The following is a 55,976-nucleotide window of genomic DNA, read 5'->3' on the forward strand; positions in this document are numbered from 1 at the left end:
CAAACGCCATGAAGGCCGGCATGTTCATCCTGCGCCCGCTGCTCGCCGCCACTGGCGCGCCCAAGCAGGGCAAGCTAGTGATCGGTACCGTCAAGGGTGACATCCACGACATCGGCAAAAACCTCGTCGGCATGATGATGGAAGGTGCAGGCTTCGACGTCGTCGATCTCGGCATCAACAATCCGGTCGAGAACTATCTCGCTGCCATCGAAGTGCATCAGCCCGACATCATCGGCATGTCGGCCCTGCTCACCACGACCATGCCCTACATGAAGGTCGTCATCGACACGATGAAGGAAAAGGGCATCCGCGACGACTTTGTCGTCCTAGTCGGCGGCGCGCCGCTCAACGAGGAATTCGGCAAGGCCGTTGGCGCCGACGCATATTGCCGCGACGCGGCCGTGGCGGTTGAAACCGCCAAGGACTACATGAAGCGCAAGCACAATCTGCGCGCTTCGGCCTGATGTGAAAAGGCCGCGCCTTGCGGCGCGGCCGGTTCAGGCCGATCTGAGCTATGAAGCGTCGTGCCTATTGCACCGTGTCTTCGATGGCGTTCGCCGTGCCCTTGACGTCCTTGCCGACGCCGCGGATCGTATTGGCGCACGAGGCGAGAGCCAGCGCGCAGGCAATGACTGCAATGGGTACAAGACGTGACAATTTCATGGATTGGGTTTCCCTCTCTGTAGATTTGCCCGAAATCAACGAAGGCCGGCTCGACTGGTTCCATGGCCGCAAAGCAAAAAATCGCAACTGAACTTGACGACAAGCTGCTTGTCATAGGCTGCGGCATGATCGCACGCGAAATCCTGGTAATCAAACAGCAACTCGGCCTCGACCACCTGGAACTGACCTGCCTGCCGGCCGACTTCCATTTCCGCCCTGATCGCATCGCACCGGCCATGGACGAGGCGATCGTCAAGGCAAGGGCCCAGGGCTACCAGCACATCTATGTCGGTTATGCCGATTGCGGCACCGGCGGCCTGCTCGACCGGGTTTGCGAAAAGCACGGTGTCGAACGCCTGGCCGGCCCGCACTGCTTCGCCTTCTACCAAGGCGCGGCCGCCTACGCCAAGGTCGCCGAGGCCGACATGATGTCGTTCTACATGACCGACTTCCTGTGCCGGCAGTTCGATGCGTTCTTCATGAAGCCGCTCGGCCTCGACCGGCATCCCGAACTCATCAACGACTATTTCGGCAACTACGAAAAACTGATCTACCTCGCCCAGACCGACGACCCCGTGCTCGACAAGGTCGCCGAGGATGCGGCTAAGCTGCTCGGCCTAGTCTATGAGCGCCGCGCCACCGGCTATGGCGACCTGCCCCACGCACTTGCCAACGCGGCGGATACCACAGCAAATCCCAAGAGAGCGTGATTCCATCCTAAGGGTCTGGTCATTCGGTGAGGACATCATGACTGTACGCAAACTTCTGCTCGCAGCGGCGCTCGTTGCCTCCACCGCTAACGCCCATGCCGACGGGGTGGTGCAGAAGCTGACGACCCCGGCCGACAAGGCGAGGCTCGAGAAATACGATGCCACCCGAAACGAAGCGCTTCAGGAGGCCAAGGCCGGTTTGAAACGCGAGGTCGACATCCTCGATGCGATCGTTGCGAAGGCGCCGCAGTCCTTTGGCGATTTCGACATGACCGGCAACTGGCAGTGCCGCACCATCAAGGCCGGCGGCATCAGCGATCTCGTCGTCTATGACTGGTTCAGGTGCAAGGTCAGCGACGACGGATCGGGCTGGCAGCTAGAAAAGATTTCGGGCTCGCAGCGGACGAAGGGCCGCTTCTACACGGACAGCGACACGCGCCTGATCTATCTCGGCTCGGGCTATGTCGCCGGCGAGAAGCCGCAGGCTTACGGCAAGGGCCCCGCCACTGACCAGGTCGGCTACGCCTTCCGCACCGGCCCATCCGAGTGGCGTGTCGAGTTCCCCGCCCCGCAATATGAATCCAAGCTGGATATCCTGGAATTCCGCCGCTGACATTGCATTCGCAACTGTGCGACATCACATTGCAACGCTTCGGCGTCATCAAGGATTAACCTGACCGTCGCACACTGCGATCGGGGAATGGCGTGAACTTCAACACGCTGCAGGTGGGCGAAAGGTTTATGAAGCAAGGCATGGACGGTTTTGAAGGCGGACAGTTCGACGCCGCGCCACGCCGGCGCCGCGGCCGCCGCCTTTCCGAGATCTTCGCCGAGATCGCCCGCGACGCAAATGGCGACATTTCAATTGGCGACATCAGGGATACGCTGGGCAAGCGCAGCTTCGCCCCCTTGCTCGTGCTGTTCGCAGCCTTCAACCTGATCCCCTTGCCGCCCGGCGCTTCGGCCATTCTCGGGCTGCCTTTGCTGATCGTCGCTGCCCAGATGGCGTTCGGCAGCAACAGGGCCTGGCTGCCGACTTTCATCACCCGGCGCTCGCTCTCCGCCGCGCAATTCCGCATGGTCACCGACTGGGTCGTGCCCAGGCTGATCCGCCTCGAGCAGGTCATCCGTCCGCGCTATTGGCCGTTCTGGCGCAGGCAGGGCGACCGGGTGATTGGGCTCATCGCGCTGGTGCTTTCGATTTCGATCACGCTACCCATCCCGTTGGGCAACTGGCTGCCGGCCTTTGCCACGGCCTTGCTTGGCCTGGCGCTGTCCGAGCGCGACGGCATCCTGTTTGCAGTCGGCAGCGTCGTCGGCGTCGCCTCGCTCGCCGTCATCGGCGTGGTCGTCGGCGGCGCAGGCTTTGCAACGCACGCCTTCATGGTCTGGCTGGGATAGTTCGCATGACCGACAGGCCAATCGTCTTCGTCACCGAAGGCGGTGCCCACATCTGGGCCATCATCAACAGCTTGACAGACCGCTTCGGTCCGATATCGGTTGTCCTGGAAACACCCTATTCCAAACGCGAATTGCTGATGCGTCGCGCCAGGAAACTCGGCTGGTTCTCGGTCGCGGGGCAACTCGGCACCATGGTGCTTGTGCGCCTCGGAAAGAGCCTGTTCAACGGCAGCATCCGCAAGATCGTAGCGGCTGAAGGGCTGAAGACCGAGCCGCGCCCTGACCAGGAAATCATCCATGTCGGCTCGGCCGACACCCGAGAGCTGGTCGACATCGTCAGGAATCGTGAGCCCGCAGTGGTCTTTCTCGCCGGCTGCCGGCTGCTTTCGGCAAATACGCTGAGCCAGATCACCTGCCCTGTCATCAACTACCACGCCGGCATCAACCCCAAATACCGCGGGATGAACGGCGGCTATTGGGCGCTGGCGACGGGCGACCGCGGGAATTTCGGCTCCACCGTGCACCTGGTCGACACCGGCGTCGACACCGGCGCGGTGCTCCATCAGTCGCGTGGAGCGCCCGGCCCCGGCGACAACATCGCCAGCTACGCCATGCGCCAGGCGGCCTTTTCGCGCGACATCTGCACCAGGGCGGTCGAAGACGCGCTCGCTGGCTCGCTGAAGCCGGTCGACACCGGCCTGCCATCCCAGCAATGGTATCATCCGACGCTGTGGAGCTACCTGTGGACGGGCATTCGCCGCGGCGTCTGGTAGCCCGCTCTCCTTCGGCCGAGCTCTCCAATTTGCGACTGTCGTCCGCGTCGTTTTTGAATGCGCGCGCGTCGTCCCATAACAAGCGGCAACCGTGTGGTTGCGGCAATGCTCAACCGACTGAAAGCGAGATTGAAATGGCCGACCTCATCATCGTCTACTGGCGCGACATTCCTGCGCAGGTCATCGTCAAGAAGGGCCGGCAGAACGCCAAGCGCGAACTGCCGCTGCGCTTCACCGAAGCGATCGACATGTGCGCCATGCGCACCGGCGCCGGCGGCACAGACGACTATCTCGCCGAATGGCGCAAGGCCGACCCGATCCAGGTCGGCGACGACCTTGAGGCAGAAGCCGACAAGGCGATGGCCGAGATCGACGCACAATTCACCCGGGAGCGGCTGGTCGCTCTCGTCAAGGCAGGCGGCAAGGCAGATGGTTGATACCCAGCCGACGGTAACCCAGGCGACGAAGGTCAAGAACGCCGCCCCCAAAAGCGACTACAAGCCGGCGGACGTGTCACCGCAGCGTCGCGTCCAGCGGACATTTGCGGTTCGCCTTTGGTCGATCCGCCACTCGCGTATGCTGGAGTGGTTCTACAGCCGCTTCGCCGACGCATTCCTGACCTTGCACCCGCTTTGGAAGAAGATCGGCTACGGCCGCGTCGAGGCGCCCGTCAAGTTCGTCGAGCGCCACGTCAAAGGCTTCATGTTCGACTGCCGCATGTGCGGCCAGTGCGTATTGTCGTCGACCGGCATGTCATGCCCGATGAATTGCCCCAAGCAGCTGCGCAACGGCCCCTGCGGCGGCGTTCGCGCCAACGGCAATTGCGAGGTCGAGCCCGACATGCCCTGCGTCTGGGTCAAGGCCTGGGAAGGTTCGCGCAACATGGTCAACGGCGACGCCATCCTCAATGTCCAGAAGCCGGTAGACCAGTCGCTGCGCGAAACCTCGGCATGGCTGCGCGTGACAGCCCAGGCGGCCGCGGCCCGCGAAGCAGCAAGCAAGGAACCCGCATGACCCCGTCGCGCCCGCGCCAGATCGACGAGCATCCCGACGGCATCGATCTGCCGCTCGATCCCCTGCCCGGGCATTCGTCGCGCGGCCGCCTGGAGCGGGTACTGCGCCGCGGCGAGTTTGCGGTCACGACCGAACTCAACCCGCCCGACAGCGCCGATCCCGAAGACGTCTACAATCGAGCCAGGATCTTCGACGGCTGGGTCGACGGCATCAACGCGGTCGATGCTTCCGGCGCCAACTGCCACATGTCGTCGGTCGGCATCTGCGCCCTTCTGACCCGCATGGGCTACGCGCCGATCATGCAGATCGCCTGCCGCGACAAGAACCGCATCGCCATCCAGGGCGACGTGCTTGGCGCCGCCGCCATGGGCGTAGCCAACATCCTGTGCCTGACCGGCGATGGCGTTCAGGCCGGCGACCAGCCCGGCGCGAAACCGGTGTTCGATCTCGACTCGATGTCGCTGCTCGAAACCGTCCGCATCATGCGCGACAACGGAAAGTTCCTCTCCGGCCGCAAGCTGACCACGCCGCCGCAACTGTTTCTCGGCGCAGCCATCAATCCGTTTGCGCCGCCGCACGACTTCCGGCCGGTGCATCTCGGCAAGAAGATCGCCGCCGGCGCGCAGTTCGTGCAGAGCCAGTATTGCTTCGACGTGCCGATGTTCCGCACCTTCATGGAGCGGGCGCGCGACCTCGGCCACACCGAGAAGGTCTTCATCCTGGTCGGCGTCGGGCCGCTCGCCTCGGCCAAGACGGCCAAGTGGATCCGCACCAACGTGCCCGGCATCCATATTCCTGACTCGATCATCACGCGGCTGGAAGGCGCGCAGGACCAGAAGAAGGAAGGCAAGCAGATCTGCATCGACATCATCAACGAGGTGAAGGAGATCCCCGGCGTCTCGGGCGTCCATGTGATGGCTTACCGCCAGGAGGAATATGTCGCCGAAATCGTCGATGAATCGGGTGTCCTGAAGGGACGCAGGCCTTGGAAACGCGAGGCTCGCGCCGACGACCGGCTTGTCGCCGATCGCCTCGAACACATACTGCACGACGACGTGACTGAATCGCAGGTCGACATGGTGAAGACCGCGCATTGACCGGCGGGCGCGGCACGCGCGCTTGAACGAAACCAGACATCGATATAAAGAAATCTTTATATCCCACGGAGGATTCATGACCCGAACCATCGTTGCCTCGGCAACCCGCGAAATCGTCATCGGTTTCGACCAGCCATTCTGCGTCATCGGCGAGCGCATCAACCCGACGGGCCGCAAGAAGCTGGCGGCAGAGATGGTTGCCGGCAATTTCGACACCGTCATCAAGGATGCGCTCGAACAGGCGGCAGCCGGCGCGACCATGCTTGACGTCAACGCCGGCGTCACCGCCGTCGACCCGAACGCGACCGAGCCGGCCCTGCTGGTCAAGACGCTGGAGATCGTCCAGGGTCTGGTCGACCTGCCGCTGTCGATCGACAGCTCGGTCACTGCCGCCATCGAAGCCGCACTCAAGGTCGCCAAGGGCCGCCCGCTGGTCAACTCGGTCACCGGCGAGGAAGAGAAGCTCGAGGCCATCCTGCCGCTGGTCAAGAAGTACAACGTGCCTGTTGTCGCCATCTCCAACGACGAGACCGGCATTTCGATGGACCCGGACGTCCGTTTCGCCGTCGCCAAGAAGATCGTCGAGCGTTGCGCCGACTACGGCATTCCAGCGCATGATGTCGTCGTTGACCCGCTGGTCATGCCGATCGGCGCGCTGGGCGACGCCGGCCGCCAGGTGTTTGCACTGCTGCGCCGTCTGCGCGAGGAGCTCAAGGTCAACACCACCTGCGGCCTGTCGAACATCTCCTTCGGCTTGCCCCACCGCCACGGCATCAACGCCGCGTTCATCCCGATGGTCATCGGCGCCGGCATGACGTCGGCGATCATGAACCCCTGCCGGCCGCAGGAAATGGAAGCCGTGCGCGGCGCCAACGTGCTCAACGGCACCGACGAGCACTGCACGACCTGGATCAAGACCTACAAGGACTACAAGCCATCAGAGGGCGGACATGCCGTGGCAGCACCCGTCGCCGTCAACGCGCCGGGAGACGCCGCAGGCGGCCGCCGCCGCGGCGGCCGTGAAGCCCGCATGGCGAGAGGATAAGAAATTGGTGCGTCCTTCGAGGCTCGCTTCGCTCGCACCTCAGGATGAGGACCGGAGTCGCTCGCCGAAAAACCTGAAACGCCCCAACCTGGACGTTTCAGGAGCGAGAGGCGCCAACCATCCTCATCCTGAGCTGCGAGCGAAGCGAACCTCGAAGGACGCACCGACCTTAGACACCAGCTCGAACCGTCGGCGACTAGCATATGGCAGCCGCGCCCTCCCTCATCCTGAGGTGCGAGCGAAGCGAGCCTCGAAGGACGCACTGCCATGAACTCTCCCGCCAACATCACCGATCCGCTGGTGCTTTTCATGCCGTCTGGCAAGCGCGGACGGTTCCCGGTGGGAACGCCGGTGCTCGATGCGGCGCGCCAGCTCGGCGTCTATGTCGAGAGCGTGTGCGGGGGGCGCGCCACGTGCGGGCGCTGCCAGGTCGAGGTGCAGGAAGGCAATTTCGCCAAGCACAAGATCGTCTCGTCCAACGACCACATCTCACCCAAGGGCCCGAAGGAAGAACGCTACGAGCGCGTGCGCGGCCTGCCCGAGGGGCGTCGCCTGTCGTGTTCGGCGACGATCCTGGGCGACCTTGTCATCGACGTGCCGCAGGACACGGTCATCAACGCCCAGGTCGTGCGCAAGGCGGCCACCGACCGCGTCATCGAACGCAACGCCGCCGTCCAGCTCTGCTATGTCGAGGTCGAGGAGCCCGACATGCACAAGCCGCTCGGCGATCTCGACCGCCTGAAGGTCGCGCTCGAGAAGGACTGGGGCTGGAAGGACCTGCTGGTCGCGCCCCACCTCATTCCCCAGATCCAGAAGATCCTGCGCACCAGACTGCCCGACCAGCCCGAGGTGACATCAGGGAAGTGGGGCGTCACCGCGGTCGTTCATCGCGACATGGACTCCTCGCGGCCCTTCGTCATCGGCCTCTATCCCGGCCTCAAGAACGAGGCCTACGGCATCGCCTGCGACATCGGCTCGACCACCATTGCCATGCATCTGGTGTCGCTGCTGTCGGGCCGCATCGCCGCCTCCTCGGGCACATCGAACCCGCAGATCCGCTTCGGCGAAGACCTGATGAGCCGCGTGTCCTACGTCATGATGAACCCGGACGGACGCGAGGCCATGACCAAGGCCGTGCGCGAGGCCGTCAACGCGCTGATCGGCAAGGTCTGCGAGGAAGGCAACGTCGACCGGCACGACATCTTCGACTGCGTTTTCGTCGCCAATCCGATCATGCACCACTTGTTTCTCGGTATTGACCCGACCGAACTCGGCCAGGCTCCCTTTGCGCTGGCCGTGTCGGGCGCGCTGCAGTTCTGGGCGCATGAGATCGGTATCGAGGTCTCTCAGGGCGCGCGGCTCTACACGCTGCCTTGCATCGCCGGCCATGTCGGCGCGGACGCTGCTGGCGCCACCCTGTCCGAGGGACCTTACCGCCAGGACAAGATGATGCTCCTGGTCGATGTCGGCACCAATGCCGAGATCATCCTCGGCAACAACAAGCGCGTCGTCGCAGCGTCCTCGCCCACCGGCCCCGCCTTCGAGGGCGCCGAGATTTCCTCAGGCCAGCGCGCGGCCCCCGGCGCCATCGAGCGTGTCCGCATCGACCCGCAAACGCTGGAGCCGCGCTACCACGTGATCGGCACGGAGCAGTGGTCGGACGAGGAAGGCTTCGAGGAAGCATCCTGGAAAACCGGCGTCACCGGCATCTGCGGCTCGGCGATCATCGAGGTCGTCGCCGAGATGTACCTCTCGGGCATCATTTCCGAAGACGGCGTCATCGACGGCGCGCTGGCTGAGAAGAGCCCGCGCATCATCGCCAACGGTCGCACCTTCTCCTACCTTTTGCGCGAAGGCCGCCAGGGCGAGCCGCGCATCACCGTCACCCAGAACGACGTGCGCGCCATCCAGCTCGCCAAGGCGGCGCTCTATGCCGGCGTGAAGCTTCTGATGGAAAAGCAGGGCGTCGAGGCCGTGGACACCATCCGCTTCGCCGGCGCTTTCGGCTCCTTCATCGATCCGAAATACGCCATGGTGCTCGGCCTGATCCCGGACTGCGACCTGTCGGAGGTCAAGGCTGTCGGTAACGCTGCCGGCACCGGAGCGCTGATGGCGCTGCTCAACCGCAGCCACCGCCGCGAGATCGAGCAGGAAGTCGGCCGCATCGAGAAGATCGAGACCGCGCTGGAGCCTCACTTCCAGCAGCTATTCATCGACGCCATGGCGCTGCCCAACAAGGTCGATCCGTTCCCGAAGCTGTCCGAGCAGGTCAAGTTGCCGCCACGCAAGGCAGCAAGCAGCGACGGTGAACCGACCGACGGCGCGCCGCGCCGCCGCTCGCGCGAGGAACGCGCCGCCCGACGCGCCCGCGACTGACCGGACCGCGCGCTGCGGCTTCTTCTTGCCGAAATCGCGTGTTTCGGGCATGTTTCAGCAGCGTAACCATATAATCAGAAAGCGCTAATGGAGCGGAATTGCTCCGAAACAGGAGCGCAATAGCTTCCGTTCGTCGAACCGCCCCTGCGGACACCGTCCGCATTGGCAACAAACGAAAGGAAGACACCAATGTCGATCATGAGTACGATCGGCCGCTATGGTGCGGCCATTCGCAAGGCGCGTCGCGATGCCCGGTCGGTACGTGATCTCAACAGCCTCCCGATTGAACTGCAAAAGGACATCGGCTGGCCTGCGGAACAGGACGCACGGACAAGAAAGCTCCATTCGAGCATCTTCCCGGGCCGTTGAGTCCGAGTCAGCGGCAAACGTTGTGTTTCGGAAATCCTCCCATTTTGAAACACAAACGCGCCTGCACGATATCAATCTGAAACAGAAGCGAATGCATAGATAAGCTTGGTTGGCGGCGCATCGAGTCTTGCGTGGCGCCGCCAGCCCTTCATTTCAGGAGCTGCCCATGACCATCATCGGTGAATTTCACCAGTTCGGAGCCGTGCTCAGGCATGCGCGCCGCGATGGCCACATCGAAAAGATGATGAACGGCTTGCCGCGCGAATTGCAGATCGAGCTTGGTTGGATCGACGGGACGAGATCCCATGGCACGGCCGGCCAGGTGCATAAATATGGAAGAGTGGCCATGCTCATCAACAAGCTGCCGCTCGACATCCAGATGGAGCTTGGCTGGCCTGTCGGCCCGCTGGCTTCGACCAACAACGTCATTGCCTTCCAGCGACGGAACGTTCGTTGCGCATGACCTTCGCCGAAAGGTCCGCAGCTGATCTCTCCCCGTCGCCGCGCCGGCCGGTCTGCCGCGGCCGACCGGCGCCCGCTCGAGAAGCGCGTTAGGCAACGACAAGATTTATGGAAATCACGATGCCACTGTTCGACGACATCGGTCGGATCGGCGCCCGCTACCAATTGGCCCGGCGCGCCCGCCAGACCGCGCGCATCATGAATGCGCTGCCGCCCGAAATTCAACGGGACCTCGCCTGGAACCCGCCATCGTCGCTGATGGCGAGCATCTACCGTTCCATGGCCACTGCGGTGCGGCGTTGAAGCTGTAACCGCAGGCGCGGTTAGGGCTTGTTGTTTGGCAACGGTCGACTGGCGTAAACCAATAAGCCACATGCCGGTGAGGTTTTCGGGGCGAGAAAATCCGCCGCGACCGGCCGAGACGCGGCGGTAAAGCGCGCTACTGGTTATGGCCACTTCCCATGTCTGCGGGGAGCATCAGGTGCTGATACTTGTTCCCCGGAAACATGACGTAGGGATGGCTGGGATCGGGGTCTACCTTGTTCGGGTAGCTGGCGGCCATTTCGTGCGCTGCCTTTCCGACGATCATCACGTGCGGACCTGTTTGAACCCAGTGCGACTTGTCGGTTGCATAAGGATCGTGGTTGCTGGCGCCCATATCCCCGGCCAACATGTAGACGAAGCCGGTTTTGTCAGGCGGCTCGCCCTGGGTATAAACTGCCTTGAACCATTCAACCCCGACGGCATCGGCACACCACGGGCCGCCGTCGAGATCGACTGCGCAGGTCCATCCGTTTTTTCCTTCCCTGACCGTGGTCGGGTTGAAGCCGTCAGCTAGTCGAATGATTGTGGCATCCTTCCCGATATCGGCGGGAGCTGCCGATATCGCCTTGGCAATGAATTCGGGGTCTCCCGTCGGAACCTCCGACGTAAGTTCAGCGGCGACGCTGGAGGCTGAGAACACTAACGAGACCGATGCGAGGATACAAAGCCGTTTCATGGCTACCTCCCGTTGTGTGCGACCGGTCTTGCCAGTCTAACGCGGAGATCCGACCATGTCGCGTCCGATCCGCGCGTACCCGCCCTAGAACTTCCCCGTCTGGTTGAAGGTTTCAAACGCCGCGCGGATGTGATCGGCCGCGGCCTTGACCGGCGCGCTTGCCTCGGGCGCGACGATCATCGCCAGGCTGTAGTTACCGATCTCCGGCATGCCGTCCTTGGGTCCAAGCTCGACGAGCTCCTCGCCCAGGAACGAGCGAGGCAGCGGCGCGACCGCGAGATCCGACAGGATCGCCGCCCTCTGGCCTGCCGTATGCGCGCTCATATAGGCGACGCGATAGTTGCGGCCGTCGCGGCCGAGCGCTTCAAGCGCGCCGGCGCGCCAGGCGCAGCCCTCCTCCCAGATCGAGACAGGCAACGGCTCACGCAGATGCGCGCACCCGCCCTTGGCGCCGGCCCAGACGATAGGCTCGGTCAAAAGCACTTCGCTGCCGGCGGCCGTCGCCTTGCACGAGTTGGTCAACAGCGTGATGTCGAGCGCGCGATCGTCCATGCGACGCCGCAAATTGGTGCTCTGGTCGATGATGACGTCGACCGCAATCGAGGGATGCGTCTGGGCAAAGCGCTTCAGCACATGCGGCAGCACCCGTTCGCCAAAATCGTCCGGCGAACCGAGACGGACAACACCGACGATGTCGGGGATGATGAACTTCGACACCGCCTCGCGGTTGATCGAAAGCATGCGCCGGGCATAGCCCAGCAGCATCTCGCCGTCGGTGGTCAGCGCCACCGAGCGGGCGTCGCGCAGGAACACCGAGCGGCCGAGGATGTCTTCCAGCTTCTTGATCTGCATCGACACCGCAGACGGCGTGCGGAACACCGCATTGGCAGCCGTGGTGAAGCTGCCTGTCTCGGCGATCGCCACGAAGGTGCGAAGCACGTCGAGATCAAGCAATGGCAACGGGTGATTGAGCGGCGCGTTCATTAGACGGTCCTTCAATATTTCTGATCGAAGTCATCACTTCATTTCGTTTGATTGAACATGATCCGTCAGCGATAGTCAACACATCGAAGGCCCGGAAACACCGGCTTCGAGGATGCCCGGAAGACAAGGCGCACAGTGCGCAGACGCGTGAACCCAGGCGGTGCCCACCGGGCGAGCACCAAAGCCGGCCTTGAACCGGCCCAGATGCAAAGGAAGCCGTTATGTCCATTCTGTCGACCATCGGGCGCCTCGCCTCCGAATTCAGCGCCGCCCGCTCCCGCTACCACACCGAACGCTCGATCCGCTCACTGCCCTTCGAATTGCAGAAGGATATCGGCTGGCCCGAGGCCTTCGATTCGAAAACCGGCCACCGTCGCGGTCACAGCGAAGCAGCCTGACCCCAGGCGCGGCCCGTCGTTCCGGCGGGCTCGCCCACCCGGGAGACGTCAGCCGAAGCTGATGTCAAATCCGCTGTCGCTTTTGCGGCGAGCCGCTTCGCATTCACTGCATACGGCTAGGCGCACAACCACTATATCCGCAGCACCAAACGAGCTGCCCCACTCCAGAACGCGAAGGCACCCCGTGTAACCTTGGTGCATGGAGACGTGTCATAAAGTTTTTCGCCCGCCTGTTCGGACGCCGCAGCGACGCCACCCTGTCGACGGCCATGGAGCGCCAGCGCCTGGCGCGGACGATGCCAGGCCAGACCGCCGCAATCGCCGCCAACCGTCTCGGCATGCTCGTCGGCTGACCATCGCGCTGACGGTCAGCCTGGCTCTGCCGCGGCGTGGCCGGCGTTTTTTTCCCGGACCAAAGTCGCACGGCCGGCAGCCCGTTTCGAGGCGCCGGCCAAGCATGTCGCAAATAAAGATTTAGCGACAGCTGCAAACCCATTGACAGCAAGGGAATTTACTGTTGACGCTATGCCATTCGCGACATCGTGCTCGCGTGGTTCTGGCTAGCGTGAGGCCTCCTTGAACGCCATTAAGCACCCGATCAAAAGATCGCTCGTGTTCTTCCTCGTTCCCGATTTCACCATGGTCGCCTTCGCGACCGCGCTGGATCCTTTGCGCATCGCCAATCGCATGCTTGGCTACGAAGCCTACAAGTGGCGGCTGGCGAGCAACGACGGCAATGCCGTACGCGCCTCCAACGGCGTCGAATGCGCCGTCAACACGTCCCTCGACGACGAGCGCAAGAAGATGGCCGGACCGGAGCGCCCGTCGATGGTCATCGTCTGCACCGGCATCAATGTCGAGACCTACACCAACAAGTCGGTGTTTGCCTGGCTGCGCGAGGAATACAATCGCGGCGTCGCCGTCGGCGGCCTGTGCACCGGCGCCTATGTGCTGGCCAATGCCGGCCTTCTCTCCAACAAGCGCTGCGCCATTCATTGGGAAAATCTGCCCGGCTTCTCCGAGGCCTTCCCCAAAGCCAACGTCTATGCCGATCTCTTCGAGGTCGACCAGAACATCTACACCTGCGCCGGAGGCACCGCGGCGCTCGACATGATGCTGAAGCTGATCGGCGACGACTTCGACGACAATCTCGTCAACCGCGTCTGCGAGCAGGTGCTGACCGACCGCGTGCGCAGCCCGACCGACCGCCAGCGCCTGCCGCTGCGGGCCCGCCTCGGCGTGCAGAACTCCAAGGTGCTGACCATCATCGAGTTGATGGAGGCCAATCTGTCCGAGCCGTTGTCGCTGATCGAGATTGCCGACCACGTCGGCCTGTCCCGTCGCCAGATCGAGCGCCTGTTCCGGACGGAAATGGGCCGCTCCCCCGCCCGCTACTATCTTGAGATCCGGCTCGACCGAGCCCGCCACCTCTTGATCCAGTCGTCGATGCCGGTCGTCGAGGTGGCGGTGGCGTGCGGCTTCGTGTCGGCGTCGCATTTTTCGAAATGCTACCGCGAACTCTATGCCCGCTCTCCGCAGCAGGAACGCATCGACCGCAAGCAGCTGATCGCGGCCTGATCCGACTCATCTGTAGTCGTCGTCGTAGCCCTGGTCGTTCTGGTAGTCGCAGAAGCACTCGGCTGAAGACACGCGATCGTTCCATCCGCCCAGCGAACGCGCGTTGCGGGTGAGTTCGGTCGCGGCGCCGCCCATGCGCGAGTGTTCGTAGATCACCAGGCTGCAGCCCTGGGCGACGCGAGCCGACGACACCCTGTCGTTCCAGAACTGGCCGCCGCGAAAGCTGACGGCCTGGTCGGGCGCCATCGGCAGCACGCGTCCCCGATAGGAATTGTGCTCGTACATCTCGCAGGCAACGTCGTCGCCATTGTCGTAGTATTGGGCACTGGCGCTGCCGATCATCAGCGCCGAGGCTGCTGCGGCAAGAATTGCGAGACGGGTCATGATTCTGGTGTCCTCCGGGCTTTACGGCCCCGGAATAAGCGCCAGCCATGGCGAAACCTTGGCGGACCAGCCCGCTACCGGCTGTCCCACAGCCAGGATCGGTCGCGCCAGAGCTTCTCACCAATCATGCAATCGAATTTGGGACTTGCCTGGGCCAGCACGACAGGTGGATGCACCGCCTCGTCCGCAGCCCATTGGCGCGAGCCGGGCCCGGCAAGCTCGAGCACCAGCTTGCGCCGTATGGCCTCGGGGAATTGCGACCAGTCGTTGACCGGGATCATGAAAGCCCCCGGCCCGCCAATGACGCAATCAGCATAATAGCGGTCGAGTTCCTCGACATCATAGGCGCTGCCAAAGCCGCCATTGGTCATGAGCGGCAGACCGTTGATGACGATCCCCTGCGCCACCACGCTGTCGCGGATACCTTCGACCGGCGGTCCCTGATTGTTGGGACCATCGCCGGAAATGTCGATGACGCGCTTGGTGCCGCTATAGGCGCTCTCGGCGAACAGGTCGCTGCCGAATTCGAGCGCGCTGGCAATCGAGGTACGGCGGGCGCTGTTCGGCGGCTTGGCTGAAAGCTGCCTGACGACGCGCTCCGCATCAGTGCGGTTGGCGATTACGGTCCACGGCACGATGACGGTCTGCGAGGTTGAGCCGGCCCATTCCACATAGGTAACGGCGATCCTGCCGTAGGCGCCCTCGGCGATTGCTTCGAGGACGCCGTCATGCGTCAAGGCAGCGGCGTAGCCATGGCGCTGTATCTCGAGTTCGTCGGGAGACATGGAGAGCGACACGTCGACTGCCAGCACGAGTTCGACGTCGACCTGTTCCGCAGCAGCCGACCGTTGCGCCGCCGCAAACAACAGCGCCAACGCAATACCGCCAGCAACGACAGCTTTGACCCCGGCAGACATTTACCCAGCGTAAGCGACTTTTACCGGCGGCAAAAGAAAAGCCCGGACAGAAAGCCGGGCTTTTCATTCACATTGTCGAGAACTGCGCAGCCGATCAGCTGCGCGGCTTCAGGTTTTCCGGATCGTAGAGCGGCTTGTAGCCGATACCCGCGACCTCGACCGCGTAGGTCTCGGCAAAATACTCGATGTTGAGCTTGCGGCCTTGCTGGGCATAGGCGTGCGGCAGGTAGGCCAATGCGATGTTCTTGCCGATGGTCGGGCCGAAGGCGATGGAGGTCGTGTAGGAACGGCGACCGAGTTCGTCGACCAACACCTCGCCGGTTTCAGGGTCCATCACCGGTAGTGTGCCAACTGGATAACGCTTCACGCCAGTCTTGTCCGTATTGTCCGTCATGACCAGGGTGCAGAGCATGGCCGGCTGGTGGTCGCGCGCCTTGTATTCCAGGTGCTTCGCCTTGCCGCGGAAATCGGCGTCCTTGACCTTTGGACGGGCAAGGTCGGATTCGATCAGGTTGTATTGGGTGAGCAGGTCGGCGTTCTGCAGGCGCAGGCTCTTTTCCATGCGGCGCGAATTGGCATAGGTCTCGACGCCGAAGGCCATGACACCGGTTGCCCGCAGCGCATCCCAGACGGCAAGGCCGTCCTCGTACTTCATGTGCAGTTCCCAGCCCTGTTCGCCGACATAGGAGATGCGGAAGGCGGTGACTGGCTTCCCCGCGATCTCTATCTGCTTGATCGCGGCAAAGGCGAAGTTCTCCTGGTCGAGCCCGGCAGGGTCGGCAACCACCTTCTTCAGCGTCTCGCGGGCGTTCGGCCCCCAGATGCCGACAGTGATGAACTTTTCCGAAGTGTCGGTGATCGTGACGTCGAGGCCTCGGTCTTCGGCGACGCGTTTCATGTAGTGGAAATCGCGCGGGCCGGCGTCGGCGCCGTTCACGAGGCGGCAGCGCTCAGCCATGCGGAAAACGGTGAAGTCGGCGCGCACCATCCCCTCGTCGTCGAGGAAGTGGGTGTAGATGCCCTTGCCGATATTGCCGTCGCCGCCGATCCTGGCGGCGCAGAGCCATTCGAGCAGCTCGACATGGTCAGGGCCTTCGATGTCGACCATGTGGAAGTGGCTGAGGTTGACGATGCCGCAATCCTCGCTCATTGCCAGATGCTCGGCATTGGAGACGCGCCAGAAGTGTCTCGAATCCCATTCGTTCTCGCGCACCGGCACGCGGTTGCCGTATTTTTCCAAGAGGTGCTCGTTGGCCTTGTAGCCATGCGCACGCTCCCAGCCGCCGAGTTCCATGAAGTAGCCGCCGAGTTCAACCTCGCGCTCGTGGAAGGGCGAACGCTTGACGTTGCGGCCGGTGGCATAGGGCTCGCGGGTGTGCACTGCCGGGAAGTAGATCTTCTGCGCCGCCTCGAAGGTGCGGCCTTCGATGAACTTCTCTTCCAGCTGGTGCGGGTAGAAGCGGGCATAGTCGATTGAATTGTGGTCGATCTCGGTGCGGCCGTCGGTCATCCAGTCGGCGATCAGCTTGCCGTAGCCGGGGCCGTCCTTGACCCAGATGGCGACGCAGTACCAGAGCCCGCGCACCTTCTGGCTCTCGCCGCAGGAGGGGCCGCCGGCGGCGGAGACCTGCAGCAGGCCATTGAAGGAGTGGCTTTCGTTGTAGCCGATCTCGCCGAGGATCGGCGTCAGCTCCATGGCGCGCTCCAGCGGCTCCATGATCTGTTCCATGTCGAGGTCGCGCTGCGACGGCGACAGCCGCGCCTCATGCTTTTCCAGAATGTCGCGCGGATGGCAAAGGCGCGGATTGGTGGTCTCGTAGTAGCCCCACTCGATCTGGCCGCCTTCGGTCGTCCTGGGGTCGCCGGTGTCACGCATGTAGGCGGAATTGCCCTGGTCGCGCAGCAGCGGGAAGCCGATTTCCTTGCCGGTGCCCTCGAACTCATTGTACGGGCCGAAGAAGGTGAGCGGATGGTCGACCGGCATCACCGGCAGGTCCTCGCCGACCATTTCGGCGATCAGGCGGCCCCAGATGCCGGCGCAGACGATGACGTGGTCGGCCATGATCGTGCCACGATGGGTGACGACGCCCTTGATCCGCCCCTTCTCGACGATCAGCGAGGTCGCAGGAGTGTTGCCGAAAACCTTGAGCTTGCCGGATTTCTCTGCGGCATCGACCATCTTGCCGGCAACCGTCTGCGAGCGCGGAATGACGAGACCGGCGTCGGGATCGAACATGCCGCCCATCACCTGATCTTGCTCGATCAGCGGGAACATCTTCTTGATCTCGGCAGGCGAGACATAGTGCGCGCGGGTTCCGAACGCCTTGGCGGAGGACAGCTTGCGCTTGATCTCTTCCATCCAGGTATCATCGCCGGTGCGGGCGACTTCAAGACCGCCGATACGGGCGTAATGGCCCATCTTCTCGTAGAAATCGATGGAATACTGGGTCGTCCAGACCGACAGATAGTCGTGGCTGGTGGTGTAGCAGAAGTCCGAGGCGTGCGCCGTAGAGCCGATATCGGTGGGCACGCCCGACTTGTCGATGCCGACGATATCGTCCCAGCCGCGCTCGATCAGGTGATGCGCAATCGAGGCACCCACGATGCCGCCCAGCCCGATGATGACGACCTTCGCCTTGTTCGGAAACTCAGCCATTCCCACGACTCCGAGATGATATTTTTGCCGGCAGACTATAGGGAGGTTCCGGCCGATTGCAGCCTGTTTGCGACATTGCCAAAGAGCCGCGCGACTTCGCCGAAACATCCGCCATCGGGCTGGTCGTATCCATGCCTCGAAGCGCGTTAACCGCTCTTTGTAGTATTTTCTCTAACAAGCACAGAGAAGACAGGAGCCTCTCGTCGGATCGTGACGTATTGGAATGTCGCGCAGCCTGCGGATGCCTGCCCGGGCACGTCCCCGGAGCCGCCGGCATCGCGCCGGCGCGCGCGGGCATCTGTTTCCGCTCAACTTCTTCGCCATCGAGCCGGGCAAGTCGAAGAACTGGTTGCCGCTGGCGTTCGGCATGTCGGCCGCACTGGCGTTCACCCTTTCTGAAGCAATCCAGGGGCCGCGATACTTAACGCTTTCATCGCCTTTTGCCTGTAGCTCAGTAGGCAATCGGCGTCTTTTGGTTGAGCTTGCGACAGCAGATGAACACCACATTTCCAGTGCCCGCAACATCGAAAAACCGATCGCGGGGCTCGCGCCTCGGCAGCCCGCTTGTTCTGCTCGTCCTTGCGCTGGCCGCCGTCTGCGCGCTGCTAGCGCTTCCGATCGTCGTGCCCATCGGCCCGATGTATTGGGACGTGATCATCTACTATGATGCTGCCAATCGCATTTTCGATGGTCAGGTGCCGATCAACGACTTTTTCACGCCCGTCGGCCCGCTCGGCTACTATCTGTTCGCCGGCTGGCTGTGGCTGTTTCCCAACGCGCAACCCGCACTGCTGGCGCATTGGTCGTTGCTGGCGGTCACCGCGCCGTTGATGGCGCTGGTGCTTTGGGAGGTGGACCGGCGCTCGCGGACGGCGGCCTTCGCCTTACTGATACCATTCCTGATCTTCGCGCTATTGCCGTTCAACACCCGTGAGTTCTACCCCTTCCCTGGCTCGGACGCCTTCGGCATCTACAACCGACAGATCTGCCAACTCCTGTACGTACTGGTCTCGGCGCTGATGTTCGTGCGCGGCCAGAGGCTGCTGGTCGTGCTGATCGCGCTCGCCATGACTGCGCTGTTCTTCCTCAAGATCACCGGCTTCGTCGCCGGCGGCCTGATCTGCGTTTACGCGTTCGCTGCCGGCAGGGTGGGGCTGAAATACGCCATCGCTTCGGTGCTGGCCTTCGCTGCAGCGCTTGCCGGGCTTGAACTGACGAATGGCCTCGTCAGCCACTACATGACCGACATCCTGCGCCTTGTTGGCATGAACAGCGGAACGCTTCTGCCGCGTTTCCTGCAAGCGGCGTCGATCAATTTCGGCGCCGTGCTCGCCGCCTCCATGCTCGCCCTCCTGCTGCTGTGGATCGAGCGCGCCGATGTCCTGAAGACCTTCGCGGCCACGCGCCAAAGCTCGACGCTGGGCGCGGTTTCCGGCGTCTTCGACGCCAGCGGCCTGTGGCTTCTGGCCGTTTTGTTCGCCGGCATTCTGTTTGAAACGCAGAACACCGGCAGCCAGGCCTTCATCTTCCTGTGGCCTGTCGTTCTGATGGCGTTGCTGCGAAATGGCAGGCCAAGCACCAGGCCGGCATTGCAACTGGCCATGGTGGCGCTGGCCGCAGCCACCATCGTTCCCCCTGCGCTGAGCGTGACCGAGCGCGCCGCGCGCGCCTATGTTGGCGCCCTGAAGAACGAGCCTTTCGCCAACAGCAATCTCGGCACGCTGGGCGCGGTCAACATGCGCGATGAGGTCGCCGAGCGCGTCGATCACATGACCGAGTTCTATCCCGAGCACCGTTCGCACTACAGCGACCTGACGGAGGTCGGCGAACTGGCGACGCCAATGCTGTATTCGGATTTCGACTTCCAGGTCACCTATCTGCGCAACGTCGACACGGCGATCGATTCGATCCGCAAGCTGGAGGCAGACAAGGGCGTCCGTTTCGAGACGATCATGTCGCTCAATTTCGTCAATCCGTTCCCCTGGCTGATGGATCGATCGGCGCCGCTGCACATCGCCATAGGCGCCGACCCGTCCCGCGCCGTGCCGGATCCGGGCTCGACCGAGGAAGGGGCCGTGTCGGAGACGGACCTTATCTTGCTGCCCACCTGCCCGCCAACGACAGCCAACGCCTCGCTTTATGAAATGTACAAGAGCGCCTTGACCGGGCATCGCCGCATCGAGCTCGATGCCTGCTACGACGCCTTCGTTCACTCCAAATTCTTTGGCGCGCTGGACAAGTAGCAGCGACTGCCGGGCATGAAAAAGCCGGAGCGCATGCCGCGCCCCGGCTTATTGCTGGTGCTTGCTAGAGATCGGGCTACTTCACCTGGCTCTTCACGAAATCCTTGACGATCGAGACGATGCCCCGGCCAAGCAGGTCGTCGAGCGCGGCGACCAGGACATCGACGTCCGCGCGGCTGCAGGTCAGCGGCGGCAGCAGGCGCACGACGTTGCGGTTGTATTCGGTGAAGGCGACCAGCACATCGTAGTCGCGAAGCAGAAGCGCCCCGACGAACCCCGAGAGCGAGCCCTTGAGCTTGTCATCGAGCACGCTGACCACCGGACGCAGCACCATCGGCAGGGTCTGCGAGAAGTCATGGAACTCGAGCCCTACCATCAGGCCCTTGCCGCGGACGTCCTTGATGATCTTCGGATATTTAGCCTTGAGCTCTTCCAGCCGCTCCAGCAGGTAGGCGCCGGTGTTGGCGGAGTTCTCGATCAGGCCCTCGTCGTAGAGCACATTGAGCGTTTCGATGGCCGTGATGCAGCCCTCGCCAATGCCGCCGAACGTCGCCATGGCATGGATCATCGCCGTCTTCGGCGTGCCGTAGGCCTTCATATAGACGTCGCGGCGCGCGATCATCGCAGCCATCGCAGCCTTGCCGCCGCCGAGCGACTTGGCGACCGCGGTGATGTCGGGCACCACGTCGTAATGCTCGAACGCGTAGAAGCGACCCGAACGGCCGACGCCGCACTGCACCTCGTCGGCGACCCAGATCACGCCGTACCTGTCGCACAGGGCGCGCAATTTCTGCCAGTATTCCGCCGGCGCCTGGTTGATGCCGCCGCCGCCCTGGATGGTCTCGAGCACGATGGCGCCGATCGAAGGATCCGAGCGGAACAGGGTCTCGACCGCATCGATGTCGCCGAACGGCACGCGCGCCGTATTGTCGGTCAGCTTGAACTCGCCGCGATAGAGCGCACCGTCGGTGATCGACAGCACGCCCTTGGTTTTGCCGTGGAACGAGTTCTCGGCGTAGACGATCTTCGGACGCGAGGGGCCGGCGGCGCGCTCGGCCAGCTTGACCGCCGCCTCCATCGCCTCGGAACCGGACGAGCCGAAGAACACCATGTCGAGGTCACCGGGCGAGATCTGCGCCAGATTGTAGGCCAGCGCCGAGGCGTATTGCGACATGAAGGCGATGCCGATTTCATGGCGCTTCTCGTCCTGGAAGCGCTTGCGCGCCTCAATGACGCGCGGGTGGTTGTGACCAAGCGCCAGCGACCCGAAGCCGCCGAAGAAGTCGAGGATCTTGCGGCCGTTCTGATCGACGTAGTGCATGCCTTCGGCACGCTCGATCTTGATCTTGTGGAAGCCGAGCAGCTTCATGAAGTGCAGCTGGCCAGGGTTGAGATGCGCCTTGAAGAGGTCCGTCATCTTGACGACGTCGAGGACCTTGGCGTCCTCGACCGACATCAGGTTCGGCTTGGCGATGGCCACCGGGGCCATGCCGGGGGCGTCGACCAGCGCACGCGAATGTGCGGTGTCCGGCTTGGTGATAAGCGTCATGGTACTGTCCCTCATTCTGCCGGCGCGTGCTGTGTGGAGGCCGAAACGCCTTCCTTCTTGGCGCGATATTCCTTGTAGGCGGCGATCAGCATGTCCTCGTCGCGATACTTCGGCACCCAGCCGAGCTGGCGCCCGCCCTTGGAAACGTCGAGCACGCACTCCTCGTCGGCGATCAGATACTGTTCCGGATCCATGATCGGCATGTTCATCATGTCGAGCAGGTCGAGCGTGCGCTTCACAGCCCAGCCCGGCGTAGGCAGCAGGATCGACTTCGACCCCGCATGCTTCACCAGATCGCCGAGAAGCTTGCGCACCGGCGGCGGGTTGAGCGAACCCAGATTGTAGGCTTCGTTCGGCACGCCGGCCTTCCAGCCCAGCCGCGCCGCCTCGGCGCAGTCGAACACCGAGATGAACTGGTAGGGGTTCCGGCCCGACCCGATCATCGGCACCGGCAGGTTCATGTCGATCAGCTTGAACAGCTTCTCCAGGATGCCGAGACGGCCAGGCCCGATGATGAGACGCGGACGAAACAGTGAAATGCTCATTCCGCGTTCACGCCACACGGCGGCAAGTTCCTCGGTCTTCCACTTGGACAATCCGTATTCGCCCAACGGCGCGACCGGATGCTCTTCGGTCATCGGCGTCGTCACCGTATGGCCGTAGATCATGTCGGTGGTGAAATGCACCAGCCTGGACGCGCCGGCGTGGTCCATCGCCTTGATGATGTTTTCGGTGCCGAAGAAATTGACCGGGAAGAAGAAGTCGTGGCGCTTGGCGCGGACCTGGATCGGCGACAGCATCTTGGCCGACAGATTGTAGACCATGTCGTCGGGCTTGAGGCCGAGCGTGGCGACGGCGGCCGGATCGGTCACGTCGCACGCAACGAAGCGCGCATTGCGATAGTGGGCGAGGTCGCTCTTGACGATGTCGGCGACGACGACCTCCTCGCCATCGGCGATCAGCTTGGGCGCAAGATGACGACCGACGAAGCCGTCGCCTCCGAAAATGACGTGTCTCATCGGATAAGCTCACTTGTCTTGGTGGTTTCGGCGGAGGCGGCAACAACAGGCTCGTCATGGCCGCGCCCGCTCTGGGCGATCAGGACCGTGCCGACGCAGATGAAGGCGATGCCAGCGATGCGCCAGGCATTGAGGTCCTCGTGGAAGACGTAATAGGCGAACACAGCAACCGCCACGTAGGCGAGGCTGAGGAAGGGATAGGCAAAGCTCAACTCGACCTTGGACAGCACGTAAAGATGCGACGCCATCGAGATGACGAAGGTCAGAAGCCCTGCGAACACCCACGGGCTGAAAACGATCTGCAGCAACTTGAGCAGCGGATTGGTGCCCTCGAAGGAAATCGAGCCAAGCGACATCATGCCCTGCTTGAGCATCAGCTGCGCCGCAGCATTGGTCATCACCGTGAAAAGGATGAAAGGAAGATATTTCATTTCTTTGTCCGTTCTTGCAGCAGCCTAGTCGAAAGCCACGAATATTCGGTGAAGCTTTCCATACATTTTTGATCGATCAGCGCATTTCTCTAACAATCGCTGAGCCTATTCGGCTGCCTGCGCCGTCGCGCCGCTGCGACCGCCAAGCCGACCGGCAGTTCGGGCCCAGAAATCCGACATGAAGGCGGGGTCGCGCATTGCCTCGAGCCGCTGCCATTCGGGGAACGACGCCGCGAATGTCGCGGCCGACATGCGCGCATCCTTGTAGGGATTGACGCCGCCGCCGGCACCCACCGTGATGCGGTCGAGTTCGTCGAGCAGCGCCAGCGTGCGCGCGCCATGATTGGGGAAGTCCAGCGTCAGCGTGTAACCGGGCCGCGGGAACGACATCAGCGCCGGAGAGCGCTGAGCGCCGAAACGCTTGAGCACCGTCAGGAACGAGCCCTGCCCGGCCCGGCGCGCTGCCGCAAGCAATTCGGGAACGGCCTGGCGGGCCGCTGCTTCCGGCACGACGCTCTGGTGCTGGTAGAGACCGTTCGGGCCATACAGCCGGTTCCAGTTGCCGACACCGTCCAGCGGAAAGAAGAAGCCGCGATAACCGGCGATGCTATCCCCGGCACGGCGTCGCCGCCAGTTGTAGGCGCGGTTGAACAGTTTGAGGAAGGGTCGGTTGAGTACGGTTACCGGCGGCTGGAAAGGCACGGACAGTCTCGCCGGCCGCAGATCGGCCGCGCGCGCGCCGTGCGGCGCGTGGTTGCCGGCCAGCAGCAGGCCGCGTCCGGCATTCCTTCCGCTGGCGAGTTGGTCGATCCAGGCGACGGCATATTCGTTGTCGCGGTCGGTGGCCTCGGCCAGGTCGAAATACTCGGCGAGATTGCGGAAGGGCTGGACAGTCTCCGCGACGTCCAGCGAGGGCACGCGCATCAGCCGCAGCGCAACCGTCAGGATGATGCCGGTCAGGCCCATTCCGCCTAAGGTGGCACTGTACAGACCGGCATTCTCGGTTGGTGAGCAGGCGTAGGTTCGCCCGTCGGAGCGCTGCAATGTGAGGCTCTCGACATGGCAGCCGAAACTGCCGCGACGGTGATGGTTCTTGCCATGCACGTCGTTGGCCACTGCTCCGCCAAGCGTCACGAACTGCGTACCCGGAACGACCGCAGGAAAGTAGCCGTGCGGCGCGGCCAGCCGGATCACCTCGGAGAGCATCAAGCCAGCCTCGGCCTCCAGGCGCCCGGTCTCGACGTCAAAGGCGATCACCCGCTTGCGCGGGCGCATGTCTATGATTGTGCCGGCGCTGTTGTGGCAGCTGTCGCCGTAACTGCGGCCGTTGCCATAGGCAAGCAGCGAGCCGGGGCTTGCTAGGCCGTCCGCCAGGGCCTTGTGGGCTTCATCAAAAGCTGCGACCTGCCGCGCTGGCGGCTGGGTTCGGCCAAAACTCTGATAGTCGGCAGACGGCTTCACCATCCGGCCACCACGAGCAGGATGCCGCCGACAAGCACCACGACCTGGCTGCGCCAGTCGCGGATGATGAAGACGACCGGATCGTCATGCAATTCGTCGCGCCGCGCCAGAATCCAGATGCGCATCGTCAGATAGAGCACGATCGGCGCAAGCGGCCAGACCAGCCACGGATGCGGATAGAGCTCGCGCACCGCGCTGCTGTCGATGTAGAGCGCCAGAACCAGCGCAGATGAAAAAGCCGAAGCCATGCCGGCCTGGGCGACTATTTCCTGGTCCTCGATGCGATAGCCGCGCCCGGCGATGCGCTCGCCAACGCTCAATGTGGACGAACGCAGCTCGACATAGCGCTTCACCAATGCAAGCGACAGAAAAAAGAAGATCGAGAAAGCCAGCAGCCAGAACGAAACATCGACCCCGGTTGCCGCCGCGCCCGCGAGAATGCGCAACGTGTAGAGACCGGCGAGGGTCAGCACGTCGACGAGCAGCATGCGCTTCACCGAAAGCGAATAGGCTGTCGTGGCAACCAGATAGACCAACAGAACGCCAACGAACTCGATGGTCGTGTAGGCTGCGGTCACCAGGCTGACGACCAGCAGGATCGAGACCGATGTGAGACCGAAAGGCACCGAAAGCCGACCGCTAGCGAACGGCCGTTCGCGTTTGGTCGGATGCGCCCGATCGAGCGTCAGGTCGAAGAAGTCGTTGACGATGTAGATCGCCGAGGCTGCGGCGCTGAACGATATGAATGCCAGGATACACGGCACCAGCATCTCAGGATTGAAATACTTGTGCGCCAGGACCAGCGGAACGGCAATCAGCACATTCTTCAGCCACTGATGCATCCGCAGCATCTTGCGGATAGTGCGGAAGTCAGGCTTGGGCGTGTCGATCAGCTCCGAGCCATGGCTCGCCTGCCAGCGCGCCGCCGCGCGGTCGGGCGCAACAACGATCGCAGTCCGCGCCGCATCGAACACCTTCAGGTCGTGCCGGCTGTTGCCGGCATAGTCGAAGCCGCCATCGCCATAGGCATCGACGAGCGCCTTGCGCTTGCGTTCCGAGGTCAGGTTTTCGAGACCGTCCGTGGCAAGCACCGCATCGAAAATCCCGAGATGCCGGGCGATCGCCTCGGCAAACTTGCGCGGCGTACCAGTGGCGAGCACCAGCTTGCGGCCGTTCGCCTGCTCTTCCCGAAGGCGTTTCATCACTTCGGCTCGGTAGGGCAACGTCGCAGGGTCGATGTCGATGGCGGCTGCGATGGCCTGCTTCAGACGGGCTGGTCCCTGCAAAAGCCAGAACGGCACCATCAGCAGGGCAAGCGGGTTCTTCTTGAGAAGCGCGAACAACCCTTCCCAGAGCAGGTCCGTGGCAATCAAGGTACCGTCGAGATCCACCGCAAGTGGAATAGTTCTGTTTTCGGATCTAGCGTCCATCGAACAAATGCCCTGCCCCGCCAGAAGGAACAAACCTTGTGGCCATCAACAGGCTATAGCGGATGGTGATATTCGGGATGGTTAAGGCAGGAACAAATCGCCGAAGCATTTCGGCGTTCATGCTTAAGCACAGGTAAGCAGAATACCAAAAAGGCCGAGCAATTGCCCGGCCTTTCAGTTGGTTTTCAACGGCGGCATGCGGCGCTTACTTGATGCGCGCGACGCCGCCTGAAATCTCGACAGTCTCCGTGCCGGTCAGCGCCTCGCGATCGCCATTGGGCATGGTGACGAAACAACCGTTCGGACAGAACTCGACCGTCTCGCCGGCACTCAGCGCCAGCTCCGACTTCGAGCCACCTTCGGTGACGATCAGTGTCCGCGTCTCGGAATCGAGGTTTACCGCGCTCGCGGCATGCGCCGCGCCTGATAAGGCTAGCAAGAGCGCGCCTGTGGCGACAAGAAACCTGTTCATTTCTTCATCGGTGTTTCCACCGCCTCTGGTTCATCGTTGCAAGGCGTTTCCGCCTGTTGCGTGGACCTTATATGAGTTCGAAGCTGAACGGCAACTGAATGCCTTGTTCATGCCACAATTGCCGCCGGCTGGAGAAATCAGCCTGGATCGGGCTTGCGTCGTCTCGATTTCGCCTTGGCGGCAGCCTCTTCGCTGGCCTTTGCGCGCGCCTCTTCCTGTGCCGCATATTCAGCCTCCGCCTGCTCGTCGTCTGCAGGCCAGGTGACCGTCGGCCTGTCACCAACCACGCGGATGTTGCGCTGGGGGAACGGAATGTCGATGTGTTCCCGTTCAAAGGTTTCGAGGATGGCAAAGCGCAGGTCGTTCTGCACGATGCCGCTATTGTTCACATCGGACAGAAACACCCTGATCTCGAAATTCATCGACGATTCCGCAAACGCCACAAACAGCACGAACGGCTCGGGGTTCTTCAATACCAGCGGATGGCTGCGCGCGATTTCCAGCAGCACCTCATGTACACGCTTGGCGTCCGATCCGTAGGCGACCCCGATCGGTATCTCGATCCGGCCCAGCTTGTTGCGGTGGGTCCAGTTGCCGACCGGATTGTTGATGAGATCGGAGTTCGGCAGGATCACCGACTGGCGCTGGAAAGTCTCGATCTCGGTGGCGCGAACGCTGATCTTCTTGACCGTGCCCGAAACCTGGCCGGCGACGATCCAGTCACCGACCTTGAACGGTCGTTCGGCCAAAAGGATCAGGCCGGAGACGAAGTTCGATACGACGTTCTGCAGACCGAAACCGATACCGAGCGAAAGGGCACCGGCGACGAGCGCGAGATTGGAGAGGTCGAGACCGGCGGCCGATATCGCCATCAGCGCGGCCAGCGCAATGCCGGCATAGCCGACCGTCAGGCGGATCGAGTTGCGAACGCCGGCATCGACCTTGCCGCGCGCCATCACCGTGCCGTCGAGCCAGCCCTGGAACCAGCGGGTGAAGAAGTAGACGACGGCGAACACCAGGATGCCGGACAGGATTCCGGACGGCGAGAAGGTGAAGCTGCCGATCTGGAACCCGCCGGCGACCTTGTAGAGCCACGTCGTCATGTCGCCGGGCCGGAAGCCCCACTGGAACAAAATCAATGGGATGCCGACGACCAGAACCATGAGATTGATGAAGATGCTGGTTACGAGGCCCAGTTGGTCGAGCGTCGTATCGTCGAGGCTGAACTTGCGCTGCAGGCGGCGGCCGACCGTCGTCTTGGCGAAGGCGGCCTCCTCGTTCATCGCTTGAGACGACAGGAAGCCGATATACATCGTGGCGAGGATCGCGCCCGTCACCACGATCTGCTGCGACACGAAGCGCGCCAGGCCGACATAGCCCAACAGCGCCGCGGCAATGGTGACGCCGCCGAGCAGAAAGAGGATGTAGCGCAGCATCCGTGGCCAGGATTTCGGCTGGCCATCGTCGTCGACGAACGGCTTGACCAGCCCGATCAGGATGACAAGCAAGCCGATGATGACGGTGGAGACCAATGCTTCGCCGACGGTCACCGCCAATGGCGAGCCGAGCACCCTGTAGACATTGCTGAGGAAGTAATCGAGTCCGGTGAAGAACGTTGTCGCGACAATCAGCACGACCAGCCATCGCGCGGCTCTGCTTTCCACCGGGATCAGCCGCCATTTCGGCAGCCTGGGCGACAGCACAGCCGTGGCCAGGCGCGAGACAAAGAAGACGATCGCGATCACGTAGAACAGCGAGGCCATCATGTCGCCGATGTCGCCGCGAAGGACCTCGAAATGGTCGAACAGGTAGTAGGTGATGCCGAGGAAGACGACGACGGCCGTCGTCTGCATCAGCGTCAGCCAGAACGCCACCGAGATACGGCTGAGATAGGATGGTTCCTCGACCCTCGGATCGGGGATGAACAGCCGCCCGAACATGCGACGGCCGCCGATGATGATGACGGCTGCGGCCGCAAGGGCAAAGAACGTCACCGCCAGCATCGACTTCAGCTTGAAGCTGACGACGAAGCGCATCCACGAGGAAACGGCGCGATAGAGATCGCCCATTTCGCCCCTGAAGGCCTCCACAACCTCGGACGCCAGCGCGTAGTTGATCTCGTAGCGCTTGGTCAGCACGCTCTGGAACAGGGCGCGGCGCGTCTCGGTGATCTTGTCGACAAGCTTGTTGATGCGGATGGAAAGGTTTTCCGCTACGCCGAGCACCACGTTGATCTCCGCCTTTTCGGCGAGAAGCGTCTTGCGCTCGTTGGTGACCAGGTCGGATTCCGCCGGCTGGCCCTCTGCGGGGGGCTGGCCGAGCTGGCTCAGGCGATCGTTGATTTCCGCCAGGCGCGGTCGAAAGGCCACGCCGCTATGCAGCAGGTCGCGCGAAAGCTGCTCGAGCTGGAGCCGGTCATCGACAAGTGTGGCATCGTCGTCGGAATCCTGGTCGATCTTCTTTTCCAGCCCGTCGACCTTGCGGGTCAGGCTGGCGATGACTTCCTGCTGGCCGGCGATGAGCTCCGACGATGATCTGATGTCGTCTTGCGCATGCGCCTGCGTCAGCAACGCGCCGACGATCAGCATCAATGAAAGCGCCAGGCGCCGGGCTGCAGTCGAAATCATGGGTAACGGTAACTCACGGAAGTATTTGCACGATCGAGCGCCATTGATAGAGACGCCCGTCTGGCGCGGCAAGCCGGCAGACAATGAGATTGAAAAGTCGGCCTAACGAAAGGCGATGGCGAAATATTGGCCTCGGCCTGACGATCCTGCATATAGTGTCCGCGCACAGCCCAGAGGATGACATCAGGCATGGCGGAATATTCGGCGTTTTCGCTGCTCAGGAATGCGCTCGCGGGAAACCGGGACTGGAAGCCGGCCTGGCGCAAGCCCAATCCCAAGCCATCCTACGATGTCATCGTCATCGGCGGTGGCGGGCATGGCCTGTCGACCGCCTATTACCTAGCCAAGGAGCACGGCATCACCAATGTGGCGGTGCTGGAAAAGGGGTATCTCGGCTCCGGAAATGTCGGCCGCAACACCACGGCTGTCCGCTCCAACTACCTGTTGCCGCAGAACACCCGCTTCTACGAACATTCGATGAAGATGTGGGAAAACCTCTCCCACGACCTGAACTACAATGTGATGTTTTCCCAGCGCGGCGTGCTCAATCTTGCCCACACGCCCGGCCAGTTCGACGACTATGCCCGGCGCGGCAACGCCATGCGCCACCTCGGCGTCGACGCCCGCCTGATGACGCCGGCCGAGATTGCCCGCCGGGTGCCTGGCCTGGACATGTCGCGGTCGGCGCGTTTCCCGATCCATGGCGGCCTGATGCAGGAACGCGCCGGCACGGCACGACATGACGCCGTTGCCTGGGGCTACGCGCGCGGCGCCGACCGGCGCGGGGTCGACATCATCGAGAACTGCGAAGTGACCGGTTTCCTGCGTGACGGCGACCGCGTCGTCGGCGTGGCGACGTCACGTGGCGAAATCCGCGCCGGGAAGGTTGCGGTCGCGGTGGCCGGCAGCACCGGGCGCGTGATGCGGATGGCCGGCATCGACCGCATGCCCATCGAAAGCCAGGTCCTGCAGGCCTTCGTGTCGGAATCGCTGAAACCGTTCCTCGACACCGTCGTCACCTTCGGCATGGGCCATTTCTATGTCGGCCAGTCCGACAAGGGCGGCCTGATCTACGGCGGCGACCTCGACGGCTACAACAGCTATGCCCAGCGCGGCAGCCTGCCCATCGTCGAGGAAGTGATGAGCGAGATGCTGGCACTGTTTCCGTCGCTCGCCACGGTGCGCGTCCTGCGTTCGTGGGGCGGCATCTGCGACATGTCGATGGACGGCTCGCCGATCATCACCAAAGGCCCCCTGCCCGGCATGTATCTGAACTGCGGCTGGTGCTACGGCGGCTTCAAGGCAACGCCTGCGTCCGGCTTCTGCTTTGCCCATACGATCGCAAGGGACGCGCCGCATGAGCTCAACGCCGGGTTCACGCTGGACCGTTTCAGCCGGGGCGCGGTCATCGATGACAAGGGCCAGGGCCCGACGCCACGCCTGCATTAGGGGTTCGACAGAATGCTGATCACTTGTCCCCATTGCGGCCCGCGCGACATCTCCGAATTCGCCTATCAGGGCGAAGGCGGCCGCACGCGCCCCGATCCGGCCTCGACCGATCTCGAAGCCTGGAACGCCTATGTCTATCAGCGACTGAACACGGCCGGCGCCCACGACGAGATCTGGCAGCACGCGGGCGGTTGCCGCTCGCACCTGGCCGTCGTACGCGACACGCTTACCCACGAAATCGCAAGCGTGCGCTTCGCCCGCGAGCATGGCGCTCCGGCGCATGGCCGCCGCAAGCCGGGAGCCAGAAAATGAGCTCGCGCCGCACCGCTGCCGGTGGCCGTATCGACCGCCTCCGCACGATCCGCTTCACCTTCGACGGCAGGGCTTATGCCGGCTTTCAGGGCGACACCCTCGCCTCTGCGCTGCTTGCCAACGGGGTCTCGCTGCTTGCCCGTTCGTTCAAGTATCACCGTCCGCGCGGTGTCCTGACATCAGGGATCGACGAACCCAACGCCCTGGTGACCGTCCTGCGCGGCGATATCCGCGAACCGAACATTCCGGCGACCATGGTCGAAATTTACGACGGTCTCGTCGCCGTCAGCCAGAACCGCTTCCCCTCCCTTGCCTATGACGTCAGCGCCATCAACCAGCTCGGCGGCAAGTTCATCTCGGCCGGTTTCTACTACAAGACGTTCATGGGACCGGTGGTCGGGCCGCTGAAAGGCACCCGATTCTGGATGCTTTGCGAAAAGGTCATTCGCCGCGCCGCCGGTCTCGGCCGCGCCGGCCTTGCCCCCGATCCGGCCCGCTACGAACGAATGAATGCGTTCTGCGACGTTTTGGTCGTCGGCTCCGGCCCAGCGGGCCTTGCCGCGGCGCGCGAGGCCGCGGCAAGCGGCGCACGCGTCATCCTGACCGAGCTCGACCCACAGTTTGGCGGATCGGCCAACTGGTCGGGCGAGACCATCGACGGCGAACCATCGAAAGCGTGGGCTTCCGATATCGTCGGCGAGCTTCGCGACCACGACAACGTCCGTCTGCTCAAGCGCACCACCGTCTGGGGCTACTATGACGGCAATACGCTGGCCGCGATCGAGCGTGTCGGCGATCACAAGGACGCACCCGCCAAGGGCGCGCCACGTCACCGGCACTGGACCATCCGTGCGAAGAACGTCGTTCTGGCCACCGGGGCTTTCGAACGCCCGCTGGTGTTCCCCGGCAACGACCGGCCTGGCGTGATGATGGCGAGTGCAGCCCAGCGCTACGCCAACCTGTATGGCGTGCTGCCGGGCGAAAAGATCGCGATATTCACCAACAACGACAGCGCCTACCGCGCAGCCGTAGCCCTCAACAAGGCCGGTGCAACGATCGCCGCCATTGTCGACGTCCGTCCGGAAATCTCAGAAGATTGCCGCGCGCTCGCCCGCCAATGCGGGGCCGAGCTTCTGGTTGGCCACGCGGTTGTCGGCACGGCAGGCGGCAAGAAGCTGACCGGCATCAAGGTAGCGCAATTCGCTATCGCAGCCGGAGCCTTGCCCAGCGGTGGCCACAACATCGAGACCGACTGCCTGCTGATGTCCGGCGGCTGGTCGCCGACCATTCATCTCGCCAGCCAGGCTGGCGCCCGTCCCCTGTGGAACGAGGCGCTGCAGGCCTTCCTGCCGCCCGAAGCAGGCCAGGGCTGGATCGGCGCCGGCGCCTTCAACGGCACCTTTTCGACCGCGGATGCCATCGCCGAAGGCTTTGCCGCGGGCCGTGCCGCGCTGGACCTTCCCCGCGTCGAGCCAGGCACGCCGCACGTCGAGCCGGCACCGCTCGATCCGCGCCCCGCACCCGTGTTCGAGATCAGGGCCAAGGGGAAGGCCTTCGTCGATTTCCAGCACGACGTCACGGCGGACGACGTCCGCCTGGCCCACCTCGAAGGTTTCGTCTCGGTCGAGCACCTCAAGCGCTACACCACGCTAGGCATGGCGACCGACCAGGGCAAGGGCTCGAACGTGCCGGGCCTCGCCATCATGGCCGAAGCGGTCGGCAAGCCGATCCCGGAGGTCGGCACAACCCGCTTCCGGCCACCATACGCGCCCGTTTCGGTCGGCGCGCTGGCCGCCGAGCGCTTCGGCGACCTCAAGCCCGAGCGGCTGACGCCGATGCATGACTGGCATCTGGAAAACGGCGCGACCATGTATTCGGCCGGCCTGTGGTTCCGGCCAATGATCTATGGCGAGGCAGGCGAAACGATCGAGCAGGCCTATGTGCGCGAGGCCAGGACGACGCGCGAAACGGCCGGCATCGTCGACGTCTCGACCCTCGGCAAGATCGCGGTGCAGGGCCCGGATGCCGCCGAATTCCTCGACCGTGTCTATTCCAACGTCTTCTCGACGCTGGCCGTCGGCAAGGCGCGCTATGGCCTGATGCTGCGCGAGGACGGTCTTGTCTTCGACGACGGGACCACCTGGCGGCTCGGCGAGCACGACTTCCTGATGACCACCACGACGGCCAATGCCGGCAAGGTGATGCAGCACCTCGAATATTTCCTCGATGTCGTCTGGCCTGAACTCAAAGTGCACCTGACCTCGGTCACCGACCAGTGGGCCGGTGCGGCGATCGGCGGGCCGAAGGCCCGGGAAATCCTGGCGTCATGCGTCACCGGCACCAGGGTCGACAACGAGGTCCTGCCTTTCATGGGCATCGTCCATGGCGAGATTTCGGGCGCGCCCGTCATGATCTGCCGCCTGTCCTTCTCCGGCGAGATGGCCTTCGAGGTCTATTCAGGCGCTGGCCACGGCACCCATGTCTGGGAAGCACTGGTCGAGGCCGGCAAGCCTTGCGGCATGGTGCCCTATGGGCTCGAGGCCCTGGGCACGATGCGCATCGAAAAGGGCCACGTCACTGGTGCCGAGATCGACGGACGCACCTCGGCGCGCGACCTGCATCTCGGCTGGATGCTGTCCAAGAAGAAACCGTTCATCGGCTCGGCAATGATGGACCGCGAGGGTATTGTCGCCCCCGGCAGGCTCGAACTGGTCGGGCTGATTTCGCTCGACAACCGTCCGCTCGCCGGCGGCAGCCACGTCGTCATGGAAGCCTACCCGGAAAACCCGCATGGCTCGCTCGGCCACATCACCGCCGCCTGCTTCTCGCCGGCGCTGGGCAAATACATCGCGCTGGCGCTGGTGTCGGGCGGCAAGGCGCGCCATGGCTCCCGCGCCCACGTCTCCGACCCGTTGCGCGGCCGGTTCGGCCCGGTCGAGATCGTCAGCCACCATTTCTTCGACCCCGAAGGGAAGCGCATGCATGGTTGAGCAACAATCACCGCTCGAACCGGTATTCCGACCGGGATCGCACGGCAACTTCGCCGACGGCGTCGGCGTGACTCTTTCCGAGATCGCCCCCTGCTCGATCATCCAGCTTGCCGCCTGGCCGGGCGAGGAAAAGAAGCTGATGGTTGTAATCGGCTCCGTCACCGGCCTCAAGCTGGCCGACGGTGCGGGCGCCGGCGCGTCTTCCGACCGCTACTCAGCCTTCGGCTTCGCCCCCGGCAAGTTCCTCGTCATCGACGCCTCGGAAGGACTTGCCACCACCTTGGCCGCCAAGGTCGCGCCTGCAGTCGGAACCGTCACCGACCTGTCGCACGGCCGCATCGCCATCCGCATCGAGGGTGCGAAGGCCGAATGGGTCCTGGGCAAACTTTTCGCCATCGACCTTGCGCTTGCTGCGTTCCCGCTCGGGTCCGGTATCTCGACAACCCATCACGACATCTTCACGCTGATGCAGCGAAGCGGACCGCAGCGCTTCGACCTCTACGTCTTCCGCTCCTTTGCCCGTTCGTTCTGGAAGATGTTGTGCCATGCCGCCGACGAAGTCGGCTACGAGGTCAGGTAGTCACCCAAGGCTATTTGAAGGGAACCGTGATGGAATTCATCAATTCGCCCGAGGCCCAGGCGATCAAGCTGCCGTTCAGCCAGGCCGTCCGCGTCGGCGACGTGCTTTACCTGTCCGGTGCGCTCGGCAACCGGCCGGGAACACTGGAGCTCGTTCCCGGCGGGATCGAAGCCGAGACGCACCAGACGATGGAGAACATCAAGTCGGTTCTCGAGGAGAACGGCCTCGGCATGGCCGACATCTTCAAGTGCACGGTCATGCTGGCCGACATGTCCAGATGGCCCGAGTTCAACAAGGTCTATGTCAGCTACTTCGACCCGGACCGGCTGCCGGCGCGGTCGGCTTTCGGAGCAAGCGGCCTGGCGCTGGGCGCCCAGGTCGAACTCGAGTGCTGTGCCTATGCAGGCAACAGGCCGAAGGCCTGACTACTTCAGGAACTGCACCCATTCTTCCTGCGGCGCGCGGTCGGTGCGGAAGGTGCTTTCGGGCTTGCTGGTGTCCTCATGGCCCAGCGCCATGCCGCAGACCACGACTTCCTCCTCGGGAATGCCGAGCACCGGCCGGATCTGGCGGTGATAGGGCGCAAACGCCGCCTGCGGGCAGGTGTGCAGCCCCCTCGCCCGCGCCGCGATCATGATGTTCTGCAGGAACATGCCATAGTCGATCCACGAGCCCTGGTTGAGCCGGCGGTCAATGGTGAAGATCATGCCCACAGGCGCGTCGAAGAAGACGAAGTTGCGGTCGTGCTGGGCCCGCATCCGGTCGACGTCGCGGCGGCCAATGCCGAGCGTGCTGTAGAGCCCGAAGCCGTTGGCGCGGCGGCGGCCAAGATAGGGCTCGAAGAACTGGTCAGGGTAATATTTGTACTCGTCCCACACGGCCTTTTCGGCACGCACGCCCGAGTTGAGGATCGCTTCGCCGATGCCGCGCAGCGTCTCGCCCGAGGTCACATAGACCTTCCACGGCTGCATGTTGGTGCCCGACGGCGCACGCGCGGCAACGTCGAGGATATCGCTGATGACGCTGTCTTCGACGGGAGTCGGCAGAAAGGCACGTACCGAGCGGCGCGAAATGATCGCCTCGTCGACAATCGTCGTCTCGTCAAGCTCTTGCGGTTTTTGGTCCGGTGCCAGCATCGGCTGTTCCCATAACATCGATCTGTTCGGAACGCCCCACATCGCCCGTCCGAACCGAGCCTTTGCACTCTCACCAAGAGACTCGCAAGAGAAACTTGCTGGACCATGAAAAATGCCTTGAAATATTCACGGCGATACCGTCGAATGAAAATCTGAACCGAATTTTCACGAGGATCGCCGGACGTGAGCCCCATCGACGCGCAGGCACGCAAGGAAGGCGACGTCGCCAGCGACCTGCTCGCCAACGACCTGCGGGCGCTGCGCAAGTCGCGCGGGCTGACGCTGGCCGAGATCGCCCTCAAGCTTGGTCGCTCGGTCGGCTGGGTCAGCCAGGTCGAGCGCGGACTGTCGACGCCGTCGATCGGCGATCTCAGGGCATTTGCCGAACTGTTCGGCGTGCCGATCAGCCTGTTCTTCGCCCACGAAGCCACCAGCGAGGTCGAGCGTGGCGTCGTTGTCCGCGCGGGCCGGCGGCGCACCCTCGGCAGCAACGAATCCGGCCTGGTCGAAGAGCTACTGTCACCCGACCTCGGCGGCAGCTTCGAGATGCTGCGCTCGATCTTCGCGCCCGGCGCCGGCATGGCCAGGCCGGTGACGCGCCCCACCGAAGAGGCTGGCTACGTCGTCTCGGGCGGCTTCGACATCGAGATCGACGGCATCTGGCACAGTCTCAATGAAGGCGACAGTTTCCGCTTCGACCACAAGCCATTCCGGTGGCGAAACCCCGGCGTGGTGCCGGCGGTCGTCATCTGGGTCGTATCGCCACCGGTCTACTGAGAGAAACCATGTATTCGACCCCCGCTCCGTCTCGGCTGCGCCTCGACACCTCTCCCCCGATCGACGGGGGAAAGGAAGAGCGCGTGGACCGCCGCAGGCGGTTCCTCTCCCTTGGGCGGGGGGAGAGGTGGTTTGCGCAGCAAGCCGGAGTGGGGGTGCTTCAACAAGGAGCCGTTTCCGATGGCTGAACTCCCCTCTTCTGCACGCGTGGTGATCATCGGCGGAGGCGCGGTCGGCGTCTCCTCGCTCTATCATCTCGCCAAGGCCGGCTGGACCGACTGCGTGCTGCTCGAAAAGAACGAGCTGACCTCTGGCTCGACCTGGCATGCCGCCGGCAACGTGCCGACCTTCTCGTCGTCCTGGTCGCTGATGAACATGCAGCGCTATTCGACCGAGCTCTATCGCGGGCTGGCGGCCGAGGTCGACTACCCGATGAACTATCACGTCACCGGCTCGATCCGCCTCGCCCACACCAAAGAGCGCATACAGGAGTTCCAGCGCGCCAAGGGCATGGGCCGCTACCAGGGCATGGACATCGACGTCATCGGCCTCGACGAGATCAGGCGCCACTATCCCTTCGTCGAGACGCATGACCTCAAGGGCGCGCTCTACGATCCCAACGACGGCGACATCGACCCGGCGCAGTTGACCCAGGCGCTGGCCAAGGGCGCGCGCGACATGGGAGCCAGGATCATCCGCTTCTGCCCGGTGATTTCAGTCCGCCGCGACAGGGACGAATGGGTCGTGGCGACCGAAAAGGGCGAGATCCGCTGCGAGAAGGTGGTCAACGCCGCCGGCTATCGCGCGGCTGAAGTGGGAAAAATGTTCGGCCGCGACGTGCCGATGATGGTGATGAGCCACCAGTACATCCTGTTCGACGAAATCCCAGAGCTCGCCGCATGGTCGCGGGAAGCTGGCCAAAAGCTGCCGCTGCTGCGCGACGTCGACACTTCTTATTACCTCCGCCAGGAAAAGAACGGCATGAACCTCGGCCCCTATGAGCGCAACTGCCGTGCCCATTGGGCGACGCCCGACGACCGGATGCCGGACGATTTCTCCTTCCAGCTCTACCCCGACGATCTCGAGCGGCTGGAATGGTATCTCGACGACGCCGTCCGCCGCGTGCCGATCCTCGCCACCGCCGGCCTGTCCAAGGTCATCAACGGACCGATCCCCTATGCACCCGACGGCAACCCGCTGATCGGCCCGATGCCCGGCGTGCCCAACGCCTACGAGGCCTGCGTCTTCACCTTCGGCATCGCCCAGGCGGGCGGCGCCGGCAAGGTGCTGGCCGAATGGGTGACGCAAGGCGAAACCGAATGGGACATGTGGTCCTGCGACCCGCGCCGCTTCACCTCGTTCGCCTCGGCACCCGACTATGCGGTGGCCAAGGGCATGGAGGTCTACGGCCACGAATACGCCATCCACTTCCCCCGCCACGCCTGGCCCGCAGCGCGTGACCGCAAGCTTTCGCCCATCCACGACCGGATCGCCGCCCTCGGCGCGCAGTTCAACGCCTACAATGGCTGGGAACGCGCCACCTGGTACGCAAAGCCGGGCGACGACACGTCGGACGAATCGACCCAGACCTTTGCCCGCTCGGGCCCGTGGGAGCAAAGAATCCGCGAGGAATGCCTCGCCGTGCGCGATGCCGCCGGCATTCTCGACCTGCCCGGCTTCAGCCGCTTCAACCTCGACGGTCCTGGTGCTGCGGCATGGCTTGAGACGCAGGTCACCGGCACGGTCCCCAAGGTCGGCCGCATCGGGCTCTGCTATTTCGCCGACGATCACGGCCGCATCGTCACCGAGATGTCGGTTGTCCGCCACTCCGAAGACTTGTTGACGCTGATCACGGCTGCCGTCGCCCAGTGGCACGATTTCGAATGGCTGAAGTCGCACATGCCTGCCGATGCCAACTTCAAGCTCATCGACCGCACTGAGGAATACTCGACGCAAATCCTCGCCGGACCCAATTCGCGGAAAATCCTGGTCGAAGTCTGCGAGGCAGACCTTGCAGCACCGTGGCTGACGCATCAGGAGACCACCATCGCCGGACGCTGGGCCAAGTTGGTGCGCGTCTCCTTCGCCGGCGAACTCGGCTGGGAAATCCACACCAGGGTGGCCGACACGGCCACAGTGTTCGACGCCGTCTGGGCCGCCGGCCAGAAGCATGGGCTGAAGCCGTTCGGCATGTTCGCGCTGGATTCGCTGCGGCTCGAAAAAGGCTACCGTGCCTGGAAGGGCGACCTGTCGACCGACTACACCATCCTGCAGGGCGGGCTCGATCGCTTCGTCAAATGGGACAAGCCGGAGTTTCGCGGCAAGGCAGCCTTGCTCAACGAAAAACAGCAAGGCGTGAAAAAGCGCTTCGTCACGCTTGTGATCGACCATCCCGGCGACTGCGACGCGCCCTATATGTCGACGCTCTGGCACAATGGCTCAATTGTCGGTGAGACCACGTCAGGAGGCTGGGGCCACAGGGTGGACAAATCGATCGCGCTGGGCATGCTGCGTGCCGATCTGGCCGTGCCGGGCGTTACCATCGAAGTCGAGATTTTCGGGGAGCGCTTCAGCGCCACGGTCCAGCAGGATAGACCCTTGTGGGATCCCGAAAACGAAAGGCTACGCTCCTGATGACACTTCCCTTTTCCGATCGAGGTTTTGGCGCCTTCATGTTCGACATGGACGGCACCATCCTGAGCTCGATCGCCGCCACAGAACGCGTCTGGACCGCCTGGGCGATCAAGCACGGCCTCGACGTGGAATCTTTCCTGCCGACCATCCATGGCGTGCGGGCATATGAGACCATCAGCAGGCTGAACCTGCCTGGTATCGACCTGATGACCGAAATCGAGGAGCTGACCCAGGCCGAGCTCAACGACGTCGAAGGCATCGAGCAGATCCATGGCGCAGCACAGTTCCTCAACGCCCTGCCTGTCGAACGCTGGGCGATCGTGACGTCGGCCCCGCGCAAACTGGCAATCCGCCGGCTGGAAGCGGCAGGCCTGCCGATCCCCAACCTGATGGTCACCGGCGAAGACGTCGCCAACGGCAAGCCTGCGCCGGACTGCTTCCTGCTCGGCGCCCAGCGGCTTGGCCACAAGCCGGAGGATTGCCTTGTCTTCGAGGATGCGCCGGCCGGCATTCGAGCTGCCGAAGCGGCAGGCGCGCATGTGCTGGTCATCACCGCCACGCACAATCATGCGGGCGACACCCCGCATCCCTCCATCGCCGGCTATGGTTCCTTGACGTCTCGGCTCGACAGCGCCAGCAGGCTGACGCTTGCTGCTTTGCAGGATGCGGGAGCCTGAGATGCCGAAACCATCCTCCCGCATCTCCGGTATCGTCCCCTCGGGCAAGGACGGCTGGGAAGTCCATTTCGCCGCCATGACGCGCAAGCAGGCCGGCGATGACATCATCATGCTCTCGGTCGGCGACCACGACTTCGACACGCCGTCGGAGACGGTCGAGGCCTGCGTCGACGCTGTTCGCTCGGGCTACCACCACTACACACAGCTGCCCGGACTGCCGCGCCTGCGCGCCGCCATGGCCAGGATCTCGACACGCTGCACCGGCGTCGACACCGCACTTTCCGAAATCATCGCCACGCCGGGCGGCCAGGCAGCGCTCTACGCCGCGGTCCAGGCAACGCATGATCCGGGCGACCACGCCGTGGTGGTGGCGCCCTATTACGCCACCTACCCCGGCACCTTCCGTGCCGCCGGCGCCAGCTACACGGTCGTCGAGGCCCATGCCGCCGACGGCTTCCAGCCACGTGCCTCGGAGATCGAGAAGGCGCTGAAGCCCAACACGCGCTCGATCCTGATCAACACCCCCAACAACCCGACCGGCGCGGTCTATTCGCGCAAGTGCCTGGCAGACATCGCCGAGCTCTGCGTCCGCCGCGATCTGTGGCTGCTCTCCGACGAGGTCTACTGGACGCTCGGCGGTGGCGAGCATGTGTCGCCGCGGGCCCTGCCCGGCATGGCCGAGCGCACGCTTGTCATCAACTCGATGTCCAAAAGCCACGGCATGACCGGCTGGCGTATCGGCTGGCTCACCGCACCAGCCGATCTCGTGTCGCTGATCATCAACCTCAACCTCGTCACCACCTACGGCCTGACCGACTTCGTCAGCCGCGCGGCGATCGAGGCGCTGGAAAACGACTTCGGCGTCGAGCAGATCGCTGCCACCTATGCCGGCCGCCGCACCCTGTTCATCGACCAGATGCGCGGCCTGAACAACGTCACCGTGCGTGGTTCGGAAGGCGGCATGTATGTCATGCTCGACGTCAGCGCCATCGAGCCCGATTGCGAGAAGTTCGCCTGGGATCTGCTCCAACGCGAGAAGGTCGCCGTCATGCCCGGTGCCAGCTTTGGCGACGCCGCCGCCGGCCATATCCGCATCAGCCTTTGCCAGCCCGACGACGTGCTGCGGGAGGCCGCCGGCCGCCTGAGGCGCTTCGCCAACAGCTACGAGAGAACAGCCGCATGACCGAAATCCCCGCCCGTGCCCGCGCCGTCATCATTGGCGGCGGCGTGTCTGGCTGCTCCGTCGCCTATCATCTGGCGAAGCTCGGCTGGACTGACATTGTGCTTCTGGAGCGCAAGCAGCTCACATCAGGCACGACATGGCACGCGGCGGGGTTGATCGGGCAGTTGCGCGCCTCGCAGAACATGACGCGGCTGGCGAAATATTCGGCCGATCTCTACGTCAGGCTCGAGGAAGAGACGGGTGTCGCGACAGGCATGCGCCAGGTCGGTTCCATCACGGTCGCGCTGACCGAGGAGCGCAAGCACGAGATCTATCGCCAGGCCTCGCTCGCTCGCGCCTTCAATGTCGACGTGCGCGAGATTTCCCCCAACGAAGTCAAGCAGATGTACCCGCATCTCAATGTCTCCGACGTGGTCGGTGCCGTGCACCTGCCGCTCGACGGCCAGTGCGACCCTGCCAACATCGCCATGGCTTTGGCCAAGGGTGCCAGGCAGCGCGGCGCCAGGATCGTCGAGAACGTCAAGGTCACCAAGGTCCATACGAAGAATGGGCGAGTCTCCGGCGTGTCGTGGGCACAAGGCGGCGAACAGGGCACCATCGAGACGGACGTCGTCGTCAACTGCGCCGGCATGTGGGCGCGCGAGCTTGGCGCGCAGAACGGCGTCACCATCCCCTTGCACGCCTGCGAGCATTTCTATCTCGTGACCGAAGCCATCCCCGGGCTCGGCCGCCTGCCGGTGCTGCGCGTGCCCGACGAGTGCGCCTACTACAAGGAAGACGCCGGCAAGATGATGCTCGGCGCCTTCGAGCCGGTCTCCAAACCCTGGGGCATGGACGGCATCCCGGAGGAGTTCTGCTTCGACCAGTTGCCCGAGGACATGGACCATTTCGCGCCGATCCTCGAAATGGGCGTCAACCGCATGCCGATGCTGGAAACGGCCGGTATCCACACCTTCTTCAACGGCCCCGAGAGTTTCACCCCCGACGACCGCTACTATCTCGGCGAAGCGCCGGAGCTGGGCGGCTACTGGGTCGCTGCCGGCTACAATTCGATCGGTATCGTCTCGTCAGGCGGTGCCGGCATGGCACTGGCGCAGTGGATCCACGACGGCGAAGCGCCCTTCGACCTGTGGGAAGTCGATATCCGCCGCGCCCAGCCGTTCCAGAAGAACCGGCATTATCTCAAGGAGCGTGTCTCGGAGACGCTCGGCCTGCTCTATGCCGACCATTTCCCCTACCGCCAGATGGCGACTTCGCGGAACGTGCGCCGCTCGCCGCTGCACGAGCATCTGAAGGCGCGGGGCGCGGTGTTCGGCGAAGTCGCCGGCTGGGAGCGCGCCAACTGGTTTGCGAAAGAGGGCCAGGAACGCGAGTACAAATATTCCTGGAAGCGGCAGAACTGGTTCGACAACCAGTGCGAAGAGCACCTTGCCGTGCGCAATGGCGTCGGCCTGTTCGACATGACCTCCTTCGGCAAGATCCGCATCGAGGGTCGCGATGCGCTGGCTTACCTGCAGCGCCTCTGCGCCAACGACATGGATGTCGAGCCGGGCAAGATCGTCTACACCCAGATGCTCAACCGGCGCGGCGGCATCGAAAGCGACCTGACGGTGACGCGGCTTTCGCCGACGGCATACCTCGCCGTCGTGCCCGGCGCGACGCTACAGCGCGACCTCGCCTGGTTCCGCAGACACCTCGGCGACGCGTTCGTCGTCATCACCGATGTCACCGCCGCAGAATCGGTGCTCTGCCTGATGGGGCCGCAGTCGCGGGACCTGATCCAGATGATCAGCCCCAACGATTTCTCCAATGACAAGAATCCGTTCGGCACCTGGCAGGAGATCGAAATCGGCATGGGCCTCGCCCGCGCCCATCGCGTCACCTATGTCGGCGAGCTCGGCTGGGAGCTCTATGTGTCGACAGACCAGGCGGCCCATGTCTTCGAGGCGGTCGAGCAAGCCGGCGCCGATCTCGGGTTGAAGCTCTGCGGCCTGCACACGCTCGATTCCTGCCGCATCGAAAAGGCTTTTCGGCACTTCGGCCACGACATCACCGACGAGGACCATGTGCTGGAAGCTGGGCTCGGCTTTGCGGTCAAGACCGGCAAGGGCGAATTCATCGGCCGCGACGCGGTGCTGCGCAAGCGTGACGCGGGCCTCGGCCGCCGGCTGGTTCAGTTCCGCCTCAACGATCCCGAGCCATTGCTGTTCCACAACGAGGCCATAGTCCGCAACGGCAAGATTGTCGGCACCATCACATCAGGCAATTACGGCCACCATCTCGGCGGCGCCATCGGCCTCGGTTACGTTCCCTGCGTCAACGAGACCGAGGCAGACGTGCTCGGCTCCCGCTACGAGATCGAGATCGCCGGCGAGCGGTTTGCCGCCGAGGCCTCGCTCAAGCCGATGTACGACCCGAAGGCCGAACGTGTCAGGATGTAGCCGCCCCTTACAAAATCGACCGCGCTGACATATTCAGTCGGAGGCGAATTTCATGCGGCGAGGCCGGGCAGTGACGAAAATGCAGCGACGTGTCTGGTGGGGCGACTTCAAGGCGGCCGATTTCACCGGTCTCGATCCGGAGGCCGCCATCGCCGTCATTCCAGTCGCTGCCATCGAGCAGCACGGCCCGCATCTGCCTGTGTCGACCGATCTCGCCATCATGGAAGGCATGCTTGCCGAGACCTTCACCCACCTGCCCGATGATCTCGATGCCCGTTTCCTGCCCATCCAGGCGGTCGGCAAGTCCGACGAGCACATTCACGCGCCCGGCACGCTCAGCCTGCCGGCCAACATGCTGGTCGACGCCTGGACCGAACTCGGCGCCTCGGTTGCCCGCGCGGGTATCCGCAAATTCGTGTTCATCACCTCGCATGGCGGCAACGAGGAGGTCATGGGCATCGTCTCGCGCGAACTGCGCGTGCGTTTCGGCGCCCTGTCGGTGCGTTCGAGCTGGGGGCGCTTTGGTCATCCGGACGAGCTCTACCCTGCCCGTGAAATCCAGTTGGGCATTCACGGCGGCGATGTCGAGACCTCGCTGATGCTGCATTTCCGCCCCGAGCTCGTCGACATGGCCAAGGCGCAGGACTTTGCCTCGAGCTTTGATCGCGCGGAAGGTGAGTTCGAGCTGCTGCGGCCGCACGGCCCGCATGGCTTTTCGTGGATATCAAGCGATCTCAACCCGCACGGCGTGGTCGGCAATGCCTCCGTGGCAACTGCCGAGAAGGGCCGGTTGACGGCTGCGCATCAGGCCAAGGGGTTCGTCCGGCTGTTGCAGGACATCCGCAAGGCCAGGCTGGCCGACTGGATCGCCTGAAGGCTTTCACACGGCAACGCCACTTCAGTAGCCCTCATGGTGAGCCTGTCGAACCACGAGGGCGCCAGGCGGCGCCAAGTACTGTCTGCTCCAAAACCTATGGTTCGACAGGCTCACCATGAGGTTTTGGGGTGCCCGTCATCGACGACCTAGACCTCCAGCCCGAACGGCACGCCCTCGAAGCAGTCGGCGCCACGGCCGATGGCGGCGATCGCCGTCACCATCCGTCCCTTGCGGCCAAGCATCTGGTCCGCCACCGCGATCAGCCGCGGATTGGGCGTCGCTGTCGGTGAAAGCCTCCGTAACAACAGCGCAAGTTCAGCCTCGTCGCGCGACGGGTCGAATGCCGCAGCAATAATGTAGGCGGACGCCGTCGAGCGGCTGACACCCGCCCAGCAGTTGATCGCCAGCGGCCGCGAACGGTCCCAGGCGTGGGCGAAATCCAGCAACCGCCGCACATGCGCCTCGCCGGGCAGCGTCATGCCCTCCTGCACGGCCGCGATGTCGTGCATGTTCATCAGCAGGTGGTTTTCGGCGCGGATCGACACTGGCCGCGTCATCTCGGTGCCGGCCGACAGCAGCGAGACCAGCCGTTCCGCGCCAATGCGCGCGACTGTCTCGTCAACCTTCGACAACGGGCAGACATAGATCACCGCGCCGCCTCCTTCTTCGCCGTTTCCCTGTCCTGCGCCCAGTCGCCCAAGGCGACGTCCAGCCGCCGCCATTCGACCTCGTGGCCCGGCAAGCCGCAACGCAGCTGCGTCGGCCGGTCGGCAAAGCTGCGTACCAGGATGCCTTCGCGCCCCAACGCCTTGAACAGAGCGGCGGCGTCGGAAATGTCGACATGGCGGAACAGCGACGTGCCGCCGGTGACGATCACGCCGGCGCGAGCGAAAGCCTGGTCCAGCCGGTGGGCCGCATGCGCCAGGGTCATCCGCATCTCGCCTTGCCAGTCGGCATCCGCCAGCGCCTTGATGCCATATTCGAGCGACGGCACGGCCACCGACCACGGCCCCAGTTCCTCCTCCAGTCGACCGGCAAGATCTGGGTGGGCCAGCGCGAAGCCGAGACGGATGCCGGCTAGGCCGTAGAATTTGCCGAAAGAGCGCAATACGACGATGCCGCCCTGCTCGACGTCGCCGGCCAGGCTCTCCGCCAGCGGCCCGACATCCATGAACGCCTCGTCGACGACCAGCAGCCCTCCCTTGGCGCGCAGCTTTTCGGCAAGACCGAGGAGATCGGCGCGGGAAACGACCCGCCCGTCCGGATTGTTCGGATTGACCACGACGGCCAGATCGGCCTCGGCGAGCTGCTCGAACGAGCGCACTTCCGCAACCTCGTGACCGGCGATCGCAGCTGCCCGCGCGTGCTCCTGATAGGTCGGCCCGAGCACGAAGGCGCGGCCCGGGCGCACCAGCGAGGCGATTCGTGGCAACAGGATCTGCGTCCCCGGCGCGGGCACGACATGGGCCGCCGACGGCGCGCCGTAAGCAGTGGCGGCAGCCGCCGCGAGGTCGCGCGCCCTGCCCGGCTCGGGTAGGCGCGACAAGGCTGTGGCAGGCAGCTCGAAAAGCGGATAGGAGTTCGGATTGATCCCGGTCGACAGGTCGACGAACGGCTCGGGCGCTCCCGGAAACAGCGCCCTCGCCCGTTCCAGGCTGCCGCCGTGGTCCACGGTCCCTGTCCTACGTCCTGCAAGAAGCGTCATGTCTTTTCCGCTTGCCTTCCTGTCGCTTCTGGTTGAACTCGGTCTCGGCTATCCGGACCGGCTGGTGCGCGCCATCGGCCACCCGGTGATCTGGATCGGCAAGCTGATATCCTTTCTCGACACCAGCCTCAACCGCGCCACCGATACCGACGCCAGGCGCCGTTTTCTGGGCGCGGTTGCCCTCATCGTCATCGTCACAGTGCCCGCCACAATCGCCTTCACCTTCGAACGCCTGTTCGGCCTGCTGCCTTTCGGCATCCTTGTCACTGCCATCGCCGCCTCCAGCCTTGTCGCCCAGCGCAGCCTTGGCAGCCACGTGAAGGCCGTGGCCGATGCGCTCGACAGCGGCGGCATCGTTGCCGGCCGCAAGGCGGTGTCGCAGATCGTCGGCCGCGACCCCGAGCGCCTTGATGAAGCAGGCGTCAGCCGCGCCGCCATCGAGAGCCTGGCCGAAAACTTCTCCGACGGCATCACCGCCCCTGCCTTCTGGCTCGCCATCGGCGGTTTCGCCGGCGGCGCGGCCTACAAGGCCGCCAACACCGCCGATTCGATGATCGGCCACCGCACCACGCGCCACGAAGCCTTCGGCTGGGCGGCAGCCCGTTTCGACGATCTCATCAACCTGCCAGCCTCGCGCCTGACCTCGCTTGCCATCGTGCTCGCCGCCTTCCTCGTGCCCGGCGCCGACCCGAAGGCCGCCTGGGACGCCGTCTGGCGCGACGCGAACAAGCATCGCTCGCCCAATGCCGGCTGGCCCGAGGCCGCCATGGCCGGCGCGCTTGGCCTCGCCCTTGCCGGCCCGCGCGCCTATGGCGGCGTGATGGTCGAGGACGCCTTCATGGGTGCTGGCGGCCGCCGCGAGGCCAATGCCCAGGATATCCGTTCGGCACTCCGCCTCTACTGGACGGCCGACGCCATCCTCGTCGGCGCCATCGGCCTGTTCGGCTTCGCCATCTGGCTCTGAGCGGCGACGCGAGGGCGCCGTGCGTCCGAATGGACGCACCAAGGACGCTCTGACTTACTGAGTTGGCGCATCGTGCTTTCCGAAAATCGGGTCCGATTTTCGGGCCGATGCGCTAGAACTCGATTCCCTTCTGCGCCTTCACCCCGGCGGCGAAATGGTGCTTCGTTGCGCCCATTTCCGTCACGAGGTCCGCAGCTTCGACCAGCGCCGGCTTGGCGTTGCGCCCGGTGACCACCACATGCAGCCCCTCGCGCCTGCCCTTCAGGGCGGCGACAACGTCATCAAGGCTGAGATAGTCGTAGCGCAAGGCGATGTTGAGCTCGTCGAGCACGACAAGTGAAATGCTCGGATCGGCCAGAAGCTCCTTCGCCTTCGCCCACGCGGCTTCGGCGGCGGCGATGTCGCGCTTGATGTCCTGCGTCTCCCAGGTGAATCCTTCGCCCATCGTGTGCCAGACGACGCGGTCGCCAAAGTTGGCGAATGCATCCTGCTCGCCCGAATGCCAGGCGCCCTTGATGAACTGCACGACGCCAACCCGCTGGCCGTAGCCAAGCATGCGCAGCGCCAGCCCGAATGCCGCCGTCGACTTGCCCTTGCCGGGGCCGGTATTGACGATCAAGAGGCCCTTTTCGACGATGGTCTTGCCCGCCACCTCGGCATCCTGAACCGCCTTGCGCTTGGCCATCTTGGCGCGGTGGCGTTCGGCTTCCTGCTCGTCGATCGTCTTCATCATTTCACCTTCATCGGCAAGCCGGCGACCAAAAACAGCACCTCGCCCGCTACGGCCGCCACTTTCTGATTGAGCCTACCCGCATCGTCGCGGAAGCGGCGGGCCAGCGCATTGTCGGGCACGATCCCGAGGCCGACTTCGTTGGAGACCACGAACCACGGCCCGCGCGGTCGAGCCAACAGCCCGACGAGCGCTGCACTTTCGGCCTCGGCGTCATGGTCGGCAAGCATGTGATTGGTGAGCCAAAGCGTCAGGCAATCGACCAAAACAGGTGCGCCGTCGGGCACGGTGCCAAGCGCCCCGACCAGGTCGAGCGGTGCATCGAGCGTCCGCCAGCCGTCGCCACGACGTCCCAGATGGATCGCGATGCGCTCGCGCATCTCGTCGTCATAGGCCTGCGCCGTGGCGATGTACGTCCAAGGCGCAGGAAACTGCGTGATGAGCCGCTCGGCATGCGCGCTCTTGCCGGAGCGCGCGCCGCCGAGCAGGAATGTTAGCTTCTCAGGCAAGACGGCCGTTCAGCGACGGCGCCGGCTCGCTCATGAAGCGATTGCGCACGAAGCCGGCGACTGCGCCCAACACCACCCAGAAAACCAGGTTGGTGATGGTGACGGCAACGACGAAGCTGTGATGCAGGTCGCCCGGGATGGGCGAATCGTGGCTTTCCGGCTGCGGCGCACCGACGACATGGGGCGCGACGATCAGCGCGACACCGACAATCGCCAGCGGCAACGACTGCTTGAAGGCGATCAGCGCGAGGCCTGCTGCGGTCGCCAGAACCGTGAGGGTCCACCAGACCTGCCGGTCACCGAGGTCGGCGGCAGGCATGGCCGGCAGTTCCGGCGGCAGGCCGAGACCTGGGGCCAGGGTGAACACGGCAAAGCCGGCAAAACCCCAGAACACGCCCTGGCGCCAGTTGGCTATGCCGCCGGCAAATTCGGAGACGGCAACCAGAACCAGCGCGAAAGCGACGCCGCTGACGATGTTGGCGAGAGCCGAATAGGCGAAGCGCTCGAAGCCGTCGGCAGGCGCCCAGCCTTCTTCTTCCTCAGCCGGCGCGACAGCCTGCGCGTCGGCGGCAGGTGCGGCCGAGCTTGCCACTGGCGCGGACGTCCCGGCAGCGGATGCCGCGGCATGCTCATGGCCGCCGCCGGCATTTTCATAGGTCTCCGCCTTCAAGATCAGCGGGACGGTTGCATAGGTCTGGAGCGCGGCAAGGATCACGCCGGCCAATAGGCCGCTGATCGCCGCGATGAACACGACGTTGCGAAAGACGGACATGGTTCGGTTGCTTTCGTTAGTGGCAGGGGAAAGCCATCGAGTGGCGATAGTCGTGGGCAGCGTTGTGCACCACTTCCATGTGCGAGAACCCGAGGAAGCCAACAACGAACAGGCCGAGCAGAGCGGCCAGGGAAAGCTGCATGGCGCGCGACTGCGAGGAAACGCCAGCGCCGATTGCCGAAGAAACAGTGTTCATTTCAATGTCCTTTCGCCCTCCACCCGAGGGCATAGAGATCAGTGCCTGTCGCCGGCAGGTCTCCTGGCTTGCGGATCGACACCCTTCCCCGCCTTCCCGAAGCAAGCTTCAGTGGCATTTGGGGAGAGCTAACCGCACACAGTTGCGGGGGCAGCAGCGGCATTGGGCGAATGAGCCCGCACCGCATTCCCTCTTGATTCCTAACGGAACCGACGACGGCGCGACTATAGAAAGAAATGCACGACGCGGCAAACCAAATTCCGACGCCGCCGCGTTCGAATGCGTCAGCGGCGCGCCGTTATCCGCTCGGCGACCAGGTGCTGCAACCGCCACAAATGGCGGTCGTGGATGTCGCGCTGCTCCAGGTTCTTCACGACATTGTAGAGATAATCCGCCGCCGAGCCCCAATGGCCGCAGGTGGTTGCGAGACGATCGGCGACCTCGTCTTCGCCCAGCATGCCGGCATAGGCCCTGCCCTTGCGGTTGATGACGAAACCGAGCGCTGTCAGCGGCCCGTCGTCGGTGGCAAGCTTCAGCCAGCGCGGCTTGTAGGTCGACGGCTTGAGCGTCATCTCGCGGCGGAACAGCTTGTCCAGTTGCTCGGCGGGGTCGGCATCGGTCAGCCTAAGCGCCAGGCCCTTGCACTGCCCGCCCCGGTCCATGCCCATCATCAGACCCGGCTGCTCCTTGGTGGCGCGCCAGCGGTTCATGTTGATGCAAAACGACCTGTGCCAGCCGCGCGCCAGCGCGACCCGTTCTTCGGTGTGCTCGACCTCCGGCTTCCAGATCAGCGAACCATAGGCAAACAGCCAGAGCGGACCTTGGTCGGGACGCGCAGCCAGGGTCCCGGCAATCATCGCGGCATAGTCGCCATCGTCGAGATACATGGCGTCGGGGTCCGGCCCGGCATCGGTGACGTCGCGGTGGCAACGGGCCACCAGCTCTTCCGTCAGCGCCATGACGCGCCCGTTCCCACCCCTGTTCATTTCGCAACCTTGTGCATGACGTTCACACAACCCTCTTCTGCTCAGTTGCAACCATGATAGTGCTGCATGGGCGCGGGGACACCCGAAACGCTGAATCGATTGGCCATGACGATGCATCCGACCACCGAACAAGTTCAAGCCCGGCCGCAGCGCGTTTCGGTCATCGACATTGCCCGCGGCACAGCGCTCGTCGCCATGGCGGTTTACCACTTTGCCTGGGACCTCGAATTCTTCGGCTATGTCGAGCCAGGCATGACCGCCTATGGCGGCTGGAAGCTGTTTGCCCGCTGCATCGCCTCGAGCTTTCTCTTTCTGGTCGGCGTCAGCCTCGTTCTGGCGCATGCCAAGGGTATTCGCTGGCCGGGTTACTGGCGGCGCCTGGCCATGGTCGTTGCCGCGGCCCTGGCGATATCGGTGGCCACCTGGATTGCGATGCCCAACACCTTCATCTTCTTCGGCATCCTGCACCAGATCGCGCTGGCCAGCGTGCTTGGCCTCGCCTTCCTGCGCCTGCCGCCCGTGCTGACGCTGGTCGTGGCGGCGCTGGTCATCGCCGCGCCACACTATCTGCGCTCGGAGTTCTTCAACCAGCCGCTGCTGTTGTGGGTCGGACTTTCGACCGCGCCGCCGCGCTCCAACGACTTCGTGCCGCTGCTCCCGTGGTTCGGCGCGGTTCTGATCGGCATCGGCGCTGCGCGGCTGGCCCTGAAGGCGGGCCTGTTCGACCGTCTCGCCCGGCTGCAGCCTGGACGTTGGTCGCAGCCGCTCAGCTTCTTCGGCCGGCACAGCCTTGCCTTCTACCTGGTCCACCAGCCGGTCCTGATCGGCCTGGTCTGGACCCTTTCGCAGGTCTTCCCGGCACCCGTCGAAACCCGCGAGGTCGGTTTTCTGAAATCCTGCCAGGTTTCCTGCGAGCAGAGCCGCGACACCGAATTCTGCTCGCGCTACTGTGTGTGCATGCTCGACGAACTGCAAAAGGACGATTCGCTTGACCGTCTTTACGCCGCCGACCCCAGCCCTGAATTGAAGGCCCATGTCGGAGACGCCGCCGATATGTGCAGCCGCAGGACCGACAATCCGATGATCGACGGAGGAACGCAGTGACCGACTACAACGCCGCCCCCAATACGGTGCCGTGGCCACCGGTTATCTATCTGGCCGCGATCGCTGTGGCGACCGTTCTCGGCCTGCTGGTTCCTCTGCCCTGGATCGGCGAGCCGCTCTCCGACCTGCTGTTTGCGGCCGGCTGGCTGGCCATCGTTGCAGTCATCGCGATCTATTATTCGGCCGTGCAGGCACTGAAGCGCGGCAACACCACGATCAGGCCGGACAAGGCGTCGGAGCATCTCGTGACGTCGGGGGCGTTCTCGTTCACCCGCAACCCGATCTATTTCGCCAACACGCTTCTGATGATCGGCATAGGCCTCGTCGTCAGCAGCTTGTGGTTCATCCTGCTTGCGTTGATGGCGGCGTTCGCAACGCAGAAGCTGGCCATCGAACGCGAGGAAAAACATCTCCTCGCCCGCTTCGGCAAGAAGTACATCGACTACACCAAGAAGGTCCGTCGCTGGATCTGATTGCCCTCCAGCGACCGCCGGGCAGAATCAGGTGTTGACGCCCAGCTCCACCAGCCGCTCGACGCAGGATTCTTCGGCCTGGTCGAGTTCCGCCAGGGTCTCTTCGAGATCGCGCCGCTTCTGGCGCAGATCCTCGCGCTTTTCCTCGATGCGCTTGATCATCAGCTTGAGCTGACCGACCTCGCCGGGGGGCTCGCGATACATCTGGATGATCTCGCGGATCTCGTTGATCGAGAAGCCGAGCCGCTTGCCGCGCATGATCTGTCGGACGAGGTGCCGGTCGGACGGGCGAAACAGGCGAGTCCTGCCGCGTCGCACCGGCTGGATCAGCCCCTCATCCTCGTAAAATCGTAGCGTCCGCGTCGAAATGTCGAATTCGCGGGTCAGTTCGGTGATCGAATAATATTCCCGCATCTGAGCTCCACCCTCGGCGGGACGAGAACGCGCCGCCTCAAAATACTGCCGGGCACGAGCCGTGGCGATCACACCGGCGGCAAGCAGGCCGCGCAGTTGAAAAACAACTTTGAGTCCGACCTGAGTCTCACACACAACTTACGTAAAAGTCAATCACGCCTGCGACCCACAACCGCTGGGCCACCGCCCTATCCGCTGCCGAGATGCAGCCACCATGTGGCCAGGCTGAGGAACGCCAGGAACCCGATCACGTCGGTAATCATCGTCGTGAAGATGGATGATGAAATGGCGGGGTCGGCGCCCAGCTTGTCGAGGAACAGCGGAATGAGAATGCCGCCCAGCGCCGCCGCCAGCATGTTCAGGACCATCGCCGCCGCGATGACGAAGCCGAGGTCGGGGTTGTGGAACCACAAACCGGCCACCAGGCCAAGGATTGCTGCGATGACGGCGCCATTGAGCAGCCCGACCATCACCTCGCGGCGGATAACGCGGCCGGCATTGTAGATGTCGAGGTCGCGGGTCGCCAACGCGCGCACCGTCACTGTCATCGTCTGCGTGCCGGCGTTGCCGCCGAGCGACGCGACGATCGGCATAAGCGCCGCCAGCGCCACCATCTCCTCGATGGTCGCCCCGAACATGCTGATGACGGACGCGGAGACGAAGGCGGTGCCCAGATTGACCAGGAGCCAGGGCACGCGCGAGCGCGAGGTGGCTGCGACCGTGTCGGACAGCTCTTCGTCGCCGACGCCGCCCATGCGCAGCAGATCTTCCTCGGCTTCCTGCTGGATGACGTCCACGACGTCATCGATGGTCAACACGCCGACGAGACGTTCGTTTTCGTCGACGACGGCGGCCGACAAGAGGTCGTATTGCTCGAATTCGCGCGCTGCCTCTTCCTGGTCCATCGTCGCGGGAATGGCGTGACGCGTCTCATGCATCACTTCTTCGATCTTGACCGCGCGCTTGGTGCGCAGGATCTGGTCGAGGTCGACGGCGCCCAGAAGCTTGAAGGTCGGATCGATCACGAACACCTGGCTGAAACGGTCAGGCAGGTCCTTGTCGTCGCGCAGATAGTCGATGGTCTGGCCGACCGTCCAGAATGGCGGCACGGCCACGAACTCGGTCTGCATGCGCCGGCCGGCAGATTCTTCGGGATAATCGAGCGACCGCCGCAGCCTGATCCGTTCGGTGAACGGCAGTTGCGCCAGAATCTCGTTCTGGTCCTCGGCGTCGAGATCTTCCAGGATGTAGACGGCGTCGTCGGAATCCAGTTCCTGCACCGCCTGGGCGATCTGGGCGTTGGGCAGGTTGTCGACGATGTCGAGACGAATCGCCTCGTCGACCTCGGTCAGCGCCGAGAAGTCGAAATCCGAGCCCATCAGTTCGACCAGCGCCAGCCGCTGTTCGGGCAGCAGCGCCTCGAGCAGGTCGCCTAGCTCCGACTGGTGCAGTCCAGATACGTCGCGCTTCAGCGTCAGCGTGTCGCGGTCGGCGATCGCCGCGCCGATATGGGCGAGATATGAGGCAAGGATCACCCCGTCCTCGCCGTAGATTTCGGCACCGGTGACGTCAGCGGCGTCGACGCCGTGCATGTGGTCGTGCTGGGCTTCCATCGGCGCGTCCCGCTAGCGGATTTCGGGATTCGGAGTGCGTTACCCCTAGCCCGCAAAGTGCGGGAATATCAAATGAAATGCGTCCCGTCGGCTGTGCGGCGCAAAGGCATTTCGCGGCTGTTTCAATCAGGCCACATGCTCGCTTGCGCAATGGCCGTGATCGGCCAGCACTTCGATGATGCGGCAATCGCAGATGCGGCCATGGCCGCATTCGTCGATCATGCGCGCCAGTTCGCCGCGCAGCATCTGCAGCTTGTCGATGCGCCGGTCGACCTCGCGCAGGTGCGCCTTGGCGATGCTGTCCGCCTGATGGCACGAAGCCTGAGGCTCCTGCGACATTGCCAGCAATTCGCGGATGTGGTCGACCTCGAACCCCAATTCGCGTGCGTGCCGGATGAAATTCAGCCGATCGATCTCGGCCTTGCCGTAGCGGCGCTGGTTGCCTTCGGTGCGCGGCGGCGCGGCGATCAGACCGATCTGCTCGTAGAAGCGAATGGTCGGAACCTTGACGCCCGTACGCCGGGCCAGTTCGCCGATCGGCAAATTCATCACAAAATACCCCTTGATCCTCTAGCCGCTAGAGATTCTAGCATCACTTCACATAGGAATGAAAGGATCCATCATGAATGACGCCAGCGCCGGCAAGACGCGATTTCGCGTGGGCGGCATGGATTGCGCGTCCTGCGCGACCAAGATCGAGAACGCGGTCAGCCGCCTGCCCGGCATCACCGAAGTCGGTATCTCTGTCTCGGCCGGCACGATGACAGTATCGCACTCGGGTGCGGCTCCCTCCGCCGAGATTACGCGCCAGGTAAAGGCGCTCGGCTATTCCGTGGCGATGCTTGGCGCAACGCGGGCCGTCGAAACCGGCGGCGCCAGGCATGTGCACGGACCCGGGTGCAATCACGATCATGCCGGGCACGATCATGCCGGGCACGATCATGCCGCCCACGACCACGGCACCCATTCGGGACACGACCACGGGGCGGCGGCAGCGAATGCCACGGACACCGGCCACGATCATTTCGATCTCGACGATGGCCCCTGGTGGCAGTCGCGCAAGGCCAGGCTGACGATCGCCTGCGGCGCAGCCCTGCTCGGCGCCTATGCCATCGGCCATTTCATCCCGCAGGCCGGGCACTGGGCCTTCCTGGCAGCGCTGGCCGTCGGCCTGATACCCGTGGCGCGGCGCGCCATGACCGCAGCCATAACCGGCACCCCCTTCTCGATCGAAACCCTGATGTCGATCGCCGCGATTGGCGCCGTCTTCATCGGCGCCACCGAAGAAGCGGCGATGGTGGTCCTTCTGTTCCTTATCGGCGAACTGCTCGAGGGCGTAGCCGCCCGTCGCGCCCGGGCCAGCATTCGCGGCCTTGCCGACCTGGTGCCCAAGACGGCGCTGATCGAGGAAATCGGCTCGACGCGCGAGGTTCCGGCCGATTCGATCCGTGTTGGCGCCATCATGCTGGTGCGCCCCGGCGACCGTGTTGCCGCAGATGGCATGATCGTCGAAGGTTCGAGCACGCTCGACGAAGCGCCCGTGACCGGCGAAAGCGTGCCCAAGGCGAAGGCGTCGGGCGACGAGGTCTTTGCCGGAACGATCAACACCGATGCCGTGCTCAAGGTCCGCGTCACTGCAGCCGCCGCCGACAACACCATCGCCCGCGTCATCAAGCTGGTCGAGGAGGCTCAGGAGAGCAAGGCCCCGACCGAGCGCTTCATCGATCGCTTCTCGCGCTACTACACTCCGGCGGTGCTGGTGGTCGGTGCCCTGGTCGCCATCCTTCCGCCGCTTGCCCTGGGGGCGTCGTGGTCGGAATGGATCTACAAGGGCCTGGCGATCCTGCTGATCGGCTGCCCTTGCGCGCTGGTCATCTCGACGCCCGCAGCAATCGCTGCCGGCCTCTCCGCCGGCGCGCGACGCGGCCTGCTGCTCAAGGGCGGCGCGGTGCTCGAAGGCATGCGCCGCGTCACGACGGTTGCGCTCGACAAGACCGGCACGCTGACCGAGGGCAAGCCCAAGGTCACCGACATCGTCGCCGTCACCCGGCCCGAGGCCAAGGTCCTGTCGCTCGCCGCGGCCCTTGAAACGGGCTCCAGCCATCCGCTCGCCGTCGCCATCCTGGCACGCGCCAAGGCCGACGGCGTGCCGGTACCCCCGGCGTCCGCCGCCAGGGCCATCGCCGGCAAGGGTGTGGCGGCGATGGTCGGCGGCGAGGACGTGCTGCTGGCCTCTGCCGCGGCGGCAGCAGCCATCGCGCCCCTGCCGGCCGAGCTTGCCCAGCGCATCGCCGGCCTGAACGCCGAAGGCAAGACTGTCTCTGTCCTGCTGGTCGACCAGCAGGTGGCGGGACTGCTCGCCATGCGTGACGAGCCGCGTCCCGACGCCATCGCC

The 55,976-nt window shown here is 63.9% G+C and carries 55 protein-coding genes and 1 riboswitch (2 of these 56 cut by a window edge); of the genes, 31 read left to right on the forward strand and 24 right to left on the reverse strand.

The genetic code is table 11. The features are described 5' to 3' along the window. Window positions 1–464, forward strand: the 3' portion of a protein-coding gene (locus tag PCJ21_RS01900; RefSeq protein ID WP_269929679.1) for a corrinoid protein. The gene continues 235 nt to the left of window position 1, outside the view; only the last 464 of its 699 coding nucleotides appear in the window; the start codon falls outside the window, past its left edge; its stop codon occupies window positions 462–464. Between the two features lie 64 nt (window positions 465–528). Here the strand turns inward: PCJ21_RS01900 and PCJ21_RS01905 are convergent, their stop codons facing one another. Then, window positions 529–663, reverse strand: a complete 135-nt coding sequence (locus PCJ21_RS01905) for an entericidin EcnAB (RefSeq protein WP_269929680.1) — start codon at window positions 661–663, stop codon at window positions 529–531. Between the two features lie 62 nt (window positions 664–725). On the opposite strand from PCJ21_RS01905, the gene PCJ21_RS01910 reads away from it, so the two are divergent. The 12 genes from PCJ21_RS01910 (at window position 726) to PCJ21_RS01965 (ending at window position 10,213) form a co-directional block, all read left to right on the forward strand. Next, a complete protein-coding gene (locus PCJ21_RS01910; RefSeq protein ID WP_442865941.1) occupies window positions 726–1,373 on the forward strand; it encodes a DUF1638 domain-containing protein in 648 nt (215 codons plus the stop codon). Window positions 1,374–1,410: 37 nt separating this feature from the next. Continuing rightward, complete coding sequence (locus PCJ21_RS01915) at window positions 1,411–1,986, forward strand: DUF4893 domain-containing protein (protein WP_269929682.1); 576 nt, start codon at window positions 1,411–1,413, stop codon at window positions 1,984–1,986. A 140-nt stretch (window positions 1,987–2,126) separates the two neighbouring features. Beyond that, on the forward strand, window positions 2,127–2,774 hold the full coding sequence (locus PCJ21_RS01920) for an exopolysaccharide biosynthesis protein (protein WP_269929683.1): 648 nt from the start codon (window positions 2,127–2,129) through the stop codon (window positions 2,772–2,774). 5 nt (window positions 2,775–2,779) lie between these two features. Further along, entirely contained in the window at window positions 2,780–3,547 is a 768-nt protein-coding gene (locus tag PCJ21_RS01925) for a formyl transferase (protein WP_269929684.1), read from the forward strand. 134 nt (window positions 3,548–3,681) lie between these two features. After that, window positions 3,682–3,984, forward strand: coding sequence for a virulence factor (locus PCJ21_RS01930; protein WP_269929685.1), 303 nt, complete (start codon window positions 3,682–3,684; stop codon window positions 3,982–3,984). Continuing rightward, complete coding sequence (locus tag PCJ21_RS01935) at window positions 3,977–4,561, forward strand: methylenetetrahydrofolate reductase C-terminal domain-containing protein (protein WP_269929686.1); 585 nt, start codon at window positions 3,977–3,979, stop codon at window positions 4,559–4,561. The genes PCJ21_RS01930 and PCJ21_RS01935 overlap by 8 nt, the downstream gene beginning before the upstream one ends. Next, a complete protein-coding gene (locus PCJ21_RS01940) occupies window positions 4,558–5,658 on the forward strand; it encodes a methylenetetrahydrofolate reductase (RefSeq protein ID WP_269929687.1) in 1,101 nt (366 codons plus the stop codon). The genes PCJ21_RS01935 and PCJ21_RS01940 overlap by 4 nt, the downstream gene beginning before the upstream one ends. 76 nt (window positions 5,659–5,734) lie before the next feature. Beyond that, the gene (locus tag PCJ21_RS01945) at window positions 5,735–6,703 is read left to right on the forward strand and encodes a methyltetrahydrofolate cobalamin methyltransferase (RefSeq protein WP_269929688.1); all 969 of its coding nucleotides are present in this window, start codon (window positions 5,735–5,737) and stop codon (window positions 6,701–6,703) included. 267 nt (window positions 6,704–6,970) lie between these two features. After that, entirely contained in the window at window positions 6,971–9,079 is a 2,109-nt protein-coding gene (locus PCJ21_RS01950) for an ASKHA domain-containing protein (RefSeq protein WP_269929689.1), read from the forward strand. Between the two features lie 189 nt (window positions 9,080–9,268). Then, window positions 9,269–9,448 (forward strand): hypothetical protein, encoded by a 180-nt coding sequence (locus PCJ21_RS01955; protein WP_269929690.1) that lies wholly within the window; start codon window positions 9,269–9,271, stop codon window positions 9,446–9,448. 127 nt (window positions 9,449–9,575) lie between these two features. Further along, complete coding sequence (locus PCJ21_RS01960) at window positions 9,576–9,911, forward strand: hypothetical protein (RefSeq protein ID WP_269929691.1); 336 nt, start codon at window positions 9,576–9,578, stop codon at window positions 9,909–9,911. Between the two features lie 119 nt (window positions 9,912–10,030). Further along, on the forward strand, window positions 10,031–10,213 hold the full coding sequence (locus PCJ21_RS01965) for a hypothetical protein (RefSeq protein ID WP_269929692.1): 183 nt from the start codon (window positions 10,031–10,033) through the stop codon (window positions 10,211–10,213). A gap of 136 nt (window positions 10,214–10,349) precedes the next feature. On the opposite strand, the gene PCJ21_RS01970 is transcribed toward PCJ21_RS01965, so the two are convergent. After that, window positions 10,350–10,910, reverse strand: a complete 561-nt coding sequence (locus PCJ21_RS01970; RefSeq protein ID WP_269929693.1) for a hypothetical protein — start codon at window positions 10,908–10,910, stop codon at window positions 10,350–10,352. An 84-nt stretch (window positions 10,911–10,994) separates the two neighbouring features. Further along, window positions 10,995–11,894: a LysR substrate-binding domain-containing protein gene (locus tag PCJ21_RS01975; RefSeq protein ID WP_269929694.1), complete on the reverse strand. Its 900-nt coding sequence runs from the start codon at window positions 11,892–11,894 to the stop codon at window positions 10,995–10,997. Window positions 11,895–12,115: 221 nt separating this feature from the next. On the opposite strand from PCJ21_RS01975, the gene PCJ21_RS01980 reads away from it, so the two are divergent. Together PCJ21_RS01980 and PCJ21_RS01985 are read left to right on the forward strand one after the other, a co-directional pair. Further along, entirely contained in the window at window positions 12,116–12,292 is a 177-nt protein-coding gene (locus tag PCJ21_RS01980; RefSeq protein WP_269929695.1) for a hypothetical protein, read from the forward strand. A gap of 639 nt (window positions 12,293–12,931) precedes the next feature. Then, window positions 12,932–13,870, forward strand: coding sequence for a GlxA family transcriptional regulator (locus PCJ21_RS01985; RefSeq protein WP_442865946.1), 939 nt, complete (start codon window positions 12,932–12,934; stop codon window positions 13,868–13,870). Between the two features lie 6 nt (window positions 13,871–13,876). Here the strand turns inward: PCJ21_RS01985 and PCJ21_RS01990 are convergent, their stop codons facing one another. The 3 genes from PCJ21_RS01990 to PCJ21_RS02000 all read right to left on the reverse strand — a co-directional run bounded on the left by PCJ21_RS01990 (window position 13,877) and on the right by PCJ21_RS02000 (window position 17,827). Beyond that, on the reverse strand, window positions 13,877–14,254 hold the full coding sequence (locus PCJ21_RS01990) for a hypothetical protein (protein ID WP_269929697.1): 378 nt from the start codon (window positions 14,252–14,254) through the stop codon (window positions 13,877–13,879). A 74-nt stretch (window positions 14,255–14,328) separates the two neighbouring features. Next, window positions 14,329–15,171: a DUF1194 domain-containing protein gene (locus tag PCJ21_RS01995; RefSeq protein ID WP_269929698.1), complete on the reverse strand. Its 843-nt coding sequence runs from the start codon at window positions 15,169–15,171 to the stop codon at window positions 14,329–14,331. 94 nt (window positions 15,172–15,265) lie between these two features. After that, window positions 15,266–17,827: a GcvT family protein gene (locus PCJ21_RS02000; protein ID WP_269929699.1), complete on the reverse strand. Its 2,562-nt coding sequence runs from the start codon at window positions 17,825–17,827 to the stop codon at window positions 15,266–15,268. Window positions 17,828–18,321: 494 nt separating this feature from the next. Here PCJ21_RS02000 and PCJ21_RS02005 point away from each other — a divergent pair, with 494 nt between their 5' ends. Beyond that, window positions 18,322–20,070 carry a hypothetical protein gene (locus PCJ21_RS02005; RefSeq protein WP_269929700.1) on the forward strand — a complete coding sequence of 583 codons (1,749 nt, stop codon included), beginning with the start codon at window positions 18,322–18,324 and terminating at the stop codon, window positions 20,068–20,070. Window positions 20,071–20,146: 76 nt separating this feature from the next. Here the strand turns inward: PCJ21_RS02005 and PCJ21_RS02010 are convergent, their stop codons facing one another. From PCJ21_RS02010 to PCJ21_RS02040, 7 genes are all read right to left on the reverse strand, one after another. Further along, window positions 20,147–21,559, reverse strand: coding sequence for an aspartate aminotransferase family protein (locus PCJ21_RS02010; RefSeq protein ID WP_269929818.1), 1,413 nt, complete (start codon window positions 21,557–21,559; stop codon window positions 20,147–20,149). A gap of 71 nt (window positions 21,560–21,630) precedes the next feature. Further along, window positions 21,631–22,638 carry an NAD-dependent epimerase/dehydratase family protein gene (locus PCJ21_RS02015; RefSeq protein WP_269929701.1) on the reverse strand — a complete coding sequence of 336 codons (1,008 nt, stop codon included), beginning with the start codon at window positions 22,636–22,638 and terminating at the stop codon, window positions 21,631–21,633. Further along, the gene (locus PCJ21_RS02020; RefSeq protein ID WP_269929702.1) at window positions 22,635–23,069 is read right to left on the reverse strand and encodes an EamA family transporter; all 435 of its coding nucleotides are present in this window, start codon (window positions 23,067–23,069) and stop codon (window positions 22,635–22,637) included. Before PCJ21_RS02020 ends, PCJ21_RS02015 begins: the two co-directional genes overlap by 4 nt. Window positions 23,070–23,174: 105 nt before the next feature. Beyond that, window positions 23,175–24,533: an FAD-binding oxidoreductase gene (locus tag PCJ21_RS02025; RefSeq protein ID WP_269929703.1), complete on the reverse strand. Its 1,359-nt coding sequence runs from the start codon at window positions 24,531–24,533 to the stop codon at window positions 23,175–23,177. Further along, on the reverse strand, window positions 24,527–25,960 hold the full coding sequence (locus PCJ21_RS02030) for a UbiA family prenyltransferase (RefSeq protein ID WP_269929704.1): 1,434 nt from the start codon (window positions 25,958–25,960) through the stop codon (window positions 24,527–24,529). The genes PCJ21_RS02025 and PCJ21_RS02030 overlap by 7 nt, the downstream gene beginning before the upstream one ends. Before the next feature lie 205 nt (window positions 25,961–26,165). Next, window positions 26,166–26,432, reverse strand: a complete 267-nt coding sequence (locus tag PCJ21_RS02035; RefSeq protein ID WP_269929705.1) for a hypothetical protein — start codon at window positions 26,430–26,432, stop codon at window positions 26,166–26,168. 137 nt (window positions 26,433–26,569) lie between these two features. Beyond that, window positions 26,570–29,059: a mechanosensitive ion channel family protein gene (locus PCJ21_RS02040; protein WP_269929706.1), complete on the reverse strand. Its 2,490-nt coding sequence runs from the start codon at window positions 29,057–29,059 to the stop codon at window positions 26,570–26,572. Between the two features lie 189 nt (window positions 29,060–29,248). Here PCJ21_RS02040 and PCJ21_RS02045 point away from each other — a divergent pair, with 189 nt between their 5' ends. The 5 genes from PCJ21_RS02045 to PCJ21_RS02065 are packed head-to-tail and all read left to right on the forward strand — an operon-like array spanning window position 29,249 to window position 34,815. After that, a complete protein-coding gene (locus tag PCJ21_RS02045; protein WP_269929707.1) occupies window positions 29,249–30,508 on the forward strand; it encodes a sarcosine oxidase subunit beta family protein in 1,260 nt (419 codons plus the stop codon). Window positions 30,509–30,520: 12 nt separating this feature from the next. Next, window positions 30,521–30,820: a sarcosine oxidase subunit delta gene (locus PCJ21_RS02050; protein ID WP_269929708.1), complete on the forward strand. Its 300-nt coding sequence runs from the start codon at window positions 30,521–30,523 to the stop codon at window positions 30,818–30,820. Next, window positions 30,817–33,810, forward strand: a complete 2,994-nt coding sequence (locus PCJ21_RS02055) for a sarcosine oxidase subunit alpha family protein (RefSeq protein WP_269929709.1) — start codon at window positions 30,817–30,819, stop codon at window positions 33,808–33,810. The genes PCJ21_RS02050 and PCJ21_RS02055 overlap by 4 nt, the downstream gene beginning before the upstream one ends. Next, on the forward strand, window positions 33,803–34,390 hold the full coding sequence (gene soxG, locus PCJ21_RS02060; protein WP_269929710.1) for a sarcosine oxidase subunit gamma family protein: 588 nt from the start codon (window positions 33,803–33,805) through the stop codon (window positions 34,388–34,390). The genes PCJ21_RS02055 and soxG overlap by 8 nt, the downstream gene beginning before the upstream one ends. A gap of 29 nt (window positions 34,391–34,419) precedes the next feature. Next, the gene (locus PCJ21_RS02065; RefSeq protein WP_269929711.1) at window positions 34,420–34,815 is read left to right on the forward strand and encodes a RidA family protein; all 396 of its coding nucleotides are present in this window, start codon (window positions 34,420–34,422) and stop codon (window positions 34,813–34,815) included. Here PCJ21_RS02065 and PCJ21_RS02070 read toward each other — a convergent pair whose 3' ends face one another. Then, window positions 34,816–35,526 carry a nitroreductase gene (locus PCJ21_RS02070; protein WP_269929712.1) on the reverse strand — a complete coding sequence of 237 codons (711 nt, stop codon included), beginning with the start codon at window positions 35,524–35,526 and terminating at the stop codon, window positions 34,816–34,818. Between the two features lie 234 nt (window positions 35,527–35,760). Between PCJ21_RS02070 and PCJ21_RS02075 the strand changes: the two genes are divergently transcribed. The 6 genes from PCJ21_RS02075 (at window position 35,761) to PCJ21_RS02100 (ending at window position 44,112) form a co-directional block, all read left to right on the forward strand. Next, a complete protein-coding gene (locus PCJ21_RS02075) occupies window positions 35,761–36,303 on the forward strand; it encodes a helix-turn-helix domain-containing protein (protein WP_269929819.1) in 543 nt (180 codons plus the stop codon). Between the two features lie 180 nt (window positions 36,304–36,483). Then, window positions 36,484–38,937 carry a GcvT family protein gene (locus PCJ21_RS02080; protein WP_269929713.1) on the forward strand — a complete coding sequence of 818 codons (2,454 nt, stop codon included), beginning with the start codon at window positions 36,484–36,486 and terminating at the stop codon, window positions 38,935–38,937. Further along, window positions 38,937–39,614, forward strand: a complete 678-nt coding sequence (locus PCJ21_RS02085) for an HAD-IA family hydrolase (protein WP_269929714.1) — start codon at window positions 38,937–38,939, stop codon at window positions 39,612–39,614. Before PCJ21_RS02080 ends, PCJ21_RS02085 begins: the two co-directional genes overlap by 1 nt. Window position 39,615: 1 nt before the next feature. Beyond that, on the forward strand, window positions 39,616–40,797 hold the full coding sequence (locus tag PCJ21_RS02090; protein ID WP_269929715.1) for a pyridoxal phosphate-dependent aminotransferase: 1,182 nt from the start codon (window positions 39,616–39,618) through the stop codon (window positions 40,795–40,797). Next, entirely contained in the window at window positions 40,794–43,238 is a 2,445-nt protein-coding gene (locus PCJ21_RS02095) for a GcvT family protein (RefSeq protein WP_269929716.1), read from the forward strand. Before PCJ21_RS02090 ends, PCJ21_RS02095 begins: the two co-directional genes overlap by 4 nt. 70 nt (window positions 43,239–43,308) lie before the next feature. Continuing rightward, window positions 43,309–44,112, forward strand: a complete 804-nt coding sequence (locus PCJ21_RS02100; RefSeq protein ID WP_269929717.1) for a creatininase family protein — start codon at window positions 43,309–43,311, stop codon at window positions 44,110–44,112. Between the two features lie 149 nt (window positions 44,113–44,261). Here the strand turns inward: PCJ21_RS02100 and PCJ21_RS02105 are convergent, their stop codons facing one another. Then, window positions 44,262–44,765, reverse strand: coding sequence for a tyrosine phosphatase family protein (locus PCJ21_RS02105; protein ID WP_269929718.1), 504 nt, complete (start codon window positions 44,763–44,765; stop codon window positions 44,262–44,264). Continuing rightward, window positions 44,762–45,820, reverse strand: coding sequence for a threonine-phosphate decarboxylase CobD (cobD, locus tag PCJ21_RS02110; RefSeq protein ID WP_442865942.1), 1,059 nt, complete (start codon window positions 45,818–45,820; stop codon window positions 44,762–44,764). Before cobD ends, PCJ21_RS02105 begins: the two co-directional genes overlap by 4 nt. On the opposite strand from cobD, the gene cbiB reads away from it, so the two are divergent. Then, window positions 45,819–46,784 (forward strand): adenosylcobinamide-phosphate synthase CbiB, encoded by a 966-nt coding sequence (gene cbiB, locus PCJ21_RS02115; protein ID WP_269929720.1) that lies wholly within the window; start codon window positions 45,819–45,821, stop codon window positions 46,782–46,784. The genes cobD and cbiB overlap by 2 nt on opposite strands. A 112-nt stretch (window positions 46,785–46,896) precedes the next feature. On the opposite strand, the gene cobO is transcribed toward cbiB, so the two are convergent. From cobO to PCJ21_RS02140, 5 genes are all read right to left on the reverse strand, one after another. Further along, window positions 46,897–47,514: a cob(I)yrinic acid a,c-diamide adenosyltransferase gene (cobO, locus tag PCJ21_RS02120; RefSeq protein ID WP_269929721.1), complete on the reverse strand. Its 618-nt coding sequence runs from the start codon at window positions 47,512–47,514 to the stop codon at window positions 46,897–46,899. Then, window positions 47,514–48,023, reverse strand: coding sequence for a bifunctional adenosylcobinamide kinase/adenosylcobinamide-phosphate guanylyltransferase (cobU, locus tag PCJ21_RS02125; RefSeq protein ID WP_269929722.1), 510 nt, complete (start codon window positions 48,021–48,023; stop codon window positions 47,514–47,516). The genes cobO and cobU overlap by 1 nt, the downstream gene beginning before the upstream one ends. Continuing rightward, entirely contained in the window at window positions 48,016–48,795 is a 780-nt protein-coding gene (locus PCJ21_RS02130; protein WP_269929723.1) for a CbtA family protein, read from the reverse strand. The genes cobU and PCJ21_RS02130 overlap by 8 nt, the downstream gene beginning before the upstream one ends. A 16-nt stretch (window positions 48,796–48,811) precedes the next feature. Next, entirely contained in the window at window positions 48,812–48,991 is a 180-nt protein-coding gene (locus PCJ21_RS02135; protein ID WP_269929724.1) for a CbtB domain-containing protein, read from the reverse strand. Window positions 48,992–49,027: 36 nt separating this feature from the next. Beyond that, a riboswitch (cobalamin riboswitch) is annotated at window positions 49,028–49,220 on the reverse strand. A gap of 55 nt (window positions 49,221–49,275) precedes the next feature. Continuing rightward, entirely contained in the window at window positions 49,276–49,977 is a 702-nt protein-coding gene (locus tag PCJ21_RS02140; RefSeq protein WP_269929725.1) for a gamma-glutamylcyclotransferase, read from the reverse strand. A 105-nt stretch (window positions 49,978–50,082) separates the two neighbouring features. Between PCJ21_RS02140 and PCJ21_RS02145 the strand changes: the two genes are divergently transcribed. Beyond that, a complete protein-coding gene (locus tag PCJ21_RS02145; RefSeq protein ID WP_269929726.1) occupies window positions 50,083–51,081 on the forward strand; it encodes a DUF1624 domain-containing protein in 999 nt (332 codons plus the stop codon). Next, on the forward strand, window positions 51,078–51,554 hold the full coding sequence (locus PCJ21_RS02150; protein ID WP_269929727.1) for a methyltransferase family protein: 477 nt from the start codon (window positions 51,078–51,080) through the stop codon (window positions 51,552–51,554). The genes PCJ21_RS02145 and PCJ21_RS02150 overlap by 4 nt, the downstream gene beginning before the upstream one ends. A gap of 27 nt (window positions 51,555–51,581) precedes the next feature. Here the strand turns inward: PCJ21_RS02150 and PCJ21_RS02155 are convergent, their stop codons facing one another. The 3 genes from PCJ21_RS02155 to PCJ21_RS02165 form a co-directional block, all read right to left on the reverse strand. Then, window positions 51,582–51,968: a MerR family transcriptional regulator gene (locus PCJ21_RS02155; protein WP_269929728.1), complete on the reverse strand. Its 387-nt coding sequence runs from the start codon at window positions 51,966–51,968 to the stop codon at window positions 51,582–51,584. Between the two features lie 188 nt (window positions 51,969–52,156). Continuing rightward, window positions 52,157–53,581 carry a magnesium transporter gene (gene mgtE / locus PCJ21_RS02160; protein WP_269929729.1) on the reverse strand — a complete coding sequence of 475 codons (1,425 nt, stop codon included), beginning with the start codon at window positions 53,579–53,581 and terminating at the stop codon, window positions 52,157–52,159. Window positions 53,582–53,707: 126 nt separating this feature from the next. Then, a complete protein-coding gene (locus PCJ21_RS02165; RefSeq protein ID WP_269929730.1) occupies window positions 53,708–54,133 on the reverse strand; it encodes a MerR family transcriptional regulator in 426 nt (141 codons plus the stop codon). 70 nt (window positions 54,134–54,203) lie between these two features. Between PCJ21_RS02165 and PCJ21_RS02170 the strand changes: the two genes are divergently transcribed. Further along, window positions 54,204–55,976, forward strand: the 5' portion of a protein-coding gene (locus PCJ21_RS02170) for a heavy metal translocating P-type ATPase (RefSeq protein ID WP_269929731.1). It continues 507 nt past the right edge of the window; 1,773 of the gene's 2,280 nt are visible here — the first part of the coding sequence; it begins with the start codon at window positions 54,204–54,206; the stop codon falls past the right edge of the window.

Source organism: Aminobacter sp. HY435 (genome assembly GCF_027568395.1).
GTDB lineage: Bacteria > Pseudomonadota > Alphaproteobacteria > Rhizobiales > Rhizobiaceae > Aminobacter.

Bases quoted from the DNA above. Each gene is read 5' to 3' on its own strand.
- PCJ21_RS01905 (WP_269929680.1), bottom strand. From the start codon at position 663: ATGAAATTGTCACGTCTTGTACCCATTGCAGTCATTGCCTGCGCGCTG.
- PCJ21_RS01910 (WP_442865941.1), top strand. From the start codon at position 726: ATGGCCGCAAAGCAAAAAATCGCAACTGAACTTGACGACAAGCTGCTT.
- PCJ21_RS01915 (WP_269929682.1), top strand. From the start codon at position 1,411: ATGACTGTACGCAAACTTCTGCTCGCAGCGGCGCTCGTTGCCTCCACC.
- PCJ21_RS01920 (WP_269929683.1), top strand. From the start codon at position 2,127: ATGGACGGTTTTGAAGGCGGACAGTTCGACGCCGCGCCACGCCGGCGC.
- PCJ21_RS01925 (WP_269929684.1), top strand. From the start codon at position 2,780: ATGACCGACAGGCCAATCGTCTTCGTCACCGAAGGCGGTGCCCACATC.
- PCJ21_RS01930 (WP_269929685.1), top strand. From the start codon at position 3,682: ATGGCCGACCTCATCATCGTCTACTGGCGCGACATTCCTGCGCAGGTC.
- PCJ21_RS01935 (WP_269929686.1), top strand. From the start codon at position 3,977: ATGGTTGATACCCAGCCGACGGTAACCCAGGCGACGAAGGTCAAGAAC.
- PCJ21_RS01940 (WP_269929687.1), top strand. From the start codon at position 4,558: ATGACCCCGTCGCGCCCGCGCCAGATCGACGAGCATCCCGACGGCATC.
- PCJ21_RS01945 (WP_269929688.1), top strand. From the start codon at position 5,735: ATGACCCGAACCATCGTTGCCTCGGCAACCCGCGAAATCGTCATCGGT.
- PCJ21_RS01950 (WP_269929689.1), top strand. From the start codon at position 6,971: ATGAACTCTCCCGCCAACATCACCGATCCGCTGGTGCTTTTCATGCCG.
- PCJ21_RS01955 (WP_269929690.1), top strand. From the start codon at position 9,269: ATGTCGATCATGAGTACGATCGGCCGCTATGGTGCGGCCATTCGCAAG.
- PCJ21_RS01965 (WP_269929692.1), top strand. From the start codon at position 10,031: ATGCCACTGTTCGACGACATCGGTCGGATCGGCGCCCGCTACCAATTG.
- PCJ21_RS01970 (WP_269929693.1), bottom strand. From the start codon at position 10,910: ATGAAACGGCTTTGTATCCTCGCATCGGTCTCGTTAGTGTTCTCAGCC.
- PCJ21_RS01975 (WP_269929694.1), bottom strand. From the start codon at position 11,894: ATGAACGCGCCGCTCAATCACCCGTTGCCATTGCTTGATCTCGACGTG.
- PCJ21_RS01980 (WP_269929695.1), top strand. From the start codon at position 12,116: ATGTCCATTCTGTCGACCATCGGGCGCCTCGCCTCCGAATTCAGCGCC.
- PCJ21_RS01985 (WP_442865946.1), top strand. From the start codon at position 12,932: ATGGTCGCCTTCGCGACCGCGCTGGATCCTTTGCGCATCGCCAATCGC.
- PCJ21_RS01990 (WP_269929697.1), bottom strand. From the start codon at position 14,254: ATGACCCGTCTCGCAATTCTTGCCGCAGCAGCCTCGGCGCTGATGATC.
- PCJ21_RS01995 (WP_269929698.1), bottom strand. From the start codon at position 15,171: ATGTCTGCCGGGGTCAAAGCTGTCGTTGCTGGCGGTATTGCGTTGGCG.
- PCJ21_RS02000 (WP_269929699.1), bottom strand. From the start codon at position 17,827: ATGGCTGAGTTTCCGAACAAGGCGAAGGTCGTCATCATCGGGCTGGGC.
- PCJ21_RS02005 (WP_269929700.1), top strand. From the start codon at position 18,322: ATGAACACCACATTTCCAGTGCCCGCAACATCGAAAAACCGATCGCGG.
- PCJ21_RS02010 (WP_269929818.1), bottom strand. From the start codon at position 21,559: ATGGCCCCGGTGGCCATCGCCAAGCCGAACCTGATGTCGGTCGAGGAC.
- PCJ21_RS02015 (WP_269929701.1), bottom strand. From the start codon at position 22,638: ATGAGACACGTCATTTTCGGAGGCGACGGCTTCGTCGGTCGTCATCTT.
- PCJ21_RS02020 (WP_269929702.1), bottom strand. From the start codon at position 23,069: ATGAAATATCTTCCTTTCATCCTTTTCACGGTGATGACCAATGCTGCG.
- PCJ21_RS02025 (WP_269929703.1), bottom strand. From the start codon at position 24,533: ATGGTGAAGCCGTCTGCCGACTATCAGAGTTTTGGCCGAACCCAGCCG.
- PCJ21_RS02030 (WP_269929704.1), bottom strand. From the start codon at position 25,960: ATGGACGCTAGATCCGAAAACAGAACTATTCCACTTGCGGTGGATCTC.
- PCJ21_RS02035 (WP_269929705.1), bottom strand. From the start codon at position 26,432: ATGAACAGGTTTCTTGTCGCCACAGGCGCGCTCTTGCTAGCCTTATCA.
- PCJ21_RS02040 (WP_269929706.1), bottom strand. From the start codon at position 29,059: ATGATTTCGACTGCAGCCCGGCGCCTGGCGCTTTCATTGATGCTGATC.
- PCJ21_RS02045 (WP_269929707.1), top strand. From the start codon at position 29,249: ATGGCGGAATATTCGGCGTTTTCGCTGCTCAGGAATGCGCTCGCGGGA.
- PCJ21_RS02050 (WP_269929708.1), top strand. From the start codon at position 30,521: ATGCTGATCACTTGTCCCCATTGCGGCCCGCGCGACATCTCCGAATTC.
- PCJ21_RS02055 (WP_269929709.1), top strand. From the start codon at position 30,817: ATGAGCTCGCGCCGCACCGCTGCCGGTGGCCGTATCGACCGCCTCCGC.
- soxG (WP_269929710.1), top strand. From the start codon at position 33,803: ATGGTTGAGCAACAATCACCGCTCGAACCGGTATTCCGACCGGGATCG.
- PCJ21_RS02065 (WP_269929711.1), top strand. From the start codon at position 34,420: ATGGAATTCATCAATTCGCCCGAGGCCCAGGCGATCAAGCTGCCGTTC.
- PCJ21_RS02070 (WP_269929712.1), bottom strand. From the start codon at position 35,526: ATGCTGGCACCGGACCAAAAACCGCAAGAGCTTGACGAGACGACGATT.
- PCJ21_RS02080 (WP_269929713.1), top strand. From the start codon at position 36,484: ATGGCTGAACTCCCCTCTTCTGCACGCGTGGTGATCATCGGCGGAGGC.
- PCJ21_RS02085 (WP_269929714.1), top strand. From the start codon at position 38,937: ATGACACTTCCCTTTTCCGATCGAGGTTTTGGCGCCTTCATGTTCGAC.
- PCJ21_RS02090 (WP_269929715.1), top strand. From the start codon at position 39,616: ATGCCGAAACCATCCTCCCGCATCTCCGGTATCGTCCCCTCGGGCAAG.
- PCJ21_RS02095 (WP_269929716.1), top strand. From the start codon at position 40,794: ATGACCGAAATCCCCGCCCGTGCCCGCGCCGTCATCATTGGCGGCGGC.
- cbiB (WP_269929720.1), top strand. From the start codon at position 45,819: ATGTCTTTTCCGCTTGCCTTCCTGTCGCTTCTGGTTGAACTCGGTCTC.
- cobD (WP_442865942.1), bottom strand. From the start codon at position 45,820: ATGACGCTTCTTGCAGGACGTAGGACAGGGACCGTGGACCACGGCGGC.
- cobO (WP_269929721.1), bottom strand. From the start codon at position 47,514: ATGAAGACGATCGACGAGCAGGAAGCCGAACGCCACCGCGCCAAGATG.
- PCJ21_RS02130 (WP_269929723.1), bottom strand. From the start codon at position 48,795: ATGTCCGTCTTTCGCAACGTCGTGTTCATCGCGGCGATCAGCGGCCTA.
- PCJ21_RS02135 (WP_269929724.1), bottom strand. From the start codon at position 48,991: ATGAACACTGTTTCTTCGGCAATCGGCGCTGGCGTTTCCTCGCAGTCG.
- PCJ21_RS02140 (WP_269929725.1), bottom strand. From the start codon at position 49,977: ATGAACAGGGGTGGGAACGGGCGCGTCATGGCGCTGACGGAAGAGCTG.
- PCJ21_RS02145 (WP_269929726.1), top strand. From the start codon at position 50,083: ATGACGATGCATCCGACCACCGAACAAGTTCAAGCCCGGCCGCAGCGC.
- PCJ21_RS02155 (WP_269929728.1), bottom strand. From the start codon at position 51,968: ATGCGGGAATATTATTCGATCACCGAACTGACCCGCGAATTCGACATT.
- mgtE (WP_269929729.1), bottom strand. From the start codon at position 53,581: ATGGAAGCCCAGCACGACCACATGCACGGCGTCGACGCCGCTGACGTC.